Consider the following 57,671-nt stretch of genomic DNA (forward strand, 5'->3'; position numbering starts at 1 on the left):
TGCCTTATACCCGACAGCCTTTAGCCGATCAATGGGCCATCAATGTTCATATGATGCAGCTACTACGCAAACGATACGAATAGACCATGCAGCTTCTTACCATTCAACAACTTATTGGCCATTTTCATCCGGTACTTGTCCACTTACCTATTGGCATATTAATCTTAGGTGTACTATTTCATTTATTGAGTGCCATAAAGTCTTATGCCTTTCTTCGTACAGCCGTTCCGTTAATTTATTTGCTGGGAGCGATTGGAGCGATTGTATCCTGTATTAGCGGCTATTTATTATCCCAAACGAGTGATTATGATGCAAAATTGGTTGGCTTACACCAATGGTTCGGAATTGCTGTAGCAATTGTTGCGATGCTATTGTATGGGTTGATGAAATATCCTGTTAAAGAGCCCTTGCTTCGCCTGCTGAGTGTTACGTTATTAATAGGTATTACCATAACGGGACATTATGGAGGATCACTTACCCATGGTTCTGACTACCTGATTGCGGCGCTAAAAGGCGAACCAACTAGCAAGGAAGCCATCCCGCCCGTTCCCAATATTCAACGGGCAAAGGTATATCCGCAGCTCGTTGAACCATTGCTTAAGAACCGCTGCTACAGCTGCCATGGCGGAGAGAAGCAGAAAGGTAAGCTTCGGGTGGATACGAAGGAATTTATGGTAAAAGGAGGGGAAGCCGGTTCTTCTCTTATAGAAGGAAAGGCGGATGAAAGCGAACTTATTAAACGTCTATTACTACCATTGGATAATGAAGATCATATGCCGCCAAAAGAAAAGGCGCAGCTAACGCAAGAAGAAATTGCATTATTAAAATGGTGGGTTAACCAAGGCGCCGATATCCACAAAACGGTCGCGGAATTGAAACCTAAGCCTGAAATGAGCGCCATACTTGCGGCCTTTCAATCGGGCAGTGCAAAAAACAAAGAGGTGCAGAGCGATCTGCTAGCCAAAGAGGTAGATGCGGCTGATGCGGGCACACTCGAAAAACTGAAAGATGCAGGTGTGGTGGTATTGCCCATCCACCAAAACAGTAATTACTTATCCGTAAATTTTGTTACGACCGATGTGACGCCCGCTTTACTGGAAGAAGTAAAAAAGCTAGCTAAACAGTTAGTTTACTTGGAAGTAGCTTATACATCACTGAATGATGAGAATATGAAAGTATTAGCCTCACTTGAAAATCTTTTACAGTTTAATTTGAGAGGCACGGCGATTACAGATAAAGGATTAATCAATCTGAAAGATTTAACGCAGCTAAATTTGCTTAATTTGGTGGAAACAAAAATAAGTGCCACAGGCTTGACCTCCTTAAAGGGACTTAAAAACCTAAAAAGCATCTATTTGTATAAAACGTCAGTAGACCGAAACGGATTGGCAGCTTTAAAGAAGCAATTCCCCCAGGCATCGCTTGACACTGGGGGCTATTATGTGCCTACATTAGCAAGTGATACAATGATGGTGAGTATGCCTGCCCGTTAATTCTAAAATCTGTTAATCTTGGCATAACCTGCTTCCAGCTCCATCCTGTTTAGGTTGAAACGGAAAATCTGAAAGTGCGAGATAGGGTAGGCTTATAAGCAGAACTAATTAAAAATATAGCCTGTTATTTCAGGCTATATTTATAACTTCTACCATGTTTGGTAGCTTGAATGAAATCATTCTTTAATAAATAGGAGAGACGCACGGCAACTGCTTTTTCGACCTTATAAGGATCTGCTTCCGGTTGTGCTTGATTTAAGACTTCCAGAATATCATCCTTATAACCTGATCCGATTTTTGTAAGTGCATAACTGATCTTTTGATCAAGCTTGCTATTTACGTTGAAATTTTCCTGAGGAGCCAGGGCTTTACCTGCTGTCTTTCTCTTTTTTGTTGCGTCGTCTGTATCAGGTGAATCGCTTTTGATTCGATCATTACCTAAATTAACCGACTTAGATTGAGCAATTGCATTGATCGTGACTTCAATACTTTTAAGTTCCTCTTTAAGCTGTTGTTGTCGCAGCTTTAGAAATTCAACTACTTGTTTCTCTGTTATACTTTCAGCTTTCATTACTATGTCTTATGATTTATAACAAAAATATAACTAAATTTTAACATTTTAAAATATTATAAAAGTTTAGCTGTCACGATTATAGCTTCACTTATGTTTATTAATGGTGACATAAATGAAGACATCGTGATATTTTATATTATAAATTGAATATAGCGATGAAATTGTCTTTACTTGTATGTTAATAAATGGAATTAATTTGGGAGGGCCGCTCTCCTTGTAGCTAAACCGAAGTCGTTCGAGTGAAACGCATCATTCAGTTCGATTGACATGATGGCCAACTCCAATAGATAAAGTTCGTTTTTAATGTTTTCTCTTCTTTTAATAAGAGACTCCAGTTCTTGGTGGTTTTGAGTGTTAGGCATGACTGTGTTGTTTTAATAGAACAAACGTAAGAAACGCTTTCTTATATGAAAAAAAATTACACATACAGCGCTATACACATGACGAACACGCCTGCGGCTTACATGAATGAAAAAACAGGTCTTGCTAACTAATTTAGCGGAAGCGCATAGCCGATGCTTAATGTGAATATTCTATTCTTGCCTTCGGGGCCGACAATAGTGGAGGTTAAATTGCCTTCATTGTCTACGCGTTGTATCTCCCTGGATTTGTAAAGCGTTTTGAAACCCCAAGAAAAACGGGCATCGAGCACTAAAAAGCCATCGTTGAATGGAAATTCAATTCCGCCACCAATGAGCGCACTCCAATCGGTACGGTTAAAGCGATTGTCGAAATCAGCGGATCTATTGTAGCTTTGAATTCGAGGTTCATCACTTTCCAGTTTTTCTCTACCACCTAAAGCATAGGAAAAGGAAGGTCCGGCGTTAAAGTAATAGCGTGTGCCAATTCCAAAGTCGAAGCGGGCAAGTAGCGGTATTTCCAGGTAATGCAATGTACTCTTTTGTTGGATGGTCAAGGCTTCATTCATGGTACCGGAAGAAATATGATCGGTTCGGTTATTGCGCATGCTATAATTTATTTCGGGTTGCAGGATAAAAGTTCGTAATTCATCCAATGCGATATTGAGACCGACGCCTGCAGAAACACCCGGCGAGAAGCGTTGGTTACTCAGGTTCGAAGAGGTTTCGCCGAAGTCATACGTGTTAGCGTTTAGGCCAACTTGTGGAATAATATAGATTTCTTGAGCGAGGCATCGGATATTAATCAGTAAAATCGAAAGTAAAACTATTTTTTTGATCATTGATTTATAGATTTGCAAATATTTAGGTAACAATAATAGTGTTTCTTTTGTTTTGTTTACCCGATGAATAGACATTGTTTCGTAATTTTATATTATGTATTTTAAGCTAGCTATGCTATTGAGATTTTCGAAGTGCTTTAACGTTTTTCTTTTCCTCTTAAATCTGATTTTTTTATTTTCTTGTTCTTCTCCCGCTGCGAACAAGCAAGCCTCAACCGATGAGGAAGAATTGGAGCCGGGCCGACCGTCTTTTACACCGATTGCGGGAACGGATTTTTTTGAGGTTCGGAGAGCTTTTGACAATGGCTTGGCTTTTGACACCTTGGGTTTTGAACAGGAGCCGGTATGGCATCTGAATTTCATCAGCAATGACTCTGTCAAAATTTTTAGTCCGGATAGCAATGCCATGCTGCATTACTCAATTTATTTTGATCAGGATTCTATCTTCCACTTTGGAAGGGAATGGTTTCGAGTACGTAGTTTAGCAAAGGATAGCTTGCTATTGCAACGCCTGACGGTGGTAAGCAAGCATGTGAAGGAAGCGCGATCCAATGTATATATGAAGCTTTACTCGGCACGCTTTATCCGCGATAGTTTAAAAACAACAGTAGAAGAATTAAGAAAGCCACGACCGAATGATACGGCTTTTATTCAATGGCGGTCCAATATTGCAAATGCAAACCCCACGGTCATTGATAGCGCTTTTGCTGCACGTAATCCGGTGCAACTGATACCGAAGAATCCGAATATAACTGTTAAAAGGCGTATATTCAGTGAAACAGAACGGTTAAACCAGAGTGCTGCCTATGCATATTTGTATCCTGAATATGATATTGTAATCAATAAGGCATATAAGGATTTTTACTATCCGTTCTCGGTACTCGTAGATGGGAGAGGGGATGTCCATCTTGGAAAGTTTGTGACCAGTGATGAGTTTGTGGAATCCAGGAAAAAAGTTTTGGAAGGAATTATCAACGTCTATTTGAAAAACCTATTAACAATTAAACCGGGCACGACCTTGGGGATACCGCATACCAGCTTAATTATGCTAAGGGTGAGGGGGATAGAATAATGGAATAAAAATCCGGTTCACGGATAAAATCAACATGAACCGGAGGCAAAATCCTATTTTAAATTAAGGCGACGAATTAAAACGTAATTAAATCCACAAAACCGGAGACAGGTATATCAACTAATTTTTCCAGATTGAGTGATTCTTCAAGAATTTTATCTTGCTGCTTCTTCGCAAAGATTCGCGCTAAGTTTGTTTTATACTTTGCAATTAACAGGGGGATTCCCTCTTCTCGTCGCCGTTTATGTCCAATTGGATATTCAACAACTTCCTCGCCAAATACCATGCCGTCTTTACAGGTAATTGTCAAGGCATTGGCGATCGAACGTTTATTCGGGTCGTGGTAGTCTTTTGTAAATTGAGGATCCTCTAGTGTGCTCATTTTCTCACGGAGCGCGTCTATCCTTGGATCGAATGCGATGTCATCTTCATAGTCTGCTGCCGTCAATCTTCCAAATAAAAGCGGAATGGCAATCATATATTGTAAGCAATGATCACGGTCGGCCGGATTGTGTAAAGGGCCCGATTTATCGATAATACGAATCGCCGCTTCATGCGTGCGGATTTGGACCTTTTCAATATCGTCAGCTGTTTTTCCGGCCGCTTGTAGCTTCCGAAAAAGTGTCATGGCTGCTTCCACTGCCGTCTGTGCGTGAAATTCTGCCGGGTAAGAAATCTTAAATAAGACATTTTCCATTACATAACTTCCATATGCTCGCTGAAACTTAAAGGCTTGTCCCTTAAACAAAACATCGTAGAAACCCCAGGTTTTGGCAGTCAACGCCGAGGGATAGCCCATCTCGCCCGTGCGGGCGATCAATGCCAAACGGACTGCGCGTGAGGTAGCATCACCGGCTGCCCATGATTTTCGACTCCCGGTGTTAGGTGCATGTCGATAGGTACGCAAGGATTGGCCGTCTACAAAAACCAGTGAAATGGCGTTTGTAAGTTCTTCACGACTTAAACCTAATAGATGGCCGACAACAGCAGTAGACGCCAATTTTACTAAGACCACGTGATCTAGTCCTACTTTGTTAAAGGAGTTCTCCAAGGCGATAATGCCCTGTATTTCATGGGCCTTAATCATGGCATGCAATACATCTTTGATGGTAAAAGGCGATTTGCCCGTCGCAATGGACTCCCGGCTTAACCAGTCGGCGACCGCTAAGATAGCACCCAGGTTGTCAGAGGGATGGCCCCATTCAGCTGCCAGCCAAGTATCATTGAAATCGAGCCACCTAATAATCGTTCCGATATTAAAAGCTGCTTGCACGGGATCTAGTTGATAAGGGGTACCAGGTACCTTTGCCCCATTCGGAACGATGGTGCCTTTTACAATAGGGCCCAAAAGTTTAGTACAGGCCGGATAAGTGAGGGCTTCAAAGCCACATCCAAGCGTGTCTAGAAAACAATGATAGGCTGTTTGAACAGCAAGATCACTCGTGATTTTATAATCAAAGACATAGTTAACCATGTCAGTAATGACTTGATCTACAGGTGGACGTATGTTAGAATGGTGCATTTTTTAAAGTAAAAAGTAAAAAGTAAAAAGTAAAAAGTAAAAAGTAAAAAGTAAATTTTACTAACAACTAACAACTAACAACTAACCTTACCGTTTATCAAGTGGCACAAAGGCTCTGTTTTCCGGTCCGATATAATTGGCGCTGGGGCGGATGATTTTACCGTCCAACCGTTGTTCAATAATGTGGGCGCTCCAACCACTCACTCTTGAAATAACAAATAAGGGCGTGAAAAACAAAGTAGGGACGCCCATAATATGATAAGAGACGGCAGAGAACCAATCGAGGTTGGGAAACATTTTTTTCTTTTCCCACATCAGGGTTTCGATTCGCTCCGCTATCTTATACAGTTTGAGATCGCCAACTTCTTCCGATAGCGATTTGGCTACTTTCTTAATAACAATATTGCGTGGATCGGCAATGGTGTACACGGGATGACCGAAGCCGATGATCACTTCTTTTTGTTCCAGTCGAGCTTCAATATCTCTTGCCGCTTCTTCTTCATTGGGATACCTACTTTGTATGTCATACGCCACTTCATTGGCACCTCCGTGTTTTTGACCACGTAAAGCACCAATGCTTCCCGTAATGGCCGAATAAATATCCGAACCGGTACCCGTGATAACCCGGCCGGTGAAGGTTGAAGCATTAAACTCGTGCTCGGCGTAGAGATTTAAAGAAATCTGCATTGCCTTAATCCATGATTCGCTCGGTTCTTTTCCGTGTAAGAGATGTAAAAAGTGTGCGCCAATACTGTCGTCATTCGTTTCCACCTCGATGCGTTTGCTGTTGTGCGAATAGTGGTACCAATACAGCAACGCAGAAGGGTAGGAGGCCATTAGTTTGTCGGCGATATCTCGAGCACCCGAGATGTTATGATCGTCTTTTTCGGGCGATATGGTGCCTAAAAGAGAAGTGTACGTACGGAGGATATCCATCGGGTGTGCCGCAGCGGGAATCTGTTCCAATACATTTTTTGCAATAATGGGCAAACCACGCAAGGCTTTTAATTTCGCCTTGTAGATATTAAGTTCTGCGGCATTTGGCAATTTTTCATGGATGAGCAGATGAGCGACCTCTTCAAAAGAGGCACCCTCTGCGAGATCTAAAATGTCGTATCCCCGATAGTGGAGATCATTACCGCTTCGTCCGACGGTGGATAAGGCTGTATTTCCCGCTAGGACGCCTGATAAGGCAACTGACTTTTTTGGTTTAAATGGTTGGTTCTCTTCTGTTGTCATAATTATGGGTTTTTCATGTTTATAGGTGACGATAATGCTGTCTCAGCCAAAATTACAGCTCTTCATGTCTTTTTGAATAGCTTATCAAGTTTCGTCTCGAAATCATAATATCCAATACTTTGATAAAGTTCCTCCCGTGTTTGCATATCTGCTATGACCGCTTGCTGCGAACCATCCTGCAGCAAATGTGTATACACTTTTAAGGCCGCTTTATTGGCCGCCCGAAAAGCGGATAAGGGGTAAAGAATAAGACGAACACCGGCGGCATGCAATTCAGCAACTGTCCATAAGGGTGTCATACCAAATTCGGTTATATTGGCTAATATAGGCAAACCGCTCGCTTTGGCGAATTCTGCGTATAGCCGGATTTCGTGTACAGCCTCTGCAAAAATAAAGTCGGCCCCGGCCTCTTGGTACTTATTTACTCGATCTAGTGTTCTTTCAATTCCTTCTGTCGCAAGCGCATCCGTGCGTGCACCGATCAGGAAGTTGGGATCAGTCCGCGCATCTACGGCCGCTTTTATCCGATCGACCATTTCGTCTGTACTCACGACTTCCTTACCTGGGCGATGGCCGCAGCGTTTGGCTCCTACCTGATCTTCGATATGAAGGGCAGCCGCGCCGGCCTTAATCAAGGACTTTACCGTACGGGCAACATTAAAGGCCGAAGGTCCAAACCCCGTATCCACATCCACCAACAAGGGCGTGTCGGTAACATTGGTAATCCGATTGACATCAATTAAGATATCTTCGAGGTTGGTGATTCCTAAGTCAGGAATGCCTAAAGAACCTGCAGCTACACCACCTCCTGATAAATACAATGCCTGAAAACCAGCTTGTGTAGCCAATAAAGCATGATTGGCGTTAATAGCGCCGGCAATCTGTAAAGGTCTATTCTTTTCCATCGCTTCTTTAAAGCGTAATCCCGCAGAAGAATTGTTCATAATAGGGTGTTTAAAAGATTGGCCACCGAACACAAGGTAAGGTGGCCAAACAAGTTACAAATTTTATTTAAGAAGCGTATAAGCTAATTATAATTGTCAAGAATTTTACGCTTATAAAAGGAACGATTTTTTTAATCAACTTTTTTCATCACTCGTTAGTTTTTAAAGGCATTTAACTTTTGGTTTGATCCAAAAGTTACAAAAGATCAAGGCTGTGTAGGCTACCTCGCAACCGATGGCAAAGCATTCGTGGCGCGTATTGGAGCCGTTTCACTTCCTCAATCCGCTTGTGTGCTGCAAGATGAACAGGTGTGCAAATGCTATACTGCTCGTTGCTTCGGTATCCTCCAAGGCCGTTCTTCCGACGCACAAGTCTATAGTACTAAGCTAAGGCTAATACGTCGGGTTAAAAGTAGAAGCCTTCCGTTCTGCTGAAATATCGCCTAGGAAATTTGCGGTTTGCACGTTACGTTGAGGCACTACCTTTAAAGCAAAGTTCCAAGCGATGAGTTTATTCGCGTTCTGTCCATTTTTGGTACTCATGAGCTCCCTACGGTCGGTTTTGGTTACTTTTTTCATCACTCGTTCGTTTTTAAAGGCATTCAAGCTACTTCGTGGTCAGCGGAAGAAAGTGACAAAAAAAATCGTTCTTTTAATCTAAACACCTTCATCTATATGTTAAAGGCGAAGCTGACCAACAGGGATTCACCGAAGGTAATCCCTGTTATAACTGCTTGATTTTGATGTTTCTGAAAGAGACGACATTCCCATGATCCTGTAAGGCAATTTTTCCTTTAGGATACTTGGCAAATCCTTCCCAATCGTGGAATTTACTTTTGGCAATCAATTGATTCCATTCTTCAGAACCTTTTTTGACATGAGCAGTTTGTACCCCGTTTAACCACAAAGTAATTTCTCCTTGATTATACAGAATACGCGCTTGGTTCCATTCGCCAACCGGCTTTGGTTTGGAAACGTCAGGTCCTCCGATTAAATCGTATAATGAACCTGCTAAGTGATTGGGAATAAAGCGATCACCCGCATTGATGTTATCCAATACTTGCATTTCTATTCCTGTTTGGTAAGTTGCACCATATTTTGGATCTTCATGGATACCAAATATAACACCACTGTTTCCGCCGTCACTTATTTTCCACTCCAAGGTCAGATCGTAATTTTCATATTCGGCGTCGGTTACCAAATCGCCTTTTTCCGCCTTATCAACGGTTGGATCGAAAACTAAGGCACCGTCTTTGACAGACCATGCGGCAGTGGCCTTGTCTTTTTGATAGGTGTGCCATCCTGTAGTGGACTTTCCATCAAATAGAAGCACCCATCCATCTTTCTTTTCTTTAGAGCTTAAGGCATTTGGCTTTTGCGCAAAGGTAGCTGTAGCCAGGAATAAACAGGCACAGATACTTAGTGAAATCTTCTTCATTTGTTTTTTCTTAATGTTTTTGTTGTTCTTTAGTTCTGATTCGTTTACTGTGGTTAACTGTTAAAACGTTTTTGCGCAAGATATAAAAATCTCCGGAAAATTGAAGTTGTTTTGTCATATTTAAGGATTCATTAACAACTTTGTTTCATTCACCTTGACTGATATTTTCAATTTGTATAAGTTTGGCTCTTCTTCATGAGCTTACGATCGATCAGCCATACGCAAGTCCTATTGATGGGCGTGTGTATTTTTTTATGTTTAATTGCGTATAAAGGACGTGCGCAGACTGAACTGTTACATGAATTGTCTATTCATAGTGATAACGATGCCTATTTGTTCATTAATCAGGACCAATACTATACTAACGGAATATCCTTTAGCTATCGTCAATTAGTCGACAAGGATTTTAGTGCTGCGAGTGCTAAGAAGAAGATCTGGGGAATAGCGATAGGCCATAAACTATATAATGCATATAACGGTTTCAGCGAGTTGGTATTGATGGACAGGCCTTTTACCGCCTATTTATATGGACGGGTGAACAAGGCATGGTTCTATCGGGACGAATCGAGCTTAAACCTTGGTGCAGAAGTGGGCTTATATGGTAAAGGTGCTTTTGGCGAGGCGCTACAGGAAGGTTTTCACAATCTGTTCGGCTTTTATGAAATCAGCGGTTGGGAGTATCAATTGCGCGATCATGTAACACTGGATTTGCGGGCGAAGTATAGTCGACTGCTACTACGAAGTACCTCCGGTAAAATGGATCTGCAGCTTCAATCAAGCATGTCTCTGGGCTTAAATCAAAGTTTTATCGGTGCGGGCCCGGTATTGCGGCTTGGCAAATTGAACGCTTTGTACGCGTCTGCTTATAACGGGAGTCGGTTATTTCAAAAAGGCGAGGTTGTCAATAAAGAGCGTTACTTTTACTATCGGCCAATGCTGTTTTACCGATTATACGATGCGAGCATACAGGGAGGGATGTTACTGGATGACAAAGGACCTGTTACCTTTGGCATTAAGCCTTGGATGCTTAGTCAAATTGTTGGCTTCACTTATGCGCATCGTCACGTAACGATCGACGCGCATCTCCAGTTTAATACCAAAGAAGTTAAAAGTAATGCCACTGCCCATCAGTTTGGCTCCATTTCGATTGGATATGCCTTTTAATACGCACAATAAATTTGTAATTTATTTGTAACATTTTAAAGTGCCCTGCGTCTAGTGGAATAAAGTGCACGCAAAAAAGCTCATAAATTCATATTAAACGCAAGGCCTTGAAAGCTTTTATTTTATCAATTACTATTTCTCTCTATTTCTTTTCCTTTTCCTTCGCCCAACAAATAACGCTTAGTGGCACCGTGAGAGACGCTTCCAGTGGTGAGACATTGATCGGCGCCAGCATCAAGGTGAAAGAGAACGCTTCCGGTGTTAGCGCCAATTCGTATGGCTTTTACTCATTAAGCCTGGCAAAAGGAAGGTACACCATTCAGGTATCCTCGGTAGGCTATACCATGCAAGAACGAGCGGTTGAATTAAGCGGGGATCTCCGCCTGGATTTTTCACTGGAGCCGGCTAATCAACTCGAAACAGTCGAAATCAATGCCGTTTCGAGTAGGGAGCAAATCGAAAGCCCGCAAATGGGTGTCAACAAAATTAGCATTAAGGAAGTGAATAATGTGCCCGTATTGTTTGGGGAACGCGACGTGTTAAAAACCATTCAATTGCTCCCGGGAGTGTTAAGTGCGGGCGAAGGGAATAGCGGTTTTTTTGTGCGGGGAGGAACAACCGATCAAAATTTGATTTTACTTGATGAAGCCATGGTTTATAATGCATCCCATTTGATGGGCTTCTTCTCTACCTTTAACTCCGATGCGATCAAAGATGTTAACCTGTATAAGGGTGGAATGCCTGCGCAATACGGTGGGCGCTTGGCGTCGGTACTGGACGTCAATATGCTGGATGGTAATAATCAACGTTTCGGTATGGATGGCGGCATCGGCCTAATTGCTTCTCGATTAAAGGTGGAGGGCCCCATAAAGAAGGGCAAGGGGTCTTTTATGTTAAGCGGTAGGCGTACCTACGCTGATTTATTTCTGAAGCTTTCTTCGGACACTTCGGTAAACAGCAGCGTTCTGTATTTTTATGATTTGAACTTAAAAGCCAATTATCAGCTTGATCAAAACAATACACTCTATCTTTCAGGTTATTTCGGAAAGGACGTGCTGGGCTATGCAAACGACTTCGATTTCGATTGGGGAAATGCTACCGGAACCTTACGGTGGAACCATGTCTTCAATAGCCGACTTTTCTCAAACACCTCATTTATTTACAGCGACTTTAAGTATAATGTGGGCGTGTATACCGATAACAATGATTTGAAAATCAACTCGCGTATACAGAATTTGAACTTGAAACAGGATTTTCATTACTTTTCAAGTAGTCGCAGCAATCTACGTTTCGGATTAAACCTAATGCGGCAGGAAATCTCACCGGCGGGTATCGACGCCTCGGAAGAATCGGATATCAATTCGTTGCGAATTGAAAATAGGCAAGGCTATGAGCTGGCGGCGTACCTCTCGCATGAATGGAAACCTAGTAATCGGCTCAGCTTTATTTATGGCTTGCGATTGAATTCCTTCTTATTAATGGGGCCCGGTGAATTTAATACTTATGATTCAGAAGGTGATATTATTCAAACCGATATTTATGGAAGTGGTAAATTGGTAAAGAGCTACATTAATCCGGAACCGCGATTTTCCGTCAACTATATGCTCAATGAGAATAGCAGCGTGAAAGCTTCCTATAACCGCAATACACAAAACTTACATCAGCTCACGAATACAACCTCATCGTTACCGACGGATGCCTGGGTATTGAGCAGTAACAATATAAAGCCCCAAATAGCGGATCAGGGTGCCTTGGGGTATTATCGGAATTTTAATGATGATCAGTACGAATTTTCTGCGGAGGTGTACTACAAGGATATGCAAAATCAGATCGATTATAAAAATGCTGCTGATTTACAGGCAAACGCGCATGTAGAAGCGGAATTGGTATATGGTGTGGGTAAGTCTTACGGACTGGAACTTTTTATGAAGAAAAGAACGGGCCGCTTGAATGGGTGGGTTAGCTATACATTATCCCGAAGTAAAAGAAGATTTGATGAAATCAACAATGGTAATTGGTTTGCTGCCCGCCAAGACCGTATCCACAATATTGCGATTGTGGGTATGTACAAATTTTCCGATCGTTGGAGTTTCTCCGGAACCTTTGTATATTACACGGGTAATGCCGTTACCTTCCCAAGTGGAAAATATAGTATCGGTGGTAAATCCACTTGGTACTATACGGAGCGAAATGGTTATCGTATGCCGGATTATCACCGCTTGGATTTAGGGGCGACGCTGGAATCGAAACCCGGAAAACGTTTTAAGTCGAGCTGGACCTTTGGTCTCTATAATGCCTATAACCGGAAAAACGCTTATATTATTGATTTTAGGGAAAATGAAAATGACCCGAATGTTACGGAAGCCTATAAAGTGGCCTTGTTTGGTATTATACCTTCAGTAACGTGGAATTTTAAATTTTAAGGATGATAACTATGAAAAAATCCCTTTCTTTTTTAAATAAGCAATTGTATATAAATATTTTAACTGTTTCAATGATTCTTTTTGGTTTAAGTTCCTGTGAAGAAGTGATTGATATTGAATTAAAAGAAGCTGATCAGGTGTTGGTGATAGAAGGCGGGGTGTCGAATACCGAAACAACGCATTATGTTTATATATCCAAAACGGTACCCTTCTCATCAAACAGTACCAATAACCCGCAGTCCGGTGCCGTTGTGAAAATCCAAGAAGAAGGAACGTCCGCGGAGCGTACCTTTACAGAGGTGAGCCCGGGACAATATCGAATAAACAACTATCAGGCGAATCCAGGCCGGACTTATAGATTGACAGTCGACTTTGAGAATGAGCAATATATGGCTAGTTCAACGATGCCTGCGCCTATTGCCATTGACTCCATCGGGACGGTGACCGATAGCTTTTTTGGCGACGAGGAGAAAACGGTGGGGGTTGTATATCAGGACCCGCCCGGCGAGAAGAATTATTATCGGTACCTGGTTGCCGTGAATGGAAAACCCTCGAACTTCGTTTTTGCTTATAATGATAAGTTTAATGACGGCAAGAAGGTGCAAAGAAATTTATATCATGAAGACCTGGATTTAGCTGTGGGCGATTATGTAGAGGTGGAGCAGCATTGCATCGATCAAGCTGTTTATACCTATTTCAACGGCATTCAGTCGAACAACCCGGGCTCTGCCGCACCCGCCAATCCGAAATCAAACTTTAGCAATGGCGCTTTAGGGTATTTTAGTGCTCATAGTATAACACGGGCATCTACCACGATTGAGTAGGGGGGATAACGAGTGATGAATGATGAATGATGAATGATGAATGATGAATGATGAACGCCCATTATCACATAAGTTAATTCCTTACTCAACTACTCAACGATTTAACTATTCAACTTAACCCAGACATAAGACAAAGGTATCAGGACACAAGATTTTATTAAAGGATTTAGGCGATAAGCCATAAGTAGGCTTTAGGCAATAAGCTATAAGCAGTAAGCATTAGGCTTGCACAAACCACCTATTATCACATTGTCTAACCGACCGTAGGGAGCTCATGAGTACCAAAAAAAGCAAACACTTACGAATAATCGGCTAATTTCCTACTTAACTACTTAACCACTCAACCACTTAACTACTTAACCACTCAACTACTCAACTACTCAACCACTTAACTATCACTACAAAAGCTTAAATTCATAACCCTTATCCAGCCAATAGTCAATGGCTTTTGGGAGGGCGTAAAGTAAGCGCGGTACAGCTTTTATATTGTCGTGAAATACGACGATAGAACCGTTGGTAACATGCTGTATGGCATTTTGGTAACAGGCTTCGGGGCTCAATTTGTGATCAAAGTCGTAGGTTATCACATCCCACATGATGATTTCGTATGTATCTCTTAGTTTTTTGAACTGTGGAAGGGTGCACTTACCATAAGGAGGACGAAATAGATTCGTTTGGGTAAGCTGTTGGCATTTCTCTACATTTTCCAAATAAGTAGCTAAAGGTGTTTGCCAGCCTTTTAAATGGTTATAGGTGTGATTGCCTACTCGATGGCCTTGAAGCTTGACTTGCTCAAAAATTTCAGGATGTTTAATAATGTTTTCGCCAACGCAAAAGAAGGTAGCTTGAATGTTATATTTTTTTAAGATATTTAATACCTCTGGTGTAACATCAGGTATGGGTCCGTCGTCAAAGGTTAAATAAATATGCTTTTCTTTCCGATTGCGATTCCAGGTGAGTTTAGGTAGAAGTAAGCGTAACCATAAAGGTGATTTGACAATATTCATTTTACGGCGCAGTGATTTGTTTAGGGCGAAGGTAAAACAATTAAATACATTAATAAGAAGTTGAGAAAAATTTACTAGATGATACAACGTAAACCCGCAATGAAATATTTTAAATATGGCAGCTCAGTACTAATTGCATGTGCCATCTCCGTTTCCGCCAGCGCGCAGAAAACCATTACCATCCGAGAAGCTCTAGATCAGGCTTTACGTAATAATTTACAGGTTAAACAGGCTGTCTTTCAAAGCTCGCTGAGTGAAGAGGATGTGTTGCAGGCGAAGATGGACCTTTACCCATCGGTTAGTGGTACCGTACAAGGGTCTAAGAATTGGGGTTTAAGTTTTGACCAGACTGCGGGAACCTTGATTAATACATCAGTTACACAAGCAGGTGCGAGTGTAACGGGTAATATGCTGCTGTTTGGTGGTTTTCAAAAAGTAAACCAGATTAAAGCGAATAAATACCAATTGCTGTCCAATCAAACCAATGTCGATAAAGTAAAAAATGATCTGGTACTACAGGTGGTAACCAAATACTTGGAAGCCTTAAGTAATAAGGATATGGCTACGGCTGCTAAGCAACAGGTGGCATTATCGACCGAGCAATTAGAAGCGCAGAAATATAATTATGAAGTAGGTAATAAGACGCTGGCCGACTTATCCCAAGCGAAGAGCCAATTAGCCACCGATGAATTAAACCTGGTTACCGCGCAAAATGCTTACGATTTATCCATCCTGGATCTGAAACAGTTAATGGAAATGAACCCGGTAAATGATATTGCCCTGGAAAAACCGCCCTTGCCGGATGTAGCAAAATTGGTTTCCAGCTATGTAGCAGAAGACATTTATCAAGAGGCCGTGCAACAATATCCCGATATTAAGGTGGCGGAATATAATACATTGGTGGCATTAAAAAACATAGACATCGCCAAAGGAGGTTTTTATCCGCAATTATCCATTGGAGCTGGTTATGGGACGAACTATTCATCGCAGGCAGGTGACAGGCATATTGTTGGGGACCAGATAATAGTTACACCCGTTAGTTTAGGCAGGCAACTGGATCGTAACAAGAATACAAACGTTTTTGCACAATTAAGTATTCCCATTTTTGACAATTACAGAAGAAACATCACCTTAAGAAAAGCCAAGATTTCTTACGAAAGTGCGGTGAATGATGAACGCTTAGCGAAGAACAACCTGAATAAAGTGGTTAATCAGGCGGTATTGGATCTAAGAACGGCTGAGAAGAAGTATTACTCTACGCAAGAAAATTTTAAATCGGCTTCGGATGCTTTTGAGGTGTTGAAACAGCGTTACGATGTAGGTTTGGCAAATGCGGTAGAGCTATCCACACAACAAACTGCCAAGAATAAAGCTGAATTTGATTTTATTCAAGCACGATACGACTTTATTTTTAGAAGCAAGGTGATTGACTTTTATTTAGGTCGCCCCATCACCTTTAATAATTAATGGGCTATTATATTTATCATAACATCAAAATAAACCATGGCGAAGAAGAAAAAAGGTACACTTAAATATATCATCATTGGTGCAGTTGTTTTGCTTATCCTGGTGGTTATAGCCGGCAAGATGGGCTGGATCGGTGGGCCAAAGAAAGAATTGATTGCCACCGAGAAAGCGGAGAAGCGGACGGTTCAGGAAACGGTATCGGCTAGTGGCAAGGTACAGCCTGAAAAAGAAGTAAAGCTGAGCTCGGAAGTGTCCGGAGAAATTGTGGAGCTGAATGTGAAGGAGGGAGAAGTGGTGACGAAAGGACAAATTTTATGTCGTATTAAGCCGGACATCTTACAATCAGGGTATGACAAAGCCGTTGCTTCTTTAAATTCACAACGTGCTGCATTAGCTTCTGCACAACAACAATTGAAGCAATCCGAAGCTTCCTTAAATATTATGGAAGCTACTTTTAAACGGACGCAACAGCTTTACAATCGGAAAGTAATTTCGGCCGCGGAATTTGATAAAGCCAGAACCGACTACGAAAGTGCCCTCGCGAGTGTAGAAGCACAACGGCAGAATGTAATTGGCTCTCGTTACGGAATCGACCAATCGCAAGCAGCGGTGAAAGAGGCGGGCGATAATTTGGCGAGAACGACCATTTATGCACCGGTAGATGGCGTTATCTCCTGGTTGGGGGCTGAGCAGGGAGAGCGCGTGGTAGGAACTGCGCAGATGGCGGGAACCGAGATTATGCGCATTGCTAACATGAGTTCAATGGAAGTGAACGTGGATGTAAATGAAAGTGACATCAACCGGGTTTCGTTGAACAATGAAGCTACCATCGAAATCGATGCATTCCGAGGCAGAAAATTTAAGGGCATTGTAACGGAGATTGCAAGCTCTTCGTCAGCAAATGCCTTGTCTTCTTCCTCTACCACAACCACTTCCAACACGGATCAGGTAACGAATTTTACGGTGAAAGTTCGAATCTTACCGGAGTCGTACGAAGATTTGTTAAAACCGAACCGGCCCAATCCATCTCCTTTTAGACCGGGATTGTCGGCTACAGTTGATATCTTGACGGAAAAAGATACCGGTTTAGCCGTTCCTATCCAAGCGGTAACAACGCGCGAAGATGCAACCGCGAAGAAGGACAGCACGGCCAATGACGCTAAAAAAGACGATGGATTTAAATCGAATGTAAAGGAATATGTATTTGTTTATGATCCGGCCACAACCAAGGTGAAACAAGTCGAGGTAACTACCGGTATTCAGGACGATGCTTATATCCGTATCTTATCAGGACTGAAAGAGGGGCAGGAAGTAGTAATACGGCCGTTCAATGCCATCAGCAAAACCTTGAAAGACGGTGATCTGGTAGAAAAAACAACAAAAGATAAAGTGAATTAGTAGATTGAGTGTAGAATGTTATGATTGTTTTCCAAGCTGAGATACTAAAATTTAGCAGCAAAGGCGAAAAGAGCGGCTGGTCTTACATCGAAATTCCGCGAGCGCTTGCAGAGCAGTTAAAATCAGACTATCGAAAGAGTTTTCGTGTAAGAGGGATAATAGATCAGCAGCCTGTGCATGGATTAGCCCTTACCCCCATGGGTGAGGGCAATTTTATTTTAGCATTAAGGGCATCGCTGCGAAAAAAAATCCGTAAAGAAGAAGGTGATATCATCCAGCTGGAGCTGGAAGAGGATACCGACTTCAAAATGGAAATACCCGAAGATCTTGAGTTATGCCTTTGTGAGGAGGAGACTTGGATCAACCAATTTCTATCCCTGGCAAAGTCGCACCAGCATTACTTTATCAAATGGATCAATGAAGCCAAAACGGAAGCAACGCGTACCAAACGGATTGCCTTAACGGTAGAAGCAATGGAAAAACAGCTCGACTTTGGTGCAATGATTCGTATGGACAAAGCGAGGAGGAATAGTTAAAATGCCTGTTAAATAAAAGATGGCGTACATTTTGATAGGAGGTTATGAGCAATGATATTTAAATTCATCGCTAGAAATTATCTCCTAACAAATAAGTATCTTTGTGTATGTCAATAATAAGCATGGAAGCCGAAAGTGCTGACACAATTGTTGCACTTGCGACACCCACAGGAAGCGGTGCCATTGCCGTTATCCGTTTGTCGGGACCACAAGCAATTGAAATAGTAAACGGCGTCTTTAAGGGAAAAGATTTAAGCAAACAAGCAAGCCATACAGTGCATTTTGGAACCATCCGCGACGAGGGTGGGAAAATTTTAGATGAAGTGCTGGCTTCTATTTTTATTGCACCCCATTCTTATACGAGAGAAAATGTAGTAGAGGTTTCTACGCATGGTTCCAAGTATATTGTAGAAAGCATTATTAAGCTTTTTATAAGAAAAGGTGCCCGTGCTGCAAAACCGGGGGAATTTACACTTAGAGCTTTTTTGCATGGAGGAATGGATCTATCACAGGCGGAGGCTGTGGCAGATTTGATTGCTTCTAATTCGGCCGCTTCACATCAAGTTGCAATGCAGCAAATGCGTGGTGGCTTCTCCAATGAATTAAAACAATTACGGGAACAGCTGATTCATTTTGCTTCTATGATTGAGCTGGAGCTCGATTTTTCAGAGGAAGATGTCGAATTTGCAAACCGCAGTCAACTCAAGGATCTCATCCTGGAGATCATTAAAGTGTTACACCGACTTATTTTATCGTTTGAGCAAGGTAATGTGCTAAAGAATGGCGTTCCGATCGTTATTGCCGGTAAACCAAATGTGGGTAAATCCACGCTGTTGAATGCTTTGCTAAACGAAGAAAGAGCGATTGTGTCTGATATTGCCGGTACAACGCGGGATACCATTGAGGATGAAATCAACATTCAAGGAGTAAGCTTCCGTTTTATCGATACGGCTGGCATTCGGGATACGGAAGATATTATTGAAGCGAAAGGGGTAGAACGTACGCGCGAGAAAATGAAAAAGGCCCGATTGGTTATTTATTTGGTAGATCCGGTTGATGATGCATTTGAAGAGGTTTCCATTCAGGTGGCGGATCTGATTTTACTGAGAACGCCTTTTGTTCTGGTCATCAATAAAAAGGATCTGTTATCACCCGATGCGTTAGCCCAATACGAGCCGCTTAACCCGGTATTTATATCAGCTAAAAGTGGAGATGGGGTAGAGGCGCTGAAAGAAGAGCTCTTAAATCAGGTAAGTCTCCGAAATATTAATGTAGATGATGTAATGGTAACCAATATTCGACATGTAGAGGCGCTTCTTAAAACGCAAGCATCGCTGGAAAAGGTTTTGTACGGAATTGATAACCCGATTACCTCAGACTTTCTAGCGATGGACATAAGGCAGGCACTCCATCATTTAGGAGAGATTACGGGACAAGTAAGCACGGAAGACCTCTTGGATAACATATTCAGTAAGTTTTGCATCGGGAAGTAGACCTCAGTAACATTCGGAAATATCACGTTTTTTTATTACGTAAGAGCCTGTAAATTAACTTTTACAGGCTTTTTGTTTACGCCACCCACCTTTTTTGTTCGTCGGTTTTCAGGTATTTTTGTTGCTCATTTGTTACTCAAAAGCGGGAATCAAATGGCATTTGAAAATTGGGAGAGTTTAGCGGCCTTAATGAACCTTAATGAACCTAAACAAACCTAGTTGAACACAATATAGCATATTATAGCTGAACAAAAAACAGGCGGATATGTCATCGAATATCAAAGTCAAAAAGATATGTGAGTATTGCGGTAATGAGTTTGAAGCCAGAACCACGGTTACCAGGTATTGTAGCCACGTATGTAACCGAAGGGCTTACAAAGCGCTGCAGCGGGGAAAGAAGGTTGAGGTCGCTGTGGCTCAAACTGCCATTGTCCGAAATAAACCATTGCTTGATGTGAAAGAAAAGGCTGTGCTGTCCGTAAAAGAAGCCGCTCTTCTGATGGGACTTCGCCGACAGGTCATCAATGAAATGATCAACAGCGGTCGGCTACCTGCAACGAATTTCGGTGTCAGGAAGACCAGGATAAAGAGGGAGGATCTCGATGCGCTATTTTCAGGTCCCGATGACTTTGTACCCCTGGCACAGCTGGTGAAAAAAGAAAATACTGACCGGCCGCTGGAGAGAGATGAGTGTTATACCATAGTTGAGGTACTGGATAAATATGACGTGTCACCCAGCACATTACAGAAGATGATCACTGCAAACAATGTCCGGAAACAAAAGGATGGTAGGAATATTTTGGTGCCCAAAGCAGTGATTGACAGCTTACTTGATGGTTTTGAGCAAGGGGAAAATACTTACCCAAGGGAGATCCGGCCTTTAGATCCGGTAGCCTGTTATACTATTGGAGAGGCTGAAAAACTACTCGGACTTTCTCCATCTGCGGTATACTATGGGATCATGCGCCGGGGAATACAAAAGCAGCTGGTGGGAAACCATACCTATGTACTTCGATCGGATATCGATAAATGGGCATCGGAATTGAATGAGCGGATTGCGCCCGATGAGCGGTATTCAATAGATGAGATTGCCAAGATATTGGGCAGATCACGAACCGCCGTCGAAAAAATTCTTAAAGACCATGCGATCGAGAAGATAAAGGAGAAAAACAGGGTTTACGTACTTAAGAGAGACGTTGAACATTTGCAAACGAAATTATGAAGCGGACCGCCATAGTAAAATGTACAGGTGCAAAAATTGCGGATGATTTTGCCACCATAATATTTTTATTACAATTGTGCAGGCGGTTCAAAGATGTAGGTTGATATGAAAGTAAAGTTGAGGAAGAAACCGATAAGTCAGGGAAGGATGAGCCTTTACCTTGATATTTATCCACCGGTACCACATCCTGTTACCGGTAAGGTAACGAGATGGCAATTTCTCGAACTTTATACCTATAGAAGGCCAAAGACTGAGTTGGAAAAAAGACACAATAAGGAAACCCTGGAACTTGCGACTCATATCTGCGCCAATACGCAACTGGAAGTTCAGAACAGGCGTTTTGCTTATGTCCCCAACTCCAAATTGGATAGCAATTTCCTCCTATTTTTCGAAGCGTTGATGAATAAGCGGAAAGGCTCGACATTGGAAAACTGGAAGAACGCGATTGTATATTTCAAAGATTTTGCAGGCGAGTTTGTCTCTTTCCGACAAATCAACGAAACGTTCTGTGAAGAATATGCCGACTATTTAAAACAGGCACCGGCGTTGGGAAGATGGAAAAGACCAATTAAAAGAAACACACAGGTGAGTTATTTTGTGAAGTTCACCTATTCTTTAAAGCAAGCTTTTAAAAAGAAATATTTGTATGAGGATATAGCTGAAATGATCGATGGCATAAGCCCAGCTGAAACCCATCGGGAGTTTCTGTTCCAGGACGAGTTACAGCGGCTTGCCGATACCCCGTGTGCATCAGAGGATATTCGAAGGGCATCGCTTGTTGCTGCATTGACAGGTCTACGCTTCTCGGATATTAAAACTTTATTATGGTCAGAAATCCGTGGAGCCAAAGGAAATTACTACATACAGTTCACGCAGGAAAAAACCAAATCGGCGGATGTGCTTCCTGTATCAGATATTGCAGTCGCCTTAATGGGTACACGCGGAAATTGGGATACACCGGTATTTCCCAATCTCACCTATAGCCGCGTGAGATATGTCCTGAGTGATTGGATCAGAGCAGCCAAAATCGAAAAGAAGATTACCTTCCATTGTTTCAGGCACACATTTGCTACCCTGCAGTTGGCGCGGGGAACGGATATCTATGTAGTTTCAAAAATGTTGGGTCATAAGCGTATTGAGACAACGATGATATATGTGAAGATTGTGGATGAACTTAAACGGAATGCTGCAAATACAGTTAGACTGGATATCTCCAGATTGGAAATCAAAGATGCGGCGTAGTCCATACAAAGCTATGTGCGGTGATAGTTGTACAAAATGTTTGAGGGTAAATAAAACGTGAAGAAGATGGGGATGACATTTGAAGAACTGTATGACGGAATCAGGGCGCTGAACAGGAAGCTTGACATATTAACCGAAATTGTCAAAAACATACAAAGAAGTGAATGCGCTGACGATGAACCTATGGATGTTGAAGCGGCGGCCCGATTTTTAAAGATAGCTGTCCGTACCGTATATGATAAAGTATACAAAAAGCAACTCCCCTTCTATAAAAAAGGAAAGCACCTTTATTTTTACAAGGAAGAGTTAGATGCATATATTGCCTCGGGGAAGCCCAAAGGGTATGAAGAATATCAGAATGAGGCAATGGAGCATATGAAAAAGAGGAAAAGAATACCTGCAAGCCGCTATTTGTGAAGTAGTGAAGGACGGAATTTCGAGTTAAGGAGAGGGATGCAAAGCGGGATGATATGGTGAAAAGGGACAGTAATCCGGTAATTGTAAAAGCATACCATGGAACCGATGCAAAGTTCAAAGAATTCGATCTGGCTTTTAAGGGAAGCAACACAGGTTGGGACAATTGCACACACGGTATTTTCTTTTCCGATAAAATTAACAATGCCGCAATGTTTGGCGATCGCATCATTGAGGCTGAACTGACTATGCGCATGTCTGCGGACTTAAGACTGGAGGAAATCTTTTCGAATGAAAAACAAGCCTCAGTACTTGCTGAAATCATCTTTGGTGAGAGGCTAAGCAACGTGAAAGCGTTGGAAAGGCTCAATGAGGAAATAGGTTTGGGAGAACTGGGAGAGATGTGGGACAGCCTGAACACCTCCGACGCCAATGAGCTCTTAAAACAACATGGGTATGATAGTATTATTTCAGATATGGGTGATTCCAATGTGGAGTTTATCATATTTGACACAAAGCAAATTCAAATTATCAGTGAATTTTCAATGCAACAGCGACAAGTTGCCAAAAGAGCGGTCAGACGTGGTTTGCACACATAAGCAGATACTTCCTGCAGACGGGAACAGTAGGCAATGGAATATTTAAAAAATGGAAAGGAGTGGGAGATGGAAGAAAATTATCAATATAAATTCAGAGCTGAATGCGTTCAAGACGTTGATAATCTTAAAGAGAGGTTGCCTGGACGCTATGATGTTCAATTTATGGAGGGATTCCCGGATGTAGAAGTAAGACTTTCCACTAATCTAAACTTGAATGAAGTACTGAAAGTAATGGAAACCGTTCCTGACGGTCATGTTATGCTTGAAACAGTTGAACACGAGGAAGAATATACAGGTGTACGGAAATATTTCCGTCGAGCTGAACGGCCAAAAGGACGAAAAATCAACAAGCCTTAGTTGCTATTTGTCCATCCGTAACTATACATTTTGGGGGCAGGTTTCATCTTATGCAACAAATAGCGATAATTGGACAAATGACATATAAAGTTTAATTTAGGTACGTATTAACTGAATTAACTATTGGCAACGAATGATGTAGATAACGGCAGAGTTACCGTTGACGCCCATGAGTCGAATGCTGGGACAGATTTTCATATACTTTGGTGTATAGAGCGTGCTTTTTCGCTTCTGCATGCGGGAGACAAGGGGCTGCGTTTAATTGCAGTGGAAAGCCTCACTCCCAAAGATAAAATTGAAACAGATCCCGACGGTGATAAGCTTTTAGCCGTAGATATGAGTGAGTATTACGATGGTGAGGATGTTAAAACGGCCTCTAAAATTATCATCGTACAGTTAAAATATAGCACGAAGCATTCGCAAAAGGAGTGGACAGCATCGGGCATTTGTACCGGAAAGAAGGCGAAAGGAGTAGGTTCCATAATCGATAGGTTCGTTTCTACATACAATAGCCTTAAGGAGAAATGCGATATTGGAAAGATTGAGATCAAGCTCGTCAGTAATAGGCCAGTCAATGAACGATTAAATAAAATTGTTCAAGAAGCTAAGCGTCTTTTGAGTTCCTCACCGTTCAAATTATCCATTGAGAAATTAAAGACGAAGTTAAATGCCAGTGAACAAAAGGATCTTGAACGAATAAAAGACGTTGCAAACTTAAAGGCCGAAGAACTGATTTATTTCTTGGCCATACTGAACTTTGACGACTGCGACACCCAATCCCGTGCGCTATTAAGAGCAAACCATTTAGCGCATATAAATTCTTTGGGGATTGTTGAAGCGGGGAGACAGCTCGCCGTGCTGGAAGCTTATGTAAGAAGCAAGACCTATCCGGAAGCAAAACTCAATAATACTATTAACCTAACAGAATTACTGTTGGAATTCGAGATTCCGACCTATGAGTCCATTTTTCCTGTAAAAAACGCTTTTAAGGAGGGTAATTATATCAAGAGAAAAGCCGTTGATGAAATTTATGACCTAATTAATAAGTCTAACTCCCCGTATCCATATTGTATTCACGGCCCGGCGGGCATAGGAAAGACTACGTTTCTACAGCAGATAAAGGATATAGATCAGGATAATATATTTATCTTATTTGATTGTTACGGTGGAGGGGCCTACCTTGATCCTGATGACATGCGACATCGGCATGAATACGGGCTGTTGACAATCTGTAACGAAATGGCAAAGGCGCTTGGCACACCGTTATTATTGAAGAGAGGGCAGAATGAAGGATACTACATAAAGGAATTTGCAAAGAGAATCAGAGATGCGGCAGAAATAATGAAGGAAATAAGACCTGGGAAGAAAATTTATTTATGTATCGATGCAGCTGATAACTCAATTGCAGCGGCAAGGCAGTCAGGATCAAAAGAGTTTATTTCCGAAATTGCGGGTATTAAATATCCGGATAATATTAAGCTCATAATTACCACCCGTACACATCGTAAAGGCTTTCTTTCTTCAAATGCTTGGATTAACGAGCACGAACTTGGCCCTTTTACAGAGGATGAAACCGGGAATCTACTCTCGCTTACGGGAATACCGTATACAGAAAATGATTTGAAAGAATTGCAGTACCTCAGTAAGGGAATCCCGAGGGTTATTAGTTATGTTCTGGCAATTGAAGGTACGTTGGCACTCAAAATGGACCCCTTGAAGCCGGATGGTAAAGATTTAGATCAGATTTTCAGGAGGACAGTAGAGCAGGCGGAATTAAGGTCGGGAGATAAAGGGCTGTTTAGAAGGATTGTCCGGCATTTCATGGCCTTACCGAGGCCCGTTCCGGTGAAATTAGTGAATGAGATCGTTGGAGCAGATCCGCAGTTTTGCAGCGACGTGCTGATCGATCTTTCAAGTGGCGTGGTTGTGGAGGGCAATCACGTACATTTTAATGATGAGGACTTCGAAACCTTTTTAAAAGGTTGGAGCGAGAAGGTTCCGATGGATTACGGTCACATAGGCGAAATACTCCTTTTATATGCCGAATCAGATGAATATGCCAGTACGAATCTCGCGTTGTATCTCGAGCTAGGAAATAACCATGAAGAATTACAGCAGGTTGTACTTGAACGAAAGTATTTGACTAAACCGGAAGATCAATTTCGGAAGACACAGGTTTTTGTGAACCGCGCAAAGGCGGCAATGAAGTACGCGTTTGAGGCAAAGAACATGCTGGTTTATTCAAAATTGCAGGTGATAACAGCCGAAGCAACTTCGTCCAACCAAATCCTTATAAATTTGTTGTCGGATAATCCGGAACTCCATGCTCTTTTTACCTATGATTCGACCAAAGATAGACGGTATAGTATAGCTCCCAAAATCGAGGTGTTGGGGGGACATTATTATAGGGCCTCTGCCATTCTGTCCCGGAATAAGGGAACTCATGATACAGCTAGGTCTCTATTAAAATCTGCTGATGCCTGGACGAAAAAATGGAAGTCCGTAAATAGCAATAATAACGATTTTGAGTTGGATGAGAGGGATATCAGTTTCGGTATAGAGGCAAATTTACGTCTTTACGGAGCTGAAAAGGCAATGAAATGGGCTGAAAAATGGAGACCCAGTGAAATGATCTTCAGAATTATCTATCCTACAATCAGTCGTATTGTTAGCACTTCTGAAGTATCTCAATTGGAGGAGTGGTTAACTGACTTACCTGAGCACCGGTTTGATGTAAATATCGAAATCTGTAGGGCACTTAGGGATGGAGGCTTGCCTTTGGGGAAGGGATTGGAAAAGGATATTCTGGAGCTGGAGCGCATTTTGTCATCAGGAAAGATTGCACCCGATTCTATTTGGAACGTTTTGCGGTTTGCCATAGAATATTTACTTTTTAACGATGGGGACAAGGTGGTGCTGCAGAGTCTGGTAGGAAAATTACCCAACAAATCGCCAACACGTTTGGCTAGATTTTCAGATACTTCTTATGATAGGAAGGATGAAGTTGAGTTGATGGGTTATGTATTAGGACAATGCTATACCAATGTAATAACAGAAATAGATAGAAAACCAGAGGAGCTGCTACCAGTAAGAGAAAACATCGCCGAATCCTCCTACACCGAGAACCGTTATGAACAAGACAGGCAACGATTGGCCAAATTTTTCAATAAAGTTTATCCGCTGGTTAATTACATTATATCTGCTTTAGTAAATAAATCAGGGGAATATGAATTATATAAAGGGCTCGAACAGCATCTTAAACAGGTAACGTTCGAATACGATTTTCCGGGAGATCACGGAAGTAAGGAGGGATTGGCAATCACTATTTGCGATCAGATTTTTATGGTTGTGCATGTGGCCGGGAATAAAGAGCATTTGTTTAAAATTTTACAGGACCATTTTATTGACCAATTAAACCATAAAACGCAGTTTTTTATCTACCTGGCGCAAAAGGCCTCTGTTTTGCGACTACCCGTTTTGGTAACGGAGCTATTATCTGCTGCAGAAAAGGCAGGAGACCACAACAGGCTCCCTGCATCAGAAATCATCGCATTCTATATGAAGGCCACGAAGATAGCCGGTTCAGTTTCTTATCTGTTAAGTAAAGGCTATTTTGACAAACTTGTCCGAGCCTCGGAGGAAATTGACATGGAGGCTTTCGATCGGATCAGGCTGCTTCCCAGGATAGCTGGTTCCCATAACTTTAATTCATGGCAGCTGGCAGTGGAATTTGCCCGTTATGTGGAGTATTGTTCGATTAAACTGGATGGGTATGATGATTTTCCGTGGGAATCTGCCCTTGATGGCATTGTAAAACTTAACCGCTTTGTTCTTTTGCCCGTATTGTGCACCTGGGATCATCGATCAGTCCGACCAATAGATAATTCCTTGTTGGATGCATTGGTGGTTCTCAGCAGGTACGATATCTTAGATAAAACGGCAATTGCCGCCCTAATTTCGGCTCAAAGCCATTACTGGTATCCATATGCTGCTCTTGTCGATGATCTGCTCGGACGGTTTATTAAAGATTCAAACACACGGCATAAACAAATGTTTGTGGACAATATTTATCGTGACGCCATGTTTGAAATGAATAACCGGCAGCAGAAGGGGATGATAACTAAAATGGTAGAGGTTCTTGAGAAAAATAATATCGGAGAAACAAACGTAGCGTTTGAGCTGAAGCGTTATTCAAGTTTATTAGATGCTGATAAGCCAGAAGGCTATACATACCCAATCACCTCGTCGGGCAGTGTAGAGAATAAACCAATTTTGTTGGAGAACAAGGATCTTTTGGATTTCGATTCCTTTTGTAGCCTGCTGAAAAATATCCAACAAAATAATCAAATGGGGACGGGAAATCATGATTTACTATCGGTTATTATTCAATCGAGTAATGGGTTATCACAGAACCAGTATACGTCATTCCTTGATAATATAATTGGAATTAGCAGAGAGCTACTGCCCTTTTATTATTTCAGAGAGGTTATAGAGGACCGATTAACCGCATGGCGGAATTTTCCTGAAGTAACAGAATGGCTCAGAGAGAACTATATTCGCATCGTTTTTTCCGGCCAACAGGAATATATAAAGATAGAAGGGGAGAATGGGCTCAACTACCTGGAGAAGTTTCTCACCATCGCCAAAATTAGCCGAGAGGAATTTACGAAGAGTTTGCAGAAACATCTTCCTTTAATGATTGAAAACTTTTCGGGTGAAGAATTATACCGTCTTTTGGAGATTACGACTGTGAATCTAAGTGAGCAGCAAGTGTCGGAATTCATACCCTGGTTATTATCTCAGTGGAGCGCAAAAATCAGTGGAGATTTCCCTGCGAATGCTTTGAGGAATGTTACTCACCTAAATACTGGCTTAGATCTCCTTGTGGGTGTTTATCGTTATCTGCTCGGACATCCGGATAAGCGGACAAGATGGAGGACTGCAGGATCGCTGGTGCGTTTAGTTGAGTTTGGTAGAGAAGATGTTCTTGGCGAACTAGTTCAACAACAGAATAATCAAGATTGCTCTCCCTTCAGAGATGAAAAGGAACCATTTTATTGGTTGGCAAGCAAAACCTGGTTATGGATTGTTCTCCATAAGTTATCATGTCAGAAGTCAGAATTATTACTAAAGCTTAAAGATAAATTTGTAGAAGAGTTCAGATCTCCAGAACGAGCTCATGCGCAGATACTGTTATTTATCCAAAAGACCTGCCTGAATATTGAAAGTTTCTTTCCGGGCACATTTGAAAAAGAGGATGTAGAGCACTTGAATACGATGCTTAACAGTAAGTTAAAACCCGTTAGGAAGAAAACAGGCTCGAAGCGCTCGAATGACAAGATAAGGTTTGATTTTAATTACCTTGATACAGTTGAGCATTGGTTTGGATCATTGGGAAGGGGCTTTGATTTATCCGGCCTAGAGGTTGCCAAATTCGTAGACGATATCCTTATTGACGATTGGCTGATTCAGACAAAGCTTCCTGAATATAGGAATACGGATAGCTATCGCCATGAGCTGACCTACCATTACAAGCATGATTACCCTACCGTGGAGCCTTACAAGTCCTACCTGGAGTTTCAGGGCATGCAGTACGCTGCAATGCGGATTCTTCGACGGGTTCCAGAAGTTAAGGACGACGATTGGGTGTGGTCAAGTTGGCCACATTGGTTAGAGAATCAAGGGTTGTTCTGGGATGATTGCTGGTTGACGGATTTAAAAGATCCGGTACCAGATGATAGGGAATTCTGGACATCCCCAAAGATCGGTATCAATTGGAGATATGAAATTTCCCTTAAAGATCTGATGGCTCTTCCTAAATATGGAACTTGGAAGAATGGTCGCCGAAGATTCCTGATATGGGAGAGTTCAACTATAAACTGGGGAAAAGACTATGAATCCAGATCCATTACCACAGCGTTGGTTAAAAGTAAATATGCTCAGGCAGCATTGAATACCTTTCAAACATTAAATGACCGATATTTTCATCATTTTAGTAGTGAGAATGGAGAGGAAGACCCAGAGGAAAGAGAACAGGTATCCAATCGATCCGCGAGGAAGACGCTATACCCTGAAAAGGCCGTCTTTAAGCTGATTCCCACACTTAGATTCGAAAAGCCAGAGCGAACATCCGTTGATGAATCCGATGTTAAGGTTAAAGGAATGCATAAATATCGGGGCTCTCTTGGATCAGTTTTCACCAATCGCCATCCTATCAGTTTTTCAAAGGACCTAAGGTATTCCTTTATAAAGGACATCGAAGGGGAGCCTTTGAGCGTTTTTGAAAGTTGGACGAATGCTCCGGAAAGGGAGGGATATGGTGAAGATTATAGTTCCGGCATAAGGATGTATATTGATGAGGCCTGGATGCTCCGCTTTTTAGAGAAGAACGATCTATGCCTATTATTACAATCCGAAATGCACCGGCATCAAGATCGAGTTGAGAGTAGCTATGATTATAACGAATATGCACTATATCAATTAATTAAACCAGATGGAACCATCGAAACATTATCAGGAAATTTTGCAGTTGGGAAAAAAGATAGTCAAGCTATTTGATGATCCAGGAGATAATGATATAACGCTAAATTGGATGTCAAATTATCTGGCGGAGCTTTTACTAAAGTTGGAGAAAGAAGGTGATGCCGCTGAAAAAGAGCGTCTCCAGAAAGAGGTATTTGATACCATTATTCAGCTTTGGCAGAATAGGAAGCATTTCCCTCCAGGTCACGTTCCTCTCGGTAGCATGTCAAACCTACTTGACGTATTACGATCTTTTGATGATTCGGATCAGGATAGTTACTACTGGCGCAGGATGAGACCGTTTGAAAATAGCGCAAGTTGGGGAGAGTACCTGAGAGCACTGCGCAATTCTATTGAACAGTCACTGGAACTGACGGTAAGTTTGGTAGCCTCCCTGGATATCTTACGGAAAGAGCAGGAGTGGAAGGAGCATATTGAGTTATTAGAGGAGGATGAGAAGAAGCTGGTGAATTGGATTGATTCTGTTATCGATGGCGGCCAGTCCAATGAAATAGTAAGAATAATAGTAAAACATAAAGGGCTGGACGAAAGCGAGGGTGAAAAATCGCGGATTGAAAAGGCGTTCAAAAAGCTGAGGGAGCTGCATGAAGAGCAAGGAAAGCGACTGGATTCTTTTGAGAAGGTATATTTGGCACGGTCTATTTTGGTTCCGAACAAAAGAAGAAAGAAGAAAAGTTAAAGAACTCTGTCGTGTCTATGAGAGTGCAGGTTGAATAATTTTCTATTAAACACTGCTTTTGAATGTTAGACAAGATTTTACGTTTGGCCATAAGGGATCAAAATAAATACAGGTTTTTACTTTATTTTAAACAACGGCTTCTAAAGATTTTTTTCAACTTGGGCTAATGGATATGTTATTCGATCTATATCTCAATAAATTAGCGACATAAAATAAGTACCTTGCAATATGAATTGAAATTGAATCCACATCCAAGGTACTTGAAAATCTGTTCTTTTGTTTTTAGTGAATCTGCTTATATTCTTTTTTGTCTCTATAAGGTTTAAGATAAAAGGAAAAATTGTAGACTTCTCCTTTTTTTGCAGACAGGCCATACTTTAGGTTTTCAAAACCCATTGCTCTTGCCTCCAGTTTGTACTTACCAGGCTGTAGTTCGGCATGGAAGTAACCGTTAGAATCACAGGGAACGCGTCTGTCGCCAATCCATATGTCCGAAATTTTCAGCCGGTCACCGGTAGATGCTTCCAGAATAGTTCCCTGAACCGTTGAACTTTCACTTTCAGTCATTTCCCTATTTACAGTTACTCTCGCCGAATTCCCATTGTCGATCATTTTGGCTTGCTTGCAAGAGCTGGCCAGGATAAAAATCGCCGATACTAATGTGAGCTGTATGTATTTCATAATAATGAGATTGTCTGCAATGATCCGGTTTTTATGAGTGACATCTTCTATATTGTTCAAATATATCACAATTTTATGGGCGGTTTACATTTCAATCCTGCAGGGGCTTCATCACCATATACGGTACCTGTCTGTTCAGCACTCAGGCGGTTCTGGATTCGTTCTTTGTCAGTATCAGAAAGTTGGCTATTATTCATAAAATCCAATCCGCCCCATGCCAGGTCGTTATAAATATAACTGTCAATCGAATATCCGCACGCAATACCATAATCTTCCAGTGCTTTGGCAATATCACCTACGAATGATTTAACCATCTGATCATGTTGAATATCAGCATAATCCGGATGTTTGGATTGTGACCATGCTTTTACCATGCCCGGGTAATCTTTCTGTGCATTGAGCGGATCATACCTGAAATAGACTGTTAAATATGCATGGACGGCTTCGTGCATCATAGTTCTGGCCATGGCTAAGGTGGTTGCATTTTGGAATTTGCTGAAGTCTATGGTCGTCAGAGCGCCACCTGTGATAAGCGTGGTTATCCCATTTATATTAGGTCCTAACGGCCCCTCTTTGACCGTCCAGTTCCAGTTGGGTACCTGGCCGGAGAACTTGGTAATGATTTCTGCAATTTTGCCATCTTTAAGGTTCTTTATACCTTCCAGTGCAGATCTTAGGCAAAAGCTCGTTAGGGAGTCTTTAATGTTTTCATCGAACTGAGCCATTTCTTCTTCAATGGAACCACCGGTTCCACCACCGCCATCCGGAGGGGTTGGAGGAACGCCGTCATCGATATAAGTACAGTTTACCTCACTGGAAGAAGTAAGCGTCCAAGGTACAGGTTGGGCGCCTGCAAAGCCGCAATCCGGTAATGGCGTCCAGGGATAATCACATGAGTTACCGGCCCGCCCGTAGGTTGTAGTTACCGTGTAATTGCCATTACCAATATCAGCACCTGTACAATAAGAAAACCAACTGCACTCCTGGTCACAAATCCAGCGGGCGTTCTCAGATGCATTCTTATTGCCCGAATTTTCGGTGACCAACTGACCATTTTGGTACCGGTGAAGCGTCCGGTGTCCTGAAAAGTCATCAAGTACCAGCCATCCGGTAAACCGGTCAAAATTTCCGATCGGGGAAGTTGGCGATCCGGAAAGGGAATCCACCTCAGCCGAATACGTAGCGCGGTAGAAAACGAACTTATCTGCCTGCGATAGTAGCCTTTTTACCACAATAAATTGCTGGAGGTTTACGGCTTGCACCGGCGTTATAGCCCCGGATGGAACCGTTAAATAGGGGTTTATTGGAATATAATAGTAAACCGCCGTATCACCTGCCTTTTTATTGGAAGTAGATTGCCAGTCGGGCGACCATGTCATGGTCAGCGAGTCCTTAAAAGGTGTCGTTAATTTGGCTTGCAGATTTAAGGCCTCATATTTTTCCTTAATTAGGGCCGTTGCATCTTCCTCGCTGCTTCCAGGAAACTGAGATGGCAGCTCCTTCTTTGAGCAGGCATGCATAAAAATTACTGTAACAAATAGGGTTACAACTACTCGAATTAGGGTAATTCTTTTCATATTGGAGTTTGGGTTAAGGTTATGTCAGGGATTTGGTTTCACAAGACAGGCGTAAAGAAAAACATTTGCGATTAAATTTTCATGGTGTTAACAAAATACCGGGAAATACCGGCTGTTCATTTGCGTTCTTTCGCAAATAAAATTCCGTGATGAACTTACTAATGATGGGAGATTATGGTACCTTTTTATCCCAGGTACGTTATTATTTACGACAACGCCATTTTAGAATTATTTCTTATTAACTATGATCTTACTTTTTTTACAGATTTCCATTTTTGTTTTCGGACCTACCCCTGTACTTGCGTTATTAGGAATTGATATTACCGGGCGTTATGAACTTGTTTATGAAAACCTGATAAAAGAGCTCAATACCATTCTCTTCGCTGTCAGAGTTATATTTATTCTGACGTTTTTTATGCGCTGGATTTTAGAGTATGTAGAAGTTAAGGCTTTTAATATCAAAGGAAATGAAAATGTAAGGAAGTAACTATGAGCCGGTCCCTGTGAAGTCGCTCAAGTGCTTTGAACGAAAGTAAAATAGTGCTTTTTCAAAGCCAGTATATCCAGGCCGTTACTTCATGGTCTGATGAAATAAATTTCGTTTTAAGGTAAATTGCACAGTTATTTTTGGTAATATGGCCGAACCACCATTTGTTAATAGGTTTCGATTTGAGAGATACGATTTCCGACTCTGCCACTTCATAACCACATAATTTGTATAAAAGCTCAAGAAATATCTTTTTATATTTAGTTGGCAGTAGATGCTCTCGGGCACACATTCCAAGCTTTTCTTTTTCACTATAGTACCTCATTTCCCAGTAATAGATTGCTCCTCGGACTATTGAATCAGGTGTATAATAATACTCAATGGTTAGCGGCAGCGTCCCATGTTGTTTTCGTTCCACAATCAGAGGGCTGGAGCTCCCTAGATCATATTTGTGTTTATTTGCTATGAGTCTAAAAGGACTATCCACTTTAATGTTTGTTTTGTTAAAATACATGATGGAAGTAGGATCTATTTTCTTCTCAAATGCAATAATTTCTGAAATCTTTGATCCTTTTATTATCCAAAGTGAATCTAGTTTCTGAGAAGCAGCTATAAATGGTGAAAGAATGAAAATGGTTGCTAATTTACAAAGCATATGAGTTGGCTTTGATATATTTACGTATGAACATCATAGTTGGTTTTCCCTACTTTTTATCGCAAAATTTACTGGGGTTAAGTAAATCGATAGTACTTAAATTTGTTTCAAAGAAAGTTTGTCAATTGATGGTATGATAAATAGGTAGGAGGCTAACCGGTAATAGCAGGGAGACAGCCGCTTTGTAGATGTTGAAATATGGAAGGGTATGTGTAAGCGGAAAGATTTTTTTTATACAGGGGCTGATATAGTGAAGGCAATATTATCCCGGGAGCAATGGAATATAGAAGGTTTAATGGAAGATCTGGTTTTTGCCCGGGTTTCTGAAAAGAGGTACAAAATCATTCAGGTTGAGATTGAAGAACTGAGACGCCATGATATTGAATTACATGATTTCCTTGAGGAGCGAAATGATATAGAGCCATGTGAAGGAGCGATTCCGCCCATATTAATTGGCAGAAGGATGAATGATGGGCCGAACAACGAAAATTTAGTAATAGATGGGTTTTACCGGGTTGCCATGGCATTAGCTGCAGGACATAAAACCATTGAAGCATTTGTTCCGGAATGGGGAACAGTATATCTCTAATAAAGTAGAGGCTTTCGCATTCATTAGTTTTAAACCCGGCAATTTCTCAAATGCATTTCTTTAGTTACCTACGCCTATCGTAAAGAAACAAGAACGGATGAAATAGCAAAAGGTACCATCAACCGTTAATTTTTTTTTTGTTTCATAAAAATTATGCCTTTTTTATAAAAAAACAGCATGGTCCAATAGTACATTTTCTCATTCTGGCCGTTTAGGAGATAAAGGGTTATCCCCCCAAGAGTTATCCTTTATGCCTTGTAGAGTCATATTAGTTATAATCTCAATTTTACTTATCAGTTTAAATGTTCATAGCCAGGGTTACCCAGGCTGGCGTATCGTTTCCTGTAAGCGGGAGCTGAGCATAGCCGACCTGCTTGAAATTATCCGATTGCAAACCGGTGTGTCTTCCTCATATTATCATGATGCCTTTAATCGCCATTCTAAAATTAAGATTAATGTACTGGAAGAACCCTTGGACAATGTATTGAAACTAATATTCAGCGGGAAGAAAGTTCAATGGTGTTACCATAAGGAAAACCTACGTATTTTTTTAGGACATGCAGATGTAGGGGAGCTGCCCGAGGCGCTTCCGAGGAATGTAGTGGGCTGGGTAACCGATGATCGTGGCAGACCCATACCGGCAGTTTCCCTGATCATATCCCAAAGTGGAAAGTGGACTTTCAGTGATAATGAAGGGAAGTTTTTCCTAAAAGATGTAGGTCCTAAGGACAGTTTGCAGCTATTTAGATTAGGCTATCATGCGCGCGAATTGCCGATAATCGGGGACACGCTACATCTCAAACTGGAGCCGCTCATCATCCCCCTGCGTGAAGTAAAGGTAAAAGGAAAGATAGATGACGGCGCCAGTTCGGTTACTCATTTGCAAAGAAAAACATTAGTCGAAGATAACCCCGGTTCTGTGCTCAACCTGCTCCAGGGCAGGGCGTCCGGATTATTTATAAGTTCGACCTCCGGTTTACCGGGAGGCAGCTACCGAATACGCCTAAGAGGTCAAAACAGTTTGGAAAGCATCTGCGATCCCCTCATCATTGTAGATGGTGTGTTACTGCCCGCCAATACTTTTCAGGATAACCTGAGCGATATGATAAGCGCAGGGCAAAATCAAACGACCTTTTACGCAAACAGTCCTTTCAATCTCTTGATAGCAAACGACATTGCCGACATTACCATTTTAAAAGATGCTAGCGCCTGCAGCTTATATGGAGCAAAGGGCGCCAATGGAGTAATATTGATCAGGAGTAAACAAGCCAATCCCCAAAATAAAGGAGTGGATTTTCAATTTTCTCGCGGAGTCGGCCAGGCAGTTAAACTTAATCGGTACATGGATACGCGCCAATATCTTGACATGCGGCGGGAGGGGATACGTAATGATAGCAGATCGGTTTCCGTGACCGATGTGGATATTACCCGATGGGACAGTTCGCGTTATACAGACTGGCAGAAAGAAATGATCGGTAACAGGGGCTTATTGTCTGATGGCTATATAAGCATTACAGGGGGTAAGGAAAAATTAAGTTATCGGGTCAGCGGTTTATATCATCGGGAGGAAACACTTTTTCCGACAAACAACTTTTTCTATCGCAAGATGGGAAGCAATATAATGATGAAATACGCTCCGAACAGCCGATTGGGTTTAAACTTGATAGGAAACTATACCACTGATCTCCGGCTATTGCCCGGCAAGGACCTAACTGTTTTCTCCGTTCTTCCTCCCAATGCCCCCGGTGGATACAAAGCCGACCATTCTCTTAATTTCGAGCAGGAAGGAGACAATCCCTACATTTACCTGCTTCGTACAGATAACACTAAAAGCAAGCACTTCAGAACCGCTCTTAACGGTTTTTATACGCTTGGGCAAAATACCGTTATCCGATTGGTAGCCGGAATGGGAACGTGGAGCAGCCGGAATACGCAGGTAACCCCGGCAAGCTCATTTGATCCCCGGTTAAATATTCGAGCAGGTCATAGCAGTTTTTATGATCAGCGGAACACAACCGGAATGGCAAATTTTCAAGTTGAATGGGGGAAAGAGATGAAGGCATTTACCCTTTCCCTGAATGCCGGTATAAATCTTCAGGGTGAAAATGAATTAAAAAGGCATCGCTTGGGAACGGGATATACTATGGACGGCTATCTGGATAAACCGGGAGCCGCAGGGCAATTATTATTGCTTTCCCGTGATGAAAGCACGTATCTGTACCGGTCTTATTTCTCAAGAGTCGAATTGAAAGCACTTAATAAATTCACGCTTTCGTTGACGGGCAGCAGGGACGGGTCAAATCAACTCAGCAGGGGAAAGCAATTTGGCTCCTTCGGAACCGTCGGCTTTGCATGGTCGTTCGGTAAAGAGCGCATTTTCAGGAAATTTGAATTGTTGAATTATGGAAAGATCAGGGGAAGCTGGGGATTGATGGGCAATGACCGCTTTATTGGAAACATTGGAGGGAATTATGTTACAATACCAAACACGGATCATCCTTTCAGTACGCCGTCATATGGTTGGGAGCATGTGCGAAAAGCTGAATTGGGGATAGATATCGGGTTGCTGCAAGATAAAATTTCGTTCACATTCAATTATTATAACAACCGGAGTACGGACCTCTTGCTGACCGGGCGCTATCAGGCGCCGGCATCCTTTCCTCATTTTCCGGTAAGCTACCCGGCGGTCATTGAAAATAAAGGGTTTGAAATGAGTATGGAGCTTGTATGGTTTGATGCAGGTGATTTCTCGTGGACCACTTCATTCAATATCAGTGTTCCCCAAATGAGGTTACGAGCGTTCCCCGGAATTTCTGAAACAGTATACCGGAATCGATATATTCCGGGAAAATCTTTGGATGTCCTGGTAGGTAACCGGTTTGAAGGTATTGATCCTGCTACCGGGGTATACAGTTTCCAAAACAAACTTACCGGTTTTAATCTAGGGCCATCGATGCATGGAGGATTGCAGAACAATATCAGGTACAAGGAATTAGAGCTCAGTTTTATGGTCAAATTTGCAGACCAACAAAACCGGAACCCTCTATTGGGAACAACGGCACCGGGAATGTTAAGTAATCAGTTCATTGATAACTGGTCAAGATGGTCAAAACCCGGTGATGATGCACTGGTCCAAAGATACACGGCAACAGAAGGCTCAGCTGCTTATGAGCAATACCAAAGGATTCTTCGCAGTGATGCAGCCTTGGTGAATGCAAGCTTTATAAGGTTACAGAACCTGATAATGGCTTATCATTTCCCTCCCAGGTTGGCACGGGCCATCGGGGGAAAAGGATGTACGGCGTATTTTCAGCTACTTAATTTTTTTACAGTCTCAGGCTATGCAGGTCGTGATGCGGAAATTTTCGGTTCGGGTCCTGAATTTTATCCATCTGTCCGTGCAGCTTCTGCCGGAATAAAGGTTTCATTTTAAATCACCGCACAATTATGGTTTTAAATGTATTTCAATTTAGATCGGCTGTCCTGATGCCTTTGATTTTTATTTTCGGGTGTGTATCAAATTCCACAAAGAACGTTGCTAATGAAGTAGCAAATTCCCTAACAGCTAAAGAATTTATGTCACAGAATGAGGACAATGAGCAAAACTCAACAACAGATCCGACTATTGCCCATGGTCTGGCACTTTATTTACCTGAACACAGACTTTCAGTTGGTCTGGAATACGGTGCACCTGAGCATACCCAATATCCTCATGGCCTTGCCATAACAACCTGTGGAAACCGTATGAGTTATAGCATCCTTCTCCCTTCCAATTTTTCAAAAGTGGGGTTATTATCGGTGCCAAGAAATCAGGATTATCGTTTTAAGTTAAGTGATAGTTCAGAGGTTTGGCTGAATTCCAATTCAAGAATAGTATTTCCATTTCTATTCGACAAACTACGACAGGTAACTGTAAACGGAGAAGCATATTTTAACATTGCGCGCCAAGAAGATAAAAATTCGCCAAAGATGTTCTACGTCAAATATCCGGATTATGAACTGAGCACAACCGAAAGTGTATTTGTTTCCCGATCCAGGGGAGCGGGCCTCCTTTATCTATCAGTATATCAGGGAAAGGTTAACGTGAAGTATGACGGAGAGGTTAATGAGATACCTGCCGGTTATGAGGCCACATTTGCGGATGGAAGTTATATTAAAAAGCAGATAGATACGGTTAAAAAATCGATACCGCATTGGGCCCATCATACATTTGAGATTCCGCCGGGCACTACCTTGAAATCCCTGAAAAGAAAGTTGGAAAAAATTTATTCAATAAACATAGTCTTTGAAGATAGTGCTGCTACGAAAGTTGTTGCAGAAGGGGCGATCAATACGCAGGAGCCGATCAGCGAATATTTAAGAGACCTATGGTATGATACTGAAATAGATTATTACTTTTCTAAGAACAATGATACTGTTTATTTATCTAAGCCAGATATCGGCTGGCGCGATAAGGGCGGTTATGATTCCGTTGGAGTAAAATGAGGTTGCGGAAACTTCAAAATTACTTCAGGGCAATGTATATTATTTAACAACTTCGATAGTATAATGAGGTGCCCCAGTGCACAAATAGTGATTAATCCGCTTAATTTGCCGCAGGGAGAGGTAGGGCTTTTATAAGCGAGGGCTTTACTGATCCTTGTGGCATTAGCGGTAAATAAGGATATATGATGAAAGTTGTAAACATGTTTATTAATCTGATGCCAGGACTAAAGTGGAATTTCCGCATTCAGGCGTGGAAGCGGATGAAAAGAAAAAGGAAACCACATAAAGGAAAGCATTATACAAAGTTTGAAGAAGAGAGCAGTGTCGATGACTTAGTTCTGTTCGGCGGCGAGTTTGAGGTATTAGAAATTTCAATGGGACCATGTAAAATTATGAGGGACCCAACAGGAATTCCACCAAAAAAAATTGCCATTGGAATTGGGTTGAACTGACCTTTATCAGAGTCGTGATTAACTGTACCAACGTTTATAAATAGGGTCCAGTTAAAAGAGAAGCAAGGCTATTGTATCAGGAGTAGCTCTGGTGATCTTATACCCTGGATGGAATAATGGTGGTTTCTGAGGAATTAATATTTTTCAGGTTCTACTTGGTTGTGTAAAATCTTAAACGATTTCTCTGTTAGTTTAAAATAGTACGGTCACTTTTGGGCATTTTGTATCGGAAAGTAAAAAATTTATTGATCAGCGTGCACAATAATAAAAAAGCCAGGTTGAATAATTTATCAACCTGGCCGAAGCGCTAATCCTATCAGATTGTATAATTTGGTAAGTTCCGGATAAAGCACCATCCATTGTGCACTAAGGTTTTTGCCAAGGAGTTGAAATAGGTCCAGTCATCCTCATTGCGACCAGTGGCTCGGTTATAGGCCATGATAAACGTTGCTGCATCAAGATCTTCTTCCAGGTATGCCCTACCATCTTGCCGGTAGGAATACCCAGTAATATCAGCCTGAATACCCAAATCTACAATTGTTTGATAAGGCACTTCAAGCCATCCATGACCTGGATCTTCATGAAAGGTGAAGGTTGTAGGTAAGTTCAGTTGCTTTTCATTGATTTGCTTTTCCATAATGTATTTTTTTGTTTGAAGGCTTGGTAAGATTGCCGAATTCCGGCAAGGTTCCGTGGAATACCGGAAGGATGAGGATATGCCGCGAAAGACCTTGAAGGAAAAATGGGCAATCATATTTTTGCCGGCCCAACAAAAAATACATGGAAAAGCAATTGAATAAGGCAGGTTAGTTACAAACCCCTGTAGGCAGAAACTTAGTTTAGGGGTTAGGAAAATGAGGGAGTGGTCTTGGAAAAGCTTAATTAAATCTGTTTTATCCATATGGTAAAACAATAAAAGGGTGCAGATAACACCCTTTTATTAGGCTTAAAGCCCACTTAGTTCTTCATATTGGTGCTTTGATAATTCAATGTAATAATTCCAGCCATTGGCGCTGTCGATCAAGGAATCCAAATCGCCTTCAAATTTATAAATATCGCCATCACCCTGTAACAGGGCAAGTTTAGCACCTTCCATATCTTTTTGTTCCAGCATATCTACGAGTATGGTGCCGAAGGCGAAATAACGTGTACGATAGAGATTTTCAGTATCATAGATGTCCGCTTCTGCACGGGTTGATATAAAGTTACATTCAACAAATGAATATTCGTTTCTGTGGTTCAGTAGGATCATGGAATCTAAGATATGTTGTTTCAATTTATGAAAAATATACTCATTATCTAATGACGCGTCTGCTTCAAAGGTCAGCTTAGCACAGATATCTACCTGTTGTTTCATTTCATCTTCACCGGAATCATTGCCCAATAGTGAATAGATATTAAAACTATTCGTCCAATACCGTTCACCTGTGTGTTTGGCGCCGGCACGTAGGTATAAGTTTCCATATTTATCCAAAACCGTCTCATAGCCGGATAATTGTTGTTCCGGTTCAGGTAGTTTGCTGCGATTTAATTCCCTGATGTAGCTATACCCAGGGGACTCCTGTTCTATCTCTTCCAAAATTTCAAAGGGAATGGTTTCATCCGAATTGGAATGGAAGCTGACATCTCCAATCCATAAACTTAGATCCCCTATCCATTGGAGGTCCGGTAAGGTCAGCATCGCATCGTATATCTTTTTGAGCTGGTGGAGATATTCTCCTGTAATTTTAAGGATTGCAAAATCTACCTGATCCCACTCGCTGTCACTGTAAGCTTTCAGCAACAGGTTGTTCGTTCTTTTTTCTGTGATTTCCATTTTCATATTGCTTTTTTATGCCGGAAATTGGCGGTCGTATGGATGCAAGAAACGTGGAATAAAGCCTAAGCATTTATGCCGCGAAAGTTCTTGCAGACATAAATGGCCGCAAATAATTTCGCATAATAAAAAGCGGTTGAAAATGGATTGGAAAAATGAATGTAGGTAGCCTGGGCTCTGGATTTTAACAGCGTGCAGGCTTTTGATTTTTGCGTTTATTTCGATTTAAAAATGTTACACGGTTTACCGGCGGCTATTACTGAGATGCAAAGTAAAGCTATAACCTTAGCTTGCCATTGAGCTACGTTTATTGATTTCTTTAAATATAAATTACCCAAATTATATTGCATCCCGAGTTTTCCAAATAAGCTATTTCAATGCAACCTATCTGCAGGGACTTTCTTTAAATTGAAAGTATCAATTAAGATTTTCCTCAAAATGACTGCTTATGGATCATTATAAAAATGTTCAACGATTGTTTGCCGTAGAGGTGGGCGAAAGATTCGAGGGGCGCCATCAGCTCTCTATGGAAATTCCACTACAGGAATCTCATGGTCAGCCAATCCTTGTAAGTAAGCAATTAAGAGGTGAGGATTGGGAAATGGATAGTGTTGAAGTTGTTACACCTGAGGGTTTCCTCGTTAGATTTTGTGAATATAGAATACGGTCAGAGCAAAAAATATTGTATTACAAGCTAAATACACCTGCAATTTGTTATCATCTGCAGTATCAAGGGAATTGTAATTATTTAGTGACAAAAAAGCGGACGATATCACTTTATGAAAACCATTATCACATTCTGTCGCTCAAAAGAAATTACGAAAAAATTTTATTTAATAAAGGGGTCTATAGAACGGTTGAGCTTTATTGCACATCTTCCGCAATGGGTGACCTAAGATCAAAGACTTGTAATTTTGGATCAATTGATCGAAAGCAACAAATATCGAAAATGCAGGGAGAAAGCGTTTTTTATGGTCCTATTAGACCCGATATAGATAATGTCATTAAGCATCTGGCAGAGAGGGTTCATCAGGAGGATTTTGGAGGAACCGATCATTATAAATGTACATTTGTTAACTTGGTTACCCAGGCAATTAGGGGAGAAAATAACTATGTAAAATTTAATTGCAATATTCAGATATTTGATTTTTGTGTTAATTGGAAGGTATTTGTGCACTGCCCAACCATTGCAGAAAATGCATTAAGCGCCCCTGAGTCCATACTGATAAAAAGCGCCGCTGGCACTTTGTTGATCCAAAGTGATTCTGATAAAGAATTTTCATTATGGAATTTAGTGTCTTATTTTAGGTTTCCATTTGCTATTTATCTCAGTCCGGGAAGATCCCATTATGCATTACTTACATCAATAAGAAACAATTTGGTGTTTGTCCATTGGTATAAAGGTGTTGCCGCTGTGATTGTGCCTGGAAATGACGCGTTTTTAGAAATAAGTTCTGGGCCAAATATCTTCCATTTTAATAATGGCATTAGTCATTTTGTACTACATTGCCAGTACGAGATGGGGCTGAATGGGCAATCATATAAAGAAATTGAAGAAAAGCTAAGGTTACATCACCATGTTCAGCAATATTTTCCAAATGTGAATACTGAATACATATACCTAATTTACCAAGAATTAGTGTATAATGTCAAAGTTACTTTAAATTAATTCGTAATGACAACTGTGTTCCTTTCATATAAACAATGTGATCCCAATTTTACAATTTTACAAAAAAAATCTCCCTGCGTGTACATTGCAGTAGATGATTGTAGCTTTGGTATAATAAGAATTGAACAATAAAATAAGGCCATAAGTCTCCTGACATAGCAAACCCGTTAGATACTATACTTTAGAGTTTTTAATCCTCAAAATAACATCCAATATGACTTTTTCAATCTCTCATTTACCGTAAGTAACAAGTTTAGTTGAGCAATTACTTTGGCGATTCAAAAAAGGAATCGCTTGTAACTCAAATGAGCGATGTTATAGGATTCTCTTTGCTGACAACAATAGAGTTTATGATTTATTACTAATATTCATAACTATAGCGACGTGCAAAGAGATGTAGTTATGCTGGCTTTTCCCTAAAACATAACCGTTCCCAATTCTAGTCTATATATTTTGAAGTCATTAATTAATAAGCCATATGCCTACTAGCGTTAAGATTATTTCGGATAAGCAATGTTTTATCTCTGCGGATAGTATAGATTCTTACTTTAGTGGTAACCAGGTGAAAGAGTATAATGTTTTGTTAGACCAATTTGATTTAACTTATGATATAGTTGACTACTATTTACAAGTTGGGAAACCTAAAGGGATTCAAGGCTGGATTATTCATCTTTCTGCAGTGATTTCGCAAGTTCCCTATTTAATTGACGCTATTCTTCCGGAATTAATTCGCATTCAAGTGCCTTTTAAGATTCCGTTGAATAAGGAAATAGCTGAGAATATACTTTTTGGAAAATTCGGATACAGAAATCTCGCCAAAATTGTTTGTATTTACCCTCACGATTCTCAACAGTTACTTAAATTAATTCAATTCTTGCTGGAAAAAACAAAGGATTTTAAAGGACCTTTAATACCTACTGATTTTCAATTGGGCGGAATTGTTTTCGTTAGGTTTGGAAGTACTAACCCAATCATTAAAATTGATGGTGACGGAGTTGTTAAGAAGTATTTCTATACAGTTGATGGGAAATTAATTGAAGACAACTATCCAGTTCCTTTTAAATTATATGATGGTTTAGAATGGCCCTTTAGCTCAATAACAGCTTATAAAGTCATACCAAATTCGGATAATAGAAAATCTCGTATAAAAGTTTTGAGATCTATAGTGGAGGATTTTAAAGGGTCTGTTCATTTAATATCTTATAAAGTAGGGTTGTTTAGAAAGATTAAATGCATTCTAAAAGAGGGGCGATATTGTATGTATTCTGATGATTATGGCCGTGATATACAAGATAGACTAAGGTGGCAGTTTGAATTACATAAAGCATTAGAGAACATTATACCTATTCCAAAGGCACTCGATTTTTTCATTAGCAACAAGGACGCTAGTCTTATCATTGAATATATTGATGGTGAAATATTAGATAAAAAAATTGTATCTATCTATGATGGAAGAATATGGGCAGATCTAAGTGTCGATAAGAAAATAATAATATTCGGTTTTTTATTCCAAATTATCGATATGGTCTTTAAAATTCATCATCACGGATTTGTTCATAGGGATATCACACCAAATAATTTTATAGTTGGTGAATCAGGAAAGGTGTACATGATAGATTTAGAACTTATGTACTCAATTAACGGAAATATGCCTCGACCTCCGTTTATTCTTGGGACTAAGGGGTTTATGTCCCCAGAGCAAAGGAGAGCAGAAATACCGACAACTAAGGAGGATATATTTGCAATTGGTGCATTAATGATTGTTTTGTTTACTTGTTTGTTGCCAACGACTTTAAATTCTGGGTCAGAAATTGATTTGAAGAATAGGCTTATGGTCCTAATAGGAAACGAAGAACTTGTATGCTTGATATGCTGTTGTCTTCTGGAGAATAGTGACAACCGCCCAAATTTAGATACTTTAAAGGAGAGACTTACTAAAATTTATAATGAGAGCAATTTTTCACAACCAATTAAGATATCGAACGGAATAAGATTAAAGGTTTCCCAGAGCGTAAATTCTGCCATAAATGGACTTAAAAGCAGTGTTTTAGTCGATAAAAATGGTTTATGGTATTCTTCTTCACCGAAAGATAGCTTTATTAGCTCCAATTCCGAAGGCCCCTATTGTTTATTGACTGGCTTGTTTAACGGAATTCCTAGTGTTTTCTATACGCTATTTGAATTGAGACGAGCTGGATTTGACGTTGATAATGTCTTGAAAGATTGCTCCGAAGCAAATCTTAAATATTTAACTGATGAATGTTTTTCAAATTTGGATCAACTTTCTAATGGCCTTTATTATGGTACATATGGACTTGCAATGATGCTTGCATCTGGTGTAAAAAGCGGGTATATTATCAACAGCGAAGAAATTGAAAAGCTTATATCAGAATGTTTTAATAGTAAAGTACAAGGGGGTAACATTGCCTTTGGAGCTTCAGGCATGGGGCTTGCATTAATATATTGTTATGATTACTTGAATGCGGAATTTGTCCAGCAAAAATTAAAGGAAATTTGCAATTTCTTACTTGAAAGCCAAGAAAGCGATGGGTCTTGGTTTACGTCTGAAGATCCAAAAGGACCGGCAAGTAAATATTTGGGGCTTTCGTTTGGAATTTCTGGCATTTTGTACTTCCTACTCTCTTATATAAATATATTTTACGATGAGAAGACTGATTTGGCTATTGTAAGAGGTTTGGATTGGTTAGACAATCAAAAAAGTGAATATGGTGATGCATATTCGTGGACAATAAGTGTGAATAGTTCCGATACCGATCCCTGGTTTGCTAACGGGGTAACAGGAATAGCGTTCACTTTTATAAGAGCATTTCAGTTTTATAATAATGAGAAATATAAGCGAATTGTTAAAGGTGCCCTTTTAAATCATCCTGAGAGAATTGCATATCGTATTCTTGGCCAAAATGCTGGTTTGTGTGGACTTGGAGAGGTCTATTTGGAAGCATACAGTGTTTTTAAAGAGGATATTTGGCGACTGAGGGCAGATTGGATTGCAGAGTTATTAACAAACTTGTATACAAATATTGACCCCAATTCTTGTTTTTGGGTAATGGATAATTTGAATAATACTGCAGATTTAATGGATGGTAATTGTGGTACTATTCATTTCCTTGCAAGATGGCTAGAGCCTGAAAAGCTATCGATGCCAATATTTGTCTAGCTTTTATTTTACCTCAATTTTAGTTAAATCCCAAATGAATAAAAATGAGTAAAATAGCAATCATCATAGGCGCCGGACCAGCCGGTCTTACCGCAGCATATGAATTGTTGAAGAGAACAGATATCAAACCTGTCATTCTGGAGAAATCTGGTGATATAGGCGGTATTTCCAAAACAGTTAATTATAAAGGCAATCGAATAGATATTGGCGGTCATCGATTCTTTTCTAAATCGGACAGGGTAATGAACTGGTGGTTTAATATTATGCCGGTGGAAACTGTCGGACAGCCTACCATTAATATTAATTATCAGAACAAGTCCCGGACAATTGATACAGTGTCTACTGGGGTAAACGCAGGAGCAGATCCTGATAAGGTGATGTTAGTTCGCAAACGATTATCCAGGATCTATTTCCTGCGAAAGTTCTTTACTTACCCTATTCAGCTATCCCTTGACACCCTCACCAAGCTGGGCCTATGGACCACTATTGCTATTATGTTTTCTTATCTGAAGGCGCAGTTGTTTCCGCGTAATCCGGAAAGCAATCTCGAAGACTTTATGGTCAATCGCTTCGGGAAGGTGTTGTATAACCTGTTCTTCAAGGACTACACAGAAAAAGTATGGGGCATTCCTTGTAATAAAATATCTGCAGAGTGGGGGGTACAACGGATCAAAGGCGTATCTATCAGCAAAGCTATCCAGCATGCTATTCAATCAGCCACCAAAAAGAAGAAAGTAACCAGTGGCGACATTGCCCAAAAGGATACTGAAACCAGCCTCATAGAACAATTCCTGTATCCCAAATTCGGGCCGGGGCAGTTGTGGGAAGAGGTAGCCCGCCAGGTCGAAGAAATGGGAGGCAAGATACTCATGTACCATGATGTAAAGCGCATCTATACTTCTGAAGCTAATAACGCAGTCACAGCTATAGCAGCCATCAACAATATAACCGGTGAAACCAGCTACATGGAAGGAGATTACTTTTTCTCCACGATGCCGGTGCAGGAGCTGGTAGGAGGCATGGACGGCAGCGTTCCCGATGACGTTCGGGAGGTGGCTGCCGGCCTCCAGTACCGGGATTTCATTACAGTGGGAATTTTGTTGAAGCAAATGTCCTTCCAGGATAAGAAGACAGGGGAGTGGAAGCCGCTGCAACTCGAAGATACCTGGATATATATTCAAGAGAAAGATGTTAAAGTAGGAAGGTTACAACTTTTTAATAACTGGAGCCCGTATATGGTGAAAGATCCAAATACGGCATGGGTAGGGATGGAGTTCTTCTGTAATAAAACGGATGATTTTTGGAAGAAGTCGGATGAGGAGATCAAGCAGCTGGCGATTGCCGAGTTGGAGAAAATAGGGCTGGCTTCCGCTGGCAATGTATTGGATACAACGGTGCTAAGAGTAGAGAAGACATATCCGGCATATTTTGGGACGTATGAACGGTTTGATTTGGTGAAGGAGTATGTAGATAAGTTTGAGAACTTGTTTCTGGTGGGAAGGAACGGGATGCATAAGTATAATAATTCTGATCATAGTATGCTGACGGCGATGGTGGCGGTGGATAATATTGCGACGGGAGTGAAGCAGAAGGCAAATATATGGGGGATTAATACTGAGCAGGAATACCATGAAGAAACATCAAAGGTTTCTAGCCGGGAAGTTTTAAAGGATCAAAATCAATTAGAAGAATCTTTTAGCATCGATTTTAAGTCCTTTTTGTCAAATAATAAATTTAACAGGAAGTTGATATCGTTTGCATTTGTAGCAATGTTTATTCAACTTGTAATTTTTAAGTTTTTATATCCTTTTGCCAGTTTTATTCACGGTGATTCTTTCGTTTACTTGGAGTCTGCTTATCATAACCTGGATATTAATACTCATCCAATTGGGTATTCTAAATTTCTCAGATTATTTAGTGTTTTTTTTAAATCAGATATTTTGTTGGTAACCTTTCAATACTTGTTATTGGAAATGAGCGGCTTGGCGCTTCTATTTACTTTATTTTATTTTGTTAATGTAAGTAAAGTTTTAAAATTGGTTTTATTTGCTTTAATGCTTTTTAATCCTATATTTCTGCATTTAGCAAATTTAGTCTCTTCTGATGCTCTATTTCTGTCGTTGAGCCTGATTTGGTTTTCTCTATTAATTTGGAACATTTTCAAGCCTAGAAAGTCTATTATTCTTATAAGTGGAATTGTTTTATTCGTTGCCTTTACTGTTAGATATAATGCATTATACTATCCAATTATAGCCTTCGCAACCGTCCTATTGTCCAAGAAATTCCATTATTATAAACTCTTAGGTTTGGGCATAGGAATGGTGTTCATAATTTTTTTTATTGTGAATACTTCGAATCAGTATTATAAATTAACCGGAGTTAGACAGTTTTCTCCTTTTTCTGGCTGGCAAATAGCTAATAATGCTTTGTATGCCTATAGGTATGTTGATAGTGCAAAACGGAAACCTGTAGCAAAAGAGTTTCAGAGTTTAGATATGATGGTGCGAAATTATTTTGACACAACCAGAGATGTTAAAAGACATCCACAGGAGCTTCTAATTGCTAGTACAGTTTACATGTGGGATGATAGGTCGCCATTAGAATTATATAAAAAGAAAACATTTGAAAATGATTCAATTTCTGGTGGCGTAAAGAAATGGGCATCCCAAGGACCTCTTTATTCAAGATATGGGTATCATTTGATAGGCAAATATCCATTTGAATTCATGAAGTATTATTTATTACCAAATGCAATAAAATATTATGCTCCGCCTGTTGAGTTTTTAGAAAAGTATAATGACGGGAAAGATTCCGTACAGCAAATTGCTCAGGTATGGTTTGATCTCAAAAGCAAATATGTAACTACATTTAATAGAAATTATAAAATAAGTGTTCTTGACTTCTATCCACTTATAATAGGAGCATTAAATTCGGTCTTTGTTTTGGGTTTGATGAGCTTTATAATAATGAGAGGTCATAATCGGTATCCCATTTTAAGTAAAATTTTGACAATTGCGGCAATTTTGTGGATAGTAAATTTCGGATTTAGTGTTTTTGCATCGCCAATAGCCTTAAGGTTTCAGTTGTTCCCTAACATGGTTTTCTTATTAATAGACTTTTTGATAATTGATTTTCTGTTTAAAGAAGCAAAGCTCGGCGAGATCTCAAATATTCAGGAGGTTATGATAAACCATAAAATTAGTCAAGAAACATTATCTGCAAAGTGACTTTTGGAAAAAGTTGTCTATATGAAGCTGCAATTGTTTAAATATTCTGTCAATCCGTTGCTGGCTGTCTGTCTGCTCGTTTTACTATTGTTATCAAATTGTAACTTTACAAGTTCTCATTCTTTTCCGTTAAATGAGCCGATAACTACTGGTATGGAAGGAAGAACTTTGCCTTCATTTAATTTGCTATCAACTAACGGCGTTGCTTTCAATTCTAATGACATTCCTTTGGGTAAGCCTGTAATTCTATTGTTTATTCGTCCGGATTGTCCATTTTGTGAAGCCCAGATTGATGAAATTATTGATAATATAGAACTATTGATAAATTTCAGAATTTACTTAGTTACTTCATACCCACTGGAGGAATTGAAAGTAATTTACAAGAAGCGTGATTTAAAAAAGTACAATAACATTACCGCAGCTTCTGATCCTGAAAACTTTTTTCGGAGGTATTTTTCGGTTAAAAGTGTTCCTTATACAGTTATTTACGATGAGCAAAAAAAACTCTCCAGGGTATATGTAGGATTTATAGGTGTGTCAGAAATTTTGCAGTTGTAATGATCAGGTGTCTGATCATGATTTCTAAGGATACTATTTTGGTGGGAACGCCGAAAACCACAAGAAAAGAGTAGGCAATCTAAAACTAAAGTTTTTCCTTTTGATTTAAAAAGGGCCTGTAATTATGAAACTACCGAAAATTCTGTTAAGTGTTATAGGATTAACCTCTTTAGCAAGTGTTGTTTTTGCTTCCAAACTGAGAGAGACGCGAATAGAAAGGATTTTTTATAAAGAGGACTCGCAAATGCGCTGTACTGTTACAACAATTAAAATGTCCCAAACAACAACTGAAATTACAGTTGTACAGGTTAGATTAAGCACCGCTAAAACATCAGGGAGATGTGGCTTGCTTCGCCTTATCCAAGCCGTTTAGTAGTGATCAACTTTTTTATATTACGATTTCTTTTTAAGAGACCCAGAATACATCTATATGGTAAATGCTTAAACAAAAGTCCTTTTTCTCTAAATTGTCGTTTGATGCGCATCATAGGCTTATTCTTGTTGTCAACAAGAATGGCCGCAATGGGGAAGCTGAAAACCATTAGAAAAGAGTAAGCATATTTATTTTGTAAAGTTAGCCTTTGCTCTTAAAAGGCATCTATTTTATGAAAATAGCAAAAGTAATGTTAACAGCCCTTGGAGTGACAGCTGTTGTTGGTGCAGCACTTGCATCTAGAGCCACTACAGAAAGAGCATTTTATAAATCTGCATCCAACGGTCAATGCTCTGTTACCACATTGAGGTTTGCAACTACTACAAACAATCCTGCGGTTCCTTTAACTAGCTTAAGCACTGCTAAGACAACTAATCCGTGCCCTCAGATCCGCACAATTCAGGACCTTTAAATAGGTTAAGTTCCTTAAATAAATTTTTGAGGAATATAGGGGCTGCCAATTTTGGCAGCCCCATTTTTCTCAAAAACCTTATGGCTTTTCTAAATTGACTTGTGAGTAAATTTATTTTATGTTAGATATGGCTTTGATTTTTGTAGCACCTATCCGTTGATCGATTTTTAGACCATCTTCAATACCTTTTGCTTCCGCACTGATTCCTTGTGTCATCCATAATGGCGGAGGCATGTCTTTTAAATAATGGTCAAAGAATTGCTTCATTCGAGTAGTATAATCTAAGCTTTGTTTTCCATGTATTCCGTGATTGCTTCCTTCATATTCAATTAGCCATGCAATTTTGCCTAACCTCCGAAGCGCATTAAAGAACTCAACGCTCTGCGCGAATGGAACAGCAATGTCACGGTTTCCATGAACCAGCAGGATTGGTGTTGTGACATCGTCAACGTTAAAAATTGGAGAATTGTTAATGTATAATTCAGGATTTTGCCATATCGTTTGGCCAATTCGCAATTGCCCGTTTTCACAAACCCCTTGTAGGCTTCCACCTTCTCTTAAGCTATTGTAGAAGCTTATCAGATCGGAAACTCCTGCTGTTGCACATGCTGCAGCAAATAAATTGCTGTGCGTTACTATATAATTCGTTTCGTACCCTCCAAAGCTGAATCCTTGTATGCCAATTTTCTTTTTATTTACGAAGTTAAAATTGTTTAAATATAATGTTCCGCTTTCTACGGCGTTGAGTGCACTTTCTCCTGGTGAACCTATGTTGTAAAAAATATCTGGAGTAAATACAAGATATCCGTCATTAACAAAGCTTGGAATATTGATTTCTCCCGTAGAATTGCCAGGTGTTAAAAATGCATTTAATCCGTCTGATTTTCTTTCATAATAGTTAACAATTACAGGATATTGTTTCGTTGAATCGAAATTACTAGGCTTGTATAATATACCCTGATACAGTGTTCCACTTTTATTTCTCCAAGTATGTAACTCTGAGGTGTACAAGCTCCTATAGCTAGAGTAATCTACATCAATAATAGGTTTAAACGTTTTAAAATCTTTTGTACACAAGTAAACTGAAGGATGACGGGAATTCGTACGTTTGACAATGAAAGTTTTTGATTCCTTCGCCTTTATGGGCTGGAAGCTTGTGTTTTCTGGTATATAAGGATTATCTGCTGTGCAAAAAATATATGGTCCCATTGTTAGCATTTCAGGCTGGGATTTCTTGCCAATCTTAATTTTATAAAAGCCATTATTTTTATTGAGCAGATTATATGCAACTAAAATTAGTTCTTCATTCTCCCTAATTTGATCTAAGGTTGTTCCAGATTGTAATATGTCGAAGACGATATGGTTTTTAAGACCGAATTCGTTCGTAACATTTATTGGAGCTGATTTTTTCATTGGGTCAACTAGCCAGATATCATATCGATCATAAAGTAATACCTTTGAGTCATCCTTCAACCATCCTGCTATTCCTCGGTTTGATCCAAATCTATCGTATCGATAGTAACCAATCCAATCAGAGTTTATACTCTCTGTTATATTTCGAGAAATTCCAGTTAAGACTTCATATGAAAAGTAAGTTTTTAGACTATCATTATAGTATATGTAAAATTTGCCAGCGGGAGATAAATGTCCCCAAAAGCTAAATTCCTTTTCCTTAGGTTGTTCTAAATGCGTTATCTTAATGGTTTTTTTAACGCTATTGTTCCAGTGGCCTTCACCATGACCAATATTATTTAGATCACTTCCTATAAGTGCTATTTTTTGTCGCTTTTCTAAGCATATTTCATTATCGGATGCTAGAAGTCTAGTTTTTTTGGTGTTAACATCTATTAAATAGAGATATGATTTGTTATTATGGTGTTTCTCAATATCTATAAGCTGTTGAGGTTGAAGTTTAGAATCAGTAAAACTCCAAATATTAAAATTGGCTAAGTTCCCTTTTTGTTTTCCTTCTACTTTACTTTCTTTCATTGTAAAATATAGGTAGTTGCCATTGTCACTGAAAGCTTGCAGGTTATCTATTAGTAGCCTATTATTTGTAGGGTTGTATAGGGTGTCAAGAATTGGAAGTGCTTTTTCGTCAGTACTTTTGTAATAACACAAAGTTCTTTTCCTTGCTTTACCCCCGTCAGTAAGGAAGGCCACTTGCTTTTGTGGACCAAAAATCGGAGGTGCTAATAACTTACCTTCCCATATTCGACTCTCTCTTAATTCAGGCAATGTAATATATACCAAAATTTCTTTTTGCCTTGCTCTTTCAGGGGCTTCTATTGTTAATAATATTCCTTGCCAATTTTCATCTACATAGTATCGGGTAAATTTTGTAAAGACTTTACTTTTCTTAGTTTTAAGATTACGAATTATTAACTGTTTATTTGGAAATTTTGATTCCAACAATAACCACGGATTGTTTTTATACGGCGACAATTGGAAAGACTCAACTTCTGGGACTATTTCTATTTTTTCTGAGCCTAATTCGATTATACATAGTGAATCTCCTGGTAGCAAAATAACACCCTTTTTACTATCTCCTGAAATAGCAGGTTGGGATTGATCCGCATACTTTGGGATACGTTTTATCCAATCTCCAAAAGTTTCTTTAAAAATGAAACCTTGTTTACTTGATCCCGGTTCATCTATATGGAATGCTGAGTAATTACCATCATTACTTATTAATGGTATACCGATGCTAAGATTATTGTTGTGATTGACTTTATATGTCCCATTCCTTTGACCTATTACAACATTTTGAACTGCAATGAAAAGCAATAATAATAGAAAATTCTTCATATGCGAAAGTCTTTAATAAAAGATTTAGGAAGTAAATGCTTTCTATATGGTATAATATATAGAAAAGTACTGCAGTAACATTTCAGTATTACTGCAGTATTTAAATCGTTATTCCTTCCTAGTCTATTATAAGATTTAAACACGGATGTGATTCGTAGTTAGGATGTGTTCCTTCATCTTCATTTAATGTTGTTTGCATTAATAGATTCGGAAAAATTAAGTATATTTTAATTCGTTTCTTGTTGACTTCGGTATGTTATTCCTTTTCGTTAGCAAGTGCCCACGTTGCTTCACCACGCCTCATTTTTACTAGGTTTTTTAGAAATACATCATTATTGTTAGATAACATTACAGCCTTTTCTTGCCATTTTATTGCTTCTTTCCAATTGCCAGTTTTGTAAAGTAAATTGGCGTAAGTATCAACTGACTCGGCAGTTTGATCAAATGTTTCAATATTGTATTTAACGACTTTTGTTGCAAAATCAAGTATTTCTTTGTCTTCAATATGGAGGAATATGAACCAGGAAATATTGTTTATATGGTAATCGCTATGCTTTAACGCTCTTTCATAATATAGTTTATAAAATTTACCCATGTTTTGCCAGTCTTTTTTAATTCTCCAAGAATAGATCATTCTCTTTCCATAGACAAGCTCTTCTCCAATTTTGCCATATTTTTTACAAACATTTTGTTGTATAGAATCCCAATTTGGATTCTCTGAATTGTTCAAAAGAAGTGGTTCTATTTCTTCTGCATTTATAATTCTTTTGATTTTCCTGAGTGTTTCAAGGTCTCCCATAATTTTATCTATCTTTTCCTGGTTTTCCAAGTAAAGATTAAATCCAACATCCTTAGATGTTTGGGTTATGTGTAATAAGAACTCTAAATTCTCTCTTAGGAATTTGTGTTTGAGTTGTTTAACATATTCAGTACCCAATAGCGTCACCTTATCCTGGTCTTTTTTTCGCAAAGCCATTAAAGTTAGTTTTCTAAGGAATGCAGAATCTCTTTGTCCATCGTAATATCGTTCCAACAATTCATTATATCTGTCGTCACTGTCATTAACATCCATATTTTTAGCTAGGAAGAAACTAGAATCAGCCTTGGGTAAGATGCCTTCAGGTAATAATTGTTTATTGATCGTTCGGATTCGATCTAGAGGTATTTTTATGATTTCTCTGTCGTAAGTAATTAAGCCATTTTCTTCCCCTTCAACATCAAATGGTTGTGTATAAATTGATGCTGTAAGCCCAAGGGCTTCTAAAAATTTTAATTTCTTGGTCAGAATTTCATATTTACCGGCTAATTGTGAAGGCTTTATTGTAACATAGCCCCATCCTTTAAGATCATTCCATTGGTGATCGAAAACTGATGTGCCAATGCCACCAAATTCTCCTAATACTTTCGCTTTACCCACAATTGCTGGGGGGGCTATAGGATCTGGGTATGAGTGTACATCTGCCATATCACTTTTGATATATGGGTTTTCAGATGGGACTCTGAGCTGTTCATCAGTATAAAGTAATTCTCCCGAATGGCCATTTACAAGCCTTGTATTATCTAACTGTTTTACCCATTCCGTTAACCGCTCTTGATCATAGGCCCCCCAACGCTCGTTAAACAGAACCCATGTTGTAATTGATGGATGATTATATAAATGTGTAATTGTTTCTTGAAGTTCTTTTTCAAATGCCTCTTTTGCCCCTGCAGGTAGACTTTGATTCGGATTAACAAAGTCTTGCCACACCATTAGACCTAAACTATCACAATAATAGTACCATTTAAGAGGTTCGATCTTAATGTGCTTTCTAATTGTGTTGAATCCCATTTCTTTGATTGCTTTAACATCAAACTTTAAAGCATCATCTGTCGGAGCTGTATACAGTCCATCTGGCCAATATCCTTGGTCCAGTACTCCTAAATTGTATGTATATTTATTATTAAGGAAAATTCTTTCAACTCCCTTTTTGTCCTTTCTAATCTCAACTTTCCGCATCCCAATATAACTTCTAACTTCATCCACTATTTTTCCTTCATATCTAAGTCTAACTGACAAATTATATAGAAAAGGATCGTTAGGACTCCAAAGATGAGGATTGGTAATAGAAACCCGTAACTTAGTGTTTGCCTTACCATTTGTAACCATAATTGGTTTACCTCGCTCATAAGTAATTGCTTCAATTGTGAGGTTGTCATTTGTATTCGTATTTGTATTGACTGTTATTGAATATAAGCTATTTTCTATATCAGATTCTAATTTTAATGAGGCTATATATGTTGACGGTACTATTTCCATCCATACAGTTTGCCAGATACCACTACTTGAAGTGTAATATATGTCTGCCGGATTTAGTACTTGTTTTCCATGTGTGCCAACTCCCTTGTCTGTAGGGTCGTAAACACGTACCTTGAGTTCGTTATTTTCTTGATTTAAACTTTCAGTTATATCGATGGTGAATCCGACGTAACCTCCCGAATGACTGCCAACTTCTTTACCATTGAGATAGACGGTAGCCTGCCAATCAACTGCATCAAAATGTAATAATATTCGTTGATCATTAGTTATTTTTGGTTTTTGGATATTTCTGGAATACCATAGATGTTGGTCTGGTAATAGTGCCTTATTAACTCCAGACAATGCAGATTCAATTGGATAAGGAACCAATATTTGACCATCATATCTCGCTGGAGGTGGTGCATTTAATTTTGTTATGGCATAATTCCAAAGCCCATTTAGATTTATCCAATGATCTCTTGACAATTGTGGACGTGGATAACCTGAGTGGGTGTTTTCTGGATTTACTTCTTTTGCCCATCGTGATTGCATTCGAGTTTTCGTCATCTTCCACTGGGCGAGAACTGTATTGTAAATTGGGCACAAGCAGATTATTATGCAGGTCAATTTGATATAAAAAGTATAACTATTTCTATTAACCATTTTTATGTAGCTGATCATTTTGGTTTATTTATTTTTTCTATTTTAAGAATCTATTTATTATATCTATTTAATGGCATCCGGAGATTAGAAGGATTCGATTTGTTCCTTCTTTAATTTGTTTATCATTTCCATATCATGTACATCCATTGCTGCCTCTAACAGTTTTTTTCGAAGATTTGCATCTTGACTTCCTCCATTTAATTGATTTAATAGAAAGAAGTAGACCTCATGCTTATTGAAAGTCTTCGATATTTTTGCTATGAATTTTTCTGGGGTATCATAAATTCCAGCTGCATTATATACTAATACTCCGTTATGATCTAAAATCAAATATGTTGGATAACCTGTAACCATATATTTAGATCCAATAGTTTCAGCAATTAAATACCAGCTCTTTATATATGGAGGGTCCGTTTTTAGTTTATTCATCTGAACTTTAACGTTTATGAATTTGCTATTCATAAATTCTCCAATTTCTTTTTGACTTAAGATTGAATCGTCCATAAAATGGCATGGTTTACACCAGGTGGCATAACAATCAATAAATATGAACTTTTGAGTTATCCTCGCGCTGTCCAATAATTGATCCCAGGTATCAAAGTTTGAAAATTTAATTCCTTGATGTTGTCCTTGTACCAATATGGGAATGACCAATAAAAAAATAAGAACTGCTTTCATCGATTTCTAGGTTTTAATATCCCTGATTTTGTACTAGTTTTGTGTTTCTTGATAGTTCAGTTGCTGAAATTGGGTACCATTGCCAATTTGAGTTCCAAATACCTCCTTTTTCAGGGGTTATTTTTTGCATCACTTGGTCAATTGTACCAGATCTTTTTAAATCGAGCCAACGATGTC

Annotated in this window: 44 protein-coding genes (2 of these 44 only partly in view); 26 read left to right on the top strand and 18 right to left on the bottom strand. The window is 39.9% G+C overall.

The features are described 5' to 3' along the window. Together E0E36_RS08190 and E0E36_RS08195 are read left to right on the top strand one after the other, a co-directional pair. On the top strand, nt 1-83 hold the 3' portion of the coding sequence (locus E0E36_RS08190; RefSeq protein WP_130855539.1) for a sugar phosphate isomerase/epimerase family protein. The gene continues 838 nt to the left of window position 1, outside the view; only the last 83 of its 921 coding nucleotides appear in the window; its start codon lies off the left edge, out of view; it ends in the stop codon at nt 81-83. Between the two features lie 3 nt (nt 84-86). Then, the gene (locus tag E0E36_RS08195; protein WP_130855540.1) at nt 87-1,493 is read left to right on the top strand and encodes a c-type cytochrome domain-containing protein; all 1,407 of its coding nucleotides are present in this window, start codon (nt 87-89) and stop codon (nt 1,491-1,493) included. Between the two features lie 124 nt (nt 1,494-1,617). On the opposite strand, the gene E0E36_RS08200 is transcribed toward E0E36_RS08195, so the two are convergent. The 3 genes from E0E36_RS08200 to E0E36_RS08205 form a co-directional block, all read right to left on the bottom strand. After that, nucleotides 1,618-2,064 carry a hypothetical protein gene (locus tag E0E36_RS08200; RefSeq protein WP_041387638.1) on the bottom strand — a complete coding sequence of 149 codons (447 nt, stop codon included), beginning with the start codon at nt 2,062-2,064 and terminating at the stop codon, nt 1,618-1,620. A 194-nt stretch (nt 2,065-2,258) separates the two neighbouring features. After that, on the bottom strand, nt 2,259-2,429 hold the full coding sequence (locus E0E36_RS27695; RefSeq protein WP_013667395.1) for a hypothetical protein: 171 nt from the start codon (nt 2,427-2,429) through the stop codon (nt 2,259-2,261). A 128-nt stretch (nt 2,430-2,557) separates the two neighbouring features. Next, a complete protein-coding gene (locus E0E36_RS08205) occupies nt 2,558-3,268 on the bottom strand; it encodes a porin family protein (RefSeq protein WP_165446942.1) in 711 nt (236 codons plus the stop codon). 94 nt (nt 3,269-3,362) lie between these two features. Here E0E36_RS08205 and E0E36_RS08210 point away from each other — a divergent pair, with 94 nt between their 5' ends. Continuing rightward, nucleotides 3,363-4,340 carry a hypothetical protein gene (locus E0E36_RS08210; protein WP_130855542.1) on the top strand — a complete coding sequence of 326 codons (978 nt, stop codon included), beginning with the start codon at nt 3,363-3,365 and terminating at the stop codon, nt 4,338-4,340. 76 nt (nt 4,341-4,416) lie between these two features. On the opposite strand, the gene E0E36_RS08215 is transcribed toward E0E36_RS08210, so the two are convergent. From E0E36_RS08215 to E0E36_RS08235, 5 genes are all read right to left on the bottom strand, one after another. Then, nucleotides 4,417-5,862 (bottom strand): bifunctional 2-methylcitrate dehydratase/aconitate hydratase, encoded by a 1,446-nt coding sequence (locus E0E36_RS08215; protein WP_130855543.1) that lies wholly within the window; start codon nt 5,860-5,862, stop codon nt 4,417-4,419. An 87-nt stretch (nt 5,863-5,949) separates the two neighbouring features. Further along, nucleotides 5,950-7,101: a bifunctional 2-methylcitrate synthase/citrate synthase gene (gene prpC / locus E0E36_RS08220; protein WP_130855544.1), complete on the bottom strand. Its 1,152-nt coding sequence runs from the start codon at nt 7,099-7,101 to the stop codon at nt 5,950-5,952. Between the two features lie 62 nt (nt 7,102-7,163). Then, the gene (gene prpB, locus E0E36_RS08225; RefSeq protein WP_130855545.1) at nt 7,164-8,045 is read right to left on the bottom strand and encodes a methylisocitrate lyase; all 882 of its coding nucleotides are present in this window, start codon (nt 8,043-8,045) and stop codon (nt 7,164-7,166) included. A 393-nt stretch (nt 8,046-8,438) separates the two neighbouring features. Then, complete coding sequence (locus E0E36_RS08230; RefSeq protein WP_130855546.1) at nt 8,439-8,624, bottom strand: hypothetical protein; 186 nt, start codon at nt 8,622-8,624, stop codon at nt 8,439-8,441. Nucleotides 8,625-8,769: 145 nt separating this feature from the next. Further along, nucleotides 8,770-9,483 (bottom strand): 3-keto-disaccharide hydrolase, encoded by a 714-nt coding sequence (locus E0E36_RS08235; protein WP_013667389.1) that lies wholly within the window; start codon nt 9,481-9,483, stop codon nt 8,770-8,772. A 195-nt stretch (nt 9,484-9,678) separates the two neighbouring features. Here E0E36_RS08235 and E0E36_RS08240 point away from each other — a divergent pair, with 195 nt between their 5' ends. From E0E36_RS08240 to E0E36_RS08250, 3 genes are all read left to right on the top strand, one after another. Then, nucleotides 9,679-10,647, top strand: a complete 969-nt coding sequence (locus E0E36_RS08240; protein ID WP_130855547.1) for a lipid A deacylase LpxR family protein — start codon at nt 9,679-9,681, stop codon at nt 10,645-10,647. Between the two features lie 107 nt (nt 10,648-10,754). Then, a complete protein-coding gene (locus E0E36_RS08245; protein ID WP_130855548.1) occupies nt 10,755-13,070 on the top strand; it encodes a TonB-dependent receptor in 2,316 nt (771 codons plus the stop codon). Between the two features lie 11 nt (nt 13,071-13,081). Then, complete coding sequence (locus E0E36_RS08250; RefSeq protein ID WP_165446943.1) at nt 13,082-13,894, top strand: DUF4249 domain-containing protein; 813 nt, start codon at nt 13,082-13,084, stop codon at nt 13,892-13,894. A gap of 398 nt (nt 13,895-14,292) precedes the next feature. Here E0E36_RS08250 and E0E36_RS08255 read toward each other — a convergent pair whose 3' ends face one another. Beyond that, nucleotides 14,293-14,901: a polysaccharide deacetylase family protein gene (locus E0E36_RS08255; RefSeq protein ID WP_130855550.1), complete on the bottom strand. Its 609-nt coding sequence runs from the start codon at nt 14,899-14,901 to the stop codon at nt 14,293-14,295. Between the two features lie 99 nt (nt 14,902-15,000). Between E0E36_RS08255 and E0E36_RS08260 the strand changes: the two genes are divergently transcribed. From E0E36_RS08260 to E0E36_RS08310, 11 genes are all read left to right on the top strand, one after another. Then, nucleotides 15,001-16,368 carry a TolC family protein gene (locus E0E36_RS08260; protein WP_130856048.1) on the top strand — a complete coding sequence of 456 codons (1,368 nt, stop codon included), beginning with the start codon at nt 15,001-15,003 and terminating at the stop codon, nt 16,366-16,368. 36 nt (nt 16,369-16,404) lie between these two features. Beyond that, nucleotides 16,405-17,766, top strand: a complete 1,362-nt coding sequence (locus E0E36_RS08265; RefSeq protein WP_013667383.1) for an efflux RND transporter periplasmic adaptor subunit — start codon at nt 16,405-16,407, stop codon at nt 17,764-17,766. Nucleotides 17,767-17,786: 20 nt separating this feature from the next. After that, on the top strand, nt 17,787-18,302 hold the full coding sequence (locus tag E0E36_RS08270; protein ID WP_130855551.1) for a YdeI/OmpD-associated family protein: 516 nt from the start codon (nt 17,787-17,789) through the stop codon (nt 18,300-18,302). A gap of 107 nt (nt 18,303-18,409) precedes the next feature. Then, nucleotides 18,410-19,795, top strand: a complete 1,386-nt coding sequence (gene mnmE, locus E0E36_RS08275; protein ID WP_130855552.1) for a tRNA uridine-5-carboxymethylaminomethyl(34) synthesis GTPase MnmE — start codon at nt 18,410-18,412, stop codon at nt 19,793-19,795. A 265-nt stretch (nt 19,796-20,060) separates the two neighbouring features. Further along, a complete protein-coding gene (locus E0E36_RS08280) occupies nt 20,061-21,017 on the top strand; it encodes a helix-turn-helix domain-containing protein (protein WP_130855553.1) in 957 nt (318 codons plus the stop codon). 105 nt (nt 21,018-21,122) lie between these two features. Further along, on the top strand, nt 21,123-22,259 hold the full coding sequence (locus E0E36_RS08285; RefSeq protein ID WP_130855554.1) for a site-specific integrase: 1,137 nt from the start codon (nt 21,123-21,125) through the stop codon (nt 22,257-22,259). Nucleotides 22,260-22,325: 66 nt separating this feature from the next. Continuing rightward, nucleotides 22,326-22,676, top strand: a complete 351-nt coding sequence (locus E0E36_RS08290; RefSeq protein WP_130855555.1) for a helix-turn-helix domain-containing protein — start codon at nt 22,326-22,328, stop codon at nt 22,674-22,676. Nucleotides 22,677-22,729: 53 nt separating this feature from the next. After that, nucleotides 22,730-23,272, top strand: a complete 543-nt coding sequence (locus E0E36_RS08295; protein WP_130855556.1) for an ADP-ribosyltransferase-containing protein — start codon at nt 22,730-22,732, stop codon at nt 23,270-23,272. A 33-nt stretch (nt 23,273-23,305) separates the two neighbouring features. Beyond that, nucleotides 23,306-23,629 carry a hypothetical protein gene (locus tag E0E36_RS08300; protein WP_130855557.1) on the top strand — a complete coding sequence of 108 codons (324 nt, stop codon included), beginning with the start codon at nt 23,306-23,308 and terminating at the stop codon, nt 23,627-23,629. Nucleotides 23,630-23,752: 123 nt separating this feature from the next. Next, nucleotides 23,753-30,187, top strand: coding sequence for an ATP-binding protein (locus E0E36_RS08305; RefSeq protein WP_130855558.1), 6,435 nt, complete (start codon nt 23,753-23,755; stop codon nt 30,185-30,187). Beyond that, on the top strand, nt 30,123-30,851 hold the full coding sequence (locus E0E36_RS08310) for a hypothetical protein (RefSeq protein ID WP_130855559.1): 729 nt from the start codon (nt 30,123-30,125) through the stop codon (nt 30,849-30,851). The genes E0E36_RS08305 and E0E36_RS08310 overlap by 65 nt, the downstream gene beginning before the upstream one ends. A gap of 282 nt (nt 30,852-31,133) precedes the next feature. On the opposite strand, the gene E0E36_RS08315 is transcribed toward E0E36_RS08310, so the two are convergent. Together E0E36_RS08315 and E0E36_RS08320 are read right to left on the bottom strand one after the other, a co-directional pair. After that, on the bottom strand, nt 31,134-31,592 hold the full coding sequence (locus tag E0E36_RS08315; RefSeq protein WP_130855560.1) for a hypothetical protein: 459 nt from the start codon (nt 31,590-31,592) through the stop codon (nt 31,134-31,136). Nucleotides 31,593-31,597: 5 nt separating this feature from the next. Then, the gene (locus E0E36_RS08320; protein WP_130855561.1) at nt 31,598-33,109 is read right to left on the bottom strand and encodes a hypothetical protein; all 1,512 of its coding nucleotides are present in this window, start codon (nt 33,107-33,109) and stop codon (nt 31,598-31,600) included. Nucleotides 33,110-33,353: 244 nt separating this feature from the next. Here E0E36_RS08320 and E0E36_RS08325 point away from each other — a divergent pair, with 244 nt between their 5' ends. Further along, nucleotides 33,354-33,596 carry a hypothetical protein gene (locus E0E36_RS08325; protein WP_130855562.1) on the top strand — a complete coding sequence of 81 codons (243 nt, stop codon included), beginning with the start codon at nt 33,354-33,356 and terminating at the stop codon, nt 33,594-33,596. Nucleotides 33,597-33,657: 61 nt separating this feature from the next. Here the strand turns inward: E0E36_RS08325 and E0E36_RS08330 are convergent, their stop codons facing one another. After that, nucleotides 33,658-34,251: a hypothetical protein gene (locus E0E36_RS08330; RefSeq protein WP_130855563.1), complete on the bottom strand. Its 594-nt coding sequence runs from the start codon at nt 34,249-34,251 to the stop codon at nt 33,658-33,660. A gap of 208 nt (nt 34,252-34,459) precedes the next feature. Here E0E36_RS08330 and E0E36_RS08335 point away from each other — a divergent pair, with 208 nt between their 5' ends. The 4 genes from E0E36_RS08335 to E0E36_RS08350 all read left to right on the top strand — a co-directional run bounded on the left by E0E36_RS08335 (nt 34,460) and on the right by E0E36_RS08350 (nt 39,777). Next, nucleotides 34,460-34,840 carry a hypothetical protein gene (locus E0E36_RS08335; protein WP_130855564.1) on the top strand — a complete coding sequence of 127 codons (381 nt, stop codon included), beginning with the start codon at nt 34,460-34,462 and terminating at the stop codon, nt 34,838-34,840. Between the two features lie 250 nt (nt 34,841-35,090). Beyond that, nucleotides 35,091-38,273, top strand: a complete 3,183-nt coding sequence (locus tag E0E36_RS08340; RefSeq protein ID WP_130855565.1) for a SusC/RagA family TonB-linked outer membrane protein — start codon at nt 35,091-35,093, stop codon at nt 38,271-38,273. 143 nt (nt 38,274-38,416) lie between these two features. After that, nucleotides 38,417-39,325 carry a FecR family protein gene (locus E0E36_RS08345; protein WP_165446944.1) on the top strand — a complete coding sequence of 303 codons (909 nt, stop codon included), beginning with the start codon at nt 38,417-38,419 and terminating at the stop codon, nt 39,323-39,325. A 182-nt stretch (nt 39,326-39,507) separates the two neighbouring features. After that, nucleotides 39,508-39,777 carry a hypothetical protein gene (locus tag E0E36_RS08350; RefSeq protein WP_130855567.1) on the top strand — a complete coding sequence of 90 codons (270 nt, stop codon included), beginning with the start codon at nt 39,508-39,510 and terminating at the stop codon, nt 39,775-39,777. A gap of 316 nt (nt 39,778-40,093) precedes the next feature. On the opposite strand, the gene E0E36_RS08355 is transcribed toward E0E36_RS08350, so the two are convergent. After that, a complete protein-coding gene (locus E0E36_RS08355) occupies nt 40,094-40,414 on the bottom strand; it encodes a hypothetical protein (protein WP_130855568.1) in 321 nt (106 codons plus the stop codon). 309 nt (nt 40,415-40,723) lie between these two features. Beyond that, entirely contained in the window at nt 40,724-41,593 is an 870-nt protein-coding gene (locus tag E0E36_RS08360) for a hypothetical protein (RefSeq protein ID WP_130855569.1), read from the bottom strand. Nucleotides 41,594-42,041: 448 nt separating this feature from the next. Here E0E36_RS08360 and E0E36_RS08365 point away from each other — a divergent pair, with 448 nt between their 5' ends. The 4 genes from E0E36_RS08365 (at nt 42,042) to E0E36_RS08380 (ending at nt 50,225) form a co-directional block, all read left to right on the top strand. After that, on the top strand, nt 42,042-43,262 hold the full coding sequence (locus E0E36_RS08365; protein WP_130855570.1) for a hypothetical protein: 1,221 nt from the start codon (nt 42,042-42,044) through the stop codon (nt 43,260-43,262). A gap of 478 nt (nt 43,263-43,740) precedes the next feature. Beyond that, nucleotides 43,741-46,440 carry a lanthionine synthetase LanC family protein gene (locus E0E36_RS08370; protein WP_130855571.1) on the top strand — a complete coding sequence of 900 codons (2,700 nt, stop codon included), beginning with the start codon at nt 43,741-43,743 and terminating at the stop codon, nt 46,438-46,440. 44 nt (nt 46,441-46,484) lie between these two features. Continuing rightward, complete coding sequence (locus tag E0E36_RS08375; protein ID WP_130855572.1) at nt 46,485-49,667, top strand: NAD(P)/FAD-dependent oxidoreductase; 3,183 nt, start codon at nt 46,485-46,487, stop codon at nt 49,665-49,667. A 21-nt stretch (nt 49,668-49,688) separates the two neighbouring features. Continuing rightward, the gene (locus E0E36_RS08380; RefSeq protein ID WP_130855573.1) at nt 49,689-50,225 is read left to right on the top strand and encodes a peroxiredoxin family protein; all 537 of its coding nucleotides are present in this window, start codon (nt 49,689-49,691) and stop codon (nt 50,223-50,225) included. 956 nt (nt 50,226-51,181) lie between these two features. On the opposite strand, the gene E0E36_RS08385 is transcribed toward E0E36_RS08380, so the two are convergent. The 4 genes from E0E36_RS08385 to E0E36_RS08400 all read right to left on the bottom strand — a co-directional run. Continuing rightward, nucleotides 51,182-53,878: an alpha/beta hydrolase family protein gene (locus tag E0E36_RS08385; protein ID WP_130855574.1), complete on the bottom strand. Its 2,697-nt coding sequence runs from the start codon at nt 53,876-53,878 to the stop codon at nt 51,182-51,184. A 256-nt stretch (nt 53,879-54,134) separates the two neighbouring features. Then, a complete protein-coding gene (locus E0E36_RS08390; RefSeq protein WP_207303738.1) occupies nt 54,135-56,705 on the bottom strand; it encodes a glycoside hydrolase family 2 protein in 2,571 nt (856 codons plus the stop codon). A gap of 195 nt (nt 56,706-56,900) precedes the next feature. Continuing rightward, a complete protein-coding gene (locus tag E0E36_RS08395; protein WP_130855575.1) occupies nt 56,901-57,494 on the bottom strand; it encodes a thioredoxin family protein in 594 nt (197 codons plus the stop codon). 13 nt (nt 57,495-57,507) lie between these two features. Continuing rightward, nucleotides 57,508-57,671, bottom strand: partial view of a RagB/SusD family nutrient uptake outer membrane protein gene (locus E0E36_RS08400; RefSeq protein ID WP_130855576.1) — the 3' end only. The gene runs 1,378 nt beyond the window's last position; 164 of the gene's 1,542 nt are visible here — the last part of the coding sequence; its start codon lies beyond the right edge, outside the window; it ends in the stop codon at nt 57,508-57,510.

Origin of the sequence: Olivibacter jilunii (assembly GCF_900607235.1) — a bacterium.
Classification (GTDB): domain Bacteria; phylum Bacteroidota; class Bacteroidia; order Sphingobacteriales; family Sphingobacteriaceae; genus Olivibacter; species Olivibacter oleidegradans.

Bases quoted from the DNA above. Each gene is read 5' to 3' on its own strand.
- E0E36_RS08290 (WP_130855555.1), top strand. From the start codon at position 22,326: ATGGGGATGACATTTGAAGAACTGTATGACGGAATCAGGGCGCTGAAC.
- E0E36_RS08345 (WP_165446944.1), top strand. From the start codon at position 38,417: ATGTCACAGAATGAGGACAATGAGCAAAACTCAACAACAGATCCGACT.
- E0E36_RS08310 (WP_130855559.1), top strand. From the start codon at position 30,123: ATGGAACCATCGAAACATTATCAGGAAATTTTGCAGTTGGGAAAAAAG.
- E0E36_RS08210 (WP_130855542.1), top strand. From the start codon at position 3,363: ATGTATTTTAAGCTAGCTATGCTATTGAGATTTTCGAAGTGCTTTAAC.
- prpB (WP_130855545.1), bottom strand. From the start codon at position 8,045: ATGAACAATTCTTCTGCGGGATTACGCTTTAAAGAAGCGATGGAAAAG.
- E0E36_RS08215 (WP_130855543.1), bottom strand. From the start codon at position 5,862: ATGCACCATTCTAACATACGTCCACCTGTAGATCAAGTCATTACTGAC.
- mnmE (WP_130855552.1), top strand. From the start codon at position 18,410: ATGTCAATAATAAGCATGGAAGCCGAAAGTGCTGACACAATTGTTGCA.
- E0E36_RS08195 (WP_130855540.1), top strand. From the start codon at position 87: ATGCAGCTTCTTACCATTCAACAACTTATTGGCCATTTTCATCCGGTA.
- prpC (WP_130855544.1), bottom strand. From the start codon at position 7,101: ATGACAACAGAAGAGAACCAACCATTTAAACCAAAAAAGTCAGTTGCC.
- E0E36_RS08365 (WP_130855570.1), top strand. From the start codon at position 42,042: ATGGATCATTATAAAAATGTTCAACGATTGTTTGCCGTAGAGGTGGGC.
- E0E36_RS08280 (WP_130855553.1), top strand. From the start codon at position 20,061: ATGTCATCGAATATCAAAGTCAAAAAGATATGTGAGTATTGCGGTAAT.
- E0E36_RS08375 (WP_130855572.1), top strand. From the start codon at position 46,485: ATGAGTAAAATAGCAATCATCATAGGCGCCGGACCAGCCGGTCTTACC.
- E0E36_RS08320 (WP_130855561.1), bottom strand. From the start codon at position 33,109: ATGAAAAGAATTACCCTAATTCGAGTAGTTGTAACCCTATTTGTTACA.
- E0E36_RS08255 (WP_130855550.1), bottom strand. From the start codon at position 14,901: ATGAATATTGTCAAATCACCTTTATGGTTACGCTTACTTCTACCTAAA.
- E0E36_RS08335 (WP_130855564.1), top strand. From the start codon at position 34,460: ATGTGTAAGCGGAAAGATTTTTTTTATACAGGGGCTGATATAGTGAAG.
- E0E36_RS08325 (WP_130855562.1), top strand. From the start codon at position 33,354: ATGATCTTACTTTTTTTACAGATTTCCATTTTTGTTTTCGGACCTACC.
- E0E36_RS08330 (WP_130855563.1), bottom strand. From the start codon at position 34,251: ATGCTTTGTAAATTAGCAACCATTTTCATTCTTTCACCATTTATAGCT.
- E0E36_RS08285 (WP_130855554.1), top strand. From the start codon at position 21,123: ATGAAAGTAAAGTTGAGGAAGAAACCGATAAGTCAGGGAAGGATGAGC.
- E0E36_RS08355 (WP_130855568.1), bottom strand. From the start codon at position 40,414: ATGGAAAAGCAAATCAATGAAAAGCAACTGAACTTACCTACAACCTTC.
- E0E36_RS27695 (WP_013667395.1), bottom strand. From the start codon at position 2,429: ATGCCTAACACTCAAAACCACCAAGAACTGGAGTCTCTTATTAAAAGA.
- E0E36_RS08295 (WP_130855556.1), top strand. From the start codon at position 22,730: ATGGTGAAAAGGGACAGTAATCCGGTAATTGTAAAAGCATACCATGGA.
- E0E36_RS08380 (WP_130855573.1), top strand. From the start codon at position 49,689: ATGAAGCTGCAATTGTTTAAATATTCTGTCAATCCGTTGCTGGCTGTC.
- E0E36_RS08360 (WP_130855569.1), bottom strand. From the start codon at position 41,593: ATGGAAATCACAGAAAAAAGAACGAACAACCTGTTGCTGAAAGCTTAC.
- E0E36_RS08385 (WP_130855574.1), bottom strand. From the start codon at position 53,878: ATGAAGAATTTTCTATTATTATTGCTTTTCATTGCAGTTCAAAATGTT.
- E0E36_RS08300 (WP_130855557.1), top strand. From the start codon at position 23,306: ATGGAATATTTAAAAAATGGAAAGGAGTGGGAGATGGAAGAAAATTAT.
- E0E36_RS08205 (WP_165446942.1), bottom strand. From the start codon at position 3,268: ATGATCAAAAAAATAGTTTTACTTTCGATTTTACTGATTAATATCCGA.
- E0E36_RS08390 (WP_207303738.1), bottom strand. From the start codon at position 56,705: ATGCAATCACGATGGGCAAAAGAAGTAAATCCAGAAAACACCCACTCA.
- E0E36_RS08340 (WP_130855565.1), top strand. From the start codon at position 35,091: ATGCCTTGTAGAGTCATATTAGTTATAATCTCAATTTTACTTATCAGT.
- E0E36_RS08370 (WP_130855571.1), top strand. From the start codon at position 43,741: ATGCCTACTAGCGTTAAGATTATTTCGGATAAGCAATGTTTTATCTCT.
- E0E36_RS08270 (WP_130855551.1), top strand. From the start codon at position 17,787: ATGATTGTTTTCCAAGCTGAGATACTAAAATTTAGCAGCAAAGGCGAA.
- E0E36_RS08260 (WP_130856048.1), top strand. From the start codon at position 15,001: ATGAAATATTTTAAATATGGCAGCTCAGTACTAATTGCATGTGCCATC.
- E0E36_RS08200 (WP_041387638.1), bottom strand. From the start codon at position 2,064: ATGAAAGCTGAAAGTATAACAGAGAAACAAGTAGTTGAATTTCTAAAG.
- E0E36_RS08395 (WP_130855575.1), bottom strand. From the start codon at position 57,494: ATGAAAGCAGTTCTTATTTTTTTATTGGTCATTCCCATATTGGTACAA.
- E0E36_RS08350 (WP_130855567.1), top strand. From the start codon at position 39,508: ATGATGAAAGTTGTAAACATGTTTATTAATCTGATGCCAGGACTAAAG.
- E0E36_RS08250 (WP_165446943.1), top strand. From the start codon at position 13,082: ATGAAAAAATCCCTTTCTTTTTTAAATAAGCAATTGTATATAAATATT.
- E0E36_RS08265 (WP_013667383.1), top strand. From the start codon at position 16,405: ATGGCGAAGAAGAAAAAAGGTACACTTAAATATATCATCATTGGTGCA.
- E0E36_RS08235 (WP_013667389.1), bottom strand. From the start codon at position 9,483: ATGAAGAAGATTTCACTAAGTATCTGTGCCTGTTTATTCCTGGCTACA.
- E0E36_RS08240 (WP_130855547.1), top strand. From the start codon at position 9,679: ATGAGCTTACGATCGATCAGCCATACGCAAGTCCTATTGATGGGCGTG.
- E0E36_RS08230 (WP_130855546.1), bottom strand. From the start codon at position 8,624: ATGAAAAAAGTAACCAAAACCGACCGTAGGGAGCTCATGAGTACCAAA.